General features: G+C 70.4%; 54 protein-coding genes, 1 tRNA gene, 1 other RNA gene and 4 pseudogenes. 46 read left to right on the forward strand and 14 right to left on the reverse strand.

The genetic code is table 11. The annotated features are described in order from the left end of the window. The 11 genes from ACIDOCELLA78_RS000000109240 to ACIDOCELLA78_RS000000109290 form a co-directional block, all read left to right on the forward strand. A partial coding sequence (locus tag ACIDOCELLA78_RS000000109240) for a B12-binding domain-containing protein (RefSeq protein ID WP_201729336.1) occupies positions 1 to 611 on the forward strand: 611 nt, incomplete at its 5' end. A gap of 163 nt (positions 612 to 774) precedes the next feature. Next, a complete protein-coding gene (gene ppsR, locus ACIDOCELLA78_RS000000109245) occupies positions 775 to 2,178 on the forward strand; it encodes a transcriptional regulator PpsR (RefSeq protein ID WP_249676357.1) in 1,404 nt (467 codons plus the stop codon). 15 nt (positions 2,179 to 2,193) lie between these two features. After that, positions 2,194 to 3,123, forward strand: coding sequence for a chlorophyll synthase ChlG (gene chlG, locus ACIDOCELLA78_RS000000109250; protein WP_201729338.1), 930 nt, complete (start codon positions 2,194 to 2,196; stop codon positions 3,121 to 3,123). A 1-nt stretch (position 3,124) separates the two neighbouring features. Continuing rightward, positions 3,125 to 4,321 carry a geranylgeranyl diphosphate reductase gene (locus tag ACIDOCELLA78_RS000000109255; protein ID WP_201729339.1) on the forward strand — a complete coding sequence of 399 codons (1,197 nt, stop codon included), beginning with the start codon at positions 3,125 to 3,127 and terminating at the stop codon, positions 4,319 to 4,321. Beyond that, a complete protein-coding gene (locus ACIDOCELLA78_RS000000109260) occupies positions 4,318 to 4,824 on the forward strand; it encodes a TspO/MBR family protein (protein WP_201729340.1) in 507 nt (168 codons plus the stop codon). The genes ACIDOCELLA78_RS000000109255 and ACIDOCELLA78_RS000000109260 overlap by 4 nt, the downstream gene beginning before the upstream one ends. A gap of 1 nt (position 4,825) precedes the next feature. After that, positions 4,826 to 5,848 (forward strand): magnesium chelatase ATPase subunit I, encoded by a 1,023-nt coding sequence (gene bchI, locus ACIDOCELLA78_RS000000109265; protein ID WP_201729341.1) that lies wholly within the window; start codon positions 4,826 to 4,828, stop codon positions 5,846 to 5,848. After that, positions 5,845 to 7,533, forward strand: a complete 1,689-nt coding sequence (locus ACIDOCELLA78_RS000000109270) for a magnesium chelatase subunit D (RefSeq protein ID WP_201729342.1) — start codon at positions 5,845 to 5,847, stop codon at positions 7,531 to 7,533. The genes bchI and ACIDOCELLA78_RS000000109270 overlap by 4 nt, the downstream gene beginning before the upstream one ends. Positions 7,534 to 7,630: 97 nt before the next feature. Beyond that, positions 7,631 to 8,452, forward strand: a complete 822-nt coding sequence (bchO, locus tag ACIDOCELLA78_RS000000109275; RefSeq protein ID WP_249676361.1) for an alpha/beta fold hydrolase BchO — start codon at positions 7,631 to 7,633, stop codon at positions 8,450 to 8,452. After that, on the forward strand, positions 8,449 to 9,978 hold the full coding sequence (crtI, locus tag ACIDOCELLA78_RS000000109280) for a phytoene desaturase family protein (RefSeq protein WP_201729343.1): 1,530 nt from the start codon (positions 8,449 to 8,451) through the stop codon (positions 9,976 to 9,978). The genes bchO and crtI overlap by 4 nt, the downstream gene beginning before the upstream one ends. Further along, positions 9,959 to 11,023 (forward strand): phytoene/squalene synthase family protein, encoded by a 1,065-nt coding sequence (locus ACIDOCELLA78_RS000000109285; protein ID WP_249676363.1) that lies wholly within the window; start codon positions 9,959 to 9,961, stop codon positions 11,021 to 11,023. The genes crtI and ACIDOCELLA78_RS000000109285 overlap by 20 nt, the downstream gene beginning before the upstream one ends. Further along, positions 11,020 to 11,160, forward strand: a complete 141-nt coding sequence (locus tag ACIDOCELLA78_RS000000109290; RefSeq protein WP_201729344.1) for a hypothetical protein — start codon at positions 11,020 to 11,022, stop codon at positions 11,158 to 11,160. The genes ACIDOCELLA78_RS000000109285 and ACIDOCELLA78_RS000000109290 overlap by 4 nt, the downstream gene beginning before the upstream one ends. A 37-nt stretch (positions 11,161 to 11,197) precedes the next feature. Here ACIDOCELLA78_RS000000109290 and ACIDOCELLA78_RS000000109295 read toward each other — a convergent pair whose 3' ends face one another. Both ACIDOCELLA78_RS000000109295 and crtD read right to left on the reverse strand, forming a co-directional pair. After that, entirely contained in the window at positions 11,198 to 12,127 is a 930-nt protein-coding gene (locus tag ACIDOCELLA78_RS000000109295) for a carotenoid 1,2-hydratase (RefSeq protein ID WP_201729345.1), read from the reverse strand. Beyond that, the gene (gene crtD / locus ACIDOCELLA78_RS000000109300) at positions 12,124 to 13,623 is read right to left on the reverse strand and encodes a 1-hydroxycarotenoid 3,4-desaturase CrtD (protein ID WP_201729376.1); all 1,500 of its coding nucleotides are present in this window, start codon (positions 13,621 to 13,623) and stop codon (positions 12,124 to 12,126) included. Before crtD ends, ACIDOCELLA78_RS000000109295 begins: the two co-directional genes overlap by 4 nt. Before the next feature lie 118 nt (positions 13,624 to 13,741). Here crtD and ACIDOCELLA78_RS000000109305 point away from each other — a divergent pair, with 118 nt between their 5' ends. From ACIDOCELLA78_RS000000109305 to pufC, 11 genes are all read left to right on the forward strand, one after another. Then, entirely contained in the window at positions 13,742 to 14,611 is an 870-nt protein-coding gene (locus tag ACIDOCELLA78_RS000000109305; protein WP_201729346.1) for a polyprenyl synthetase family protein, read from the forward strand. Between the two features lie 10 nt (positions 14,612 to 14,621). Further along, positions 14,622 to 15,761 carry an acetylserotonin O-methyltransferase gene (locus ACIDOCELLA78_RS000000109310; RefSeq protein ID WP_249676368.1) on the forward strand — a complete coding sequence of 380 codons (1,140 nt, stop codon included), beginning with the start codon at positions 14,622 to 14,624 and terminating at the stop codon, positions 15,759 to 15,761. A gap of 117 nt (positions 15,762 to 15,878) precedes the next feature. Then, complete coding sequence (bchC, locus tag ACIDOCELLA78_RS000000109315) at positions 15,879 to 16,817, forward strand: chlorophyll synthesis pathway protein BchC (RefSeq protein ID WP_201729347.1); 939 nt, start codon at positions 15,879 to 15,881, stop codon at positions 16,815 to 16,817. Next, positions 16,814 to 17,782, forward strand: a complete 969-nt coding sequence (locus ACIDOCELLA78_RS000000109320) for a chlorophyllide a reductase iron protein subunit X (RefSeq protein WP_201729348.1) — start codon at positions 16,814 to 16,816, stop codon at positions 17,780 to 17,782. Before bchC ends, ACIDOCELLA78_RS000000109320 begins: the two co-directional genes overlap by 4 nt. 2 nt (positions 17,783 to 17,784) lie before the next feature. Beyond that, a complete protein-coding gene (gene bchY, locus ACIDOCELLA78_RS000000109325) occupies positions 17,785 to 19,197 on the forward strand; it encodes a chlorophyllide a reductase subunit Y (protein WP_201729349.1) in 1,413 nt (470 codons plus the stop codon). Further along, positions 19,197 to 20,633 carry a chlorophyllide a reductase subunit Z gene (bchZ, locus tag ACIDOCELLA78_RS000000109330; RefSeq protein WP_201729350.1) on the forward strand — a complete coding sequence of 479 codons (1,437 nt, stop codon included), beginning with the start codon at positions 19,197 to 19,199 and terminating at the stop codon, positions 20,631 to 20,633. The genes bchY and bchZ overlap by 1 nt, the downstream gene beginning before the upstream one ends. A 181-nt stretch (positions 20,634 to 20,814) precedes the next feature. After that, positions 20,815 to 21,051, forward strand: coding sequence for a light-harvesting antenna LH1, beta subunit (gene pufB / locus ACIDOCELLA78_RS000000109335; RefSeq protein WP_007421832.1), 237 nt, complete (start codon positions 20,815 to 20,817; stop codon positions 21,049 to 21,051). 13 nt (positions 21,052 to 21,064) lie between these two features. After that, complete coding sequence (gene pufA, locus ACIDOCELLA78_RS000000109340) at positions 21,065 to 21,247, forward strand: light-harvesting antenna LH1, alpha subunit (protein ID WP_007421831.1); 183 nt, start codon at positions 21,065 to 21,067, stop codon at positions 21,245 to 21,247. A 97-nt stretch (positions 21,248 to 21,344) separates the two neighbouring features. Further along, positions 21,345 to 22,181 carry a photosynthetic reaction center subunit L gene (gene pufL / locus ACIDOCELLA78_RS000000109345; RefSeq protein ID WP_007421830.1) on the forward strand — a complete coding sequence of 279 codons (837 nt, stop codon included), beginning with the start codon at positions 21,345 to 21,347 and terminating at the stop codon, positions 22,179 to 22,181. Positions 22,182 to 22,236: 55 nt separating this feature from the next. Beyond that, on the forward strand, positions 22,237 to 23,226 hold the full coding sequence (pufM, locus tag ACIDOCELLA78_RS000000109350; RefSeq protein WP_201729351.1) for a photosynthetic reaction center subunit M: 990 nt from the start codon (positions 22,237 to 22,239) through the stop codon (positions 23,224 to 23,226). Beyond that, positions 23,223 to 24,377 (forward strand): photosynthetic reaction center cytochrome PufC, encoded by a 1,155-nt coding sequence (gene pufC / locus ACIDOCELLA78_RS000000109355; RefSeq protein ID WP_201729352.1) that lies wholly within the window; start codon positions 23,223 to 23,225, stop codon positions 24,375 to 24,377. The genes pufM and pufC overlap by 4 nt, the downstream gene beginning before the upstream one ends. Positions 24,378 to 24,490: 113 nt before the next feature. Here the strand turns inward: pufC and ACIDOCELLA78_RS000000109360 are convergent. Beyond that, positions 24,491 to 24,566, reverse strand: a tRNA-Ile gene (locus ACIDOCELLA78_RS000000109360). Between the two features lie 89 nt (positions 24,567 to 24,655). Here ACIDOCELLA78_RS000000109360 and ppa point away from each other — a divergent pair. Continuing rightward, positions 24,656 to 25,180, forward strand: coding sequence for an inorganic diphosphatase (ppa, locus tag ACIDOCELLA78_RS000000109365; protein WP_007422764.1), 525 nt, complete (start codon positions 24,656 to 24,658; stop codon positions 25,178 to 25,180). Here the strand turns inward: ppa and ACIDOCELLA78_RS000000109370 are convergent. Continuing rightward, the gene (locus ACIDOCELLA78_RS000000109370; protein WP_249676371.1) at positions 25,149 to 26,114 is read right to left on the reverse strand and encodes an SDR family NAD(P)-dependent oxidoreductase; all 966 of its coding nucleotides are present in this window, start codon (positions 26,112 to 26,114) and stop codon (positions 25,149 to 25,151) included. The two genes, ppa and ACIDOCELLA78_RS000000109370, sit on opposite strands and share 32 nt — an antisense overlap. Beyond that, the gene (locus ACIDOCELLA78_RS000000109375; protein ID WP_201729353.1) at positions 26,111 to 26,767 is read right to left on the reverse strand and encodes a DedA family protein; all 657 of its coding nucleotides are present in this window, start codon (positions 26,765 to 26,767) and stop codon (positions 26,111 to 26,113) included. Before ACIDOCELLA78_RS000000109375 ends, ACIDOCELLA78_RS000000109370 begins: the two co-directional genes overlap by 4 nt. A 179-nt stretch (positions 26,768 to 26,946) precedes the next feature. Between ACIDOCELLA78_RS000000109375 and ACIDOCELLA78_RS000000109380 the strand changes: the two genes are divergently transcribed. The 6 genes from ACIDOCELLA78_RS000000109380 (at position 26,947) to ACIDOCELLA78_RS000000109405 (ending at position 30,003) form a co-directional block, all read left to right on the forward strand. Then, on the forward strand, positions 26,947 to 27,132 hold the full coding sequence (locus ACIDOCELLA78_RS000000109380; RefSeq protein ID WP_201729354.1) for a hypothetical protein: 186 nt from the start codon (positions 26,947 to 26,949) through the stop codon (positions 27,130 to 27,132). Between the two features lies 1 nt (position 27,133). Further along, a complete protein-coding gene (gene zapA, locus ACIDOCELLA78_RS000000109385) occupies positions 27,134 to 27,454 on the forward strand; it encodes a cell division protein ZapA (protein ID WP_201729355.1) in 321 nt (106 codons plus the stop codon). A gap of 9 nt (positions 27,455 to 27,463) precedes the next feature. Beyond that, a non-coding RNA gene (gene ssrS, locus ACIDOCELLA78_RS000000109390) (6S RNA) lies at positions 27,464 to 27,623 on the forward strand. Positions 27,624 to 27,646: 23 nt separating this feature from the next. Next, positions 27,647 to 28,204 carry a 5-formyltetrahydrofolate cyclo-ligase gene (locus ACIDOCELLA78_RS000000109395; protein WP_201729356.1) on the forward strand — a complete coding sequence of 186 codons (558 nt, stop codon included), beginning with the start codon at positions 27,647 to 27,649 and terminating at the stop codon, positions 28,202 to 28,204. Positions 28,205 to 28,225: 21 nt separating this feature from the next. Continuing rightward, on the forward strand, positions 28,226 to 29,371 hold the full coding sequence (locus ACIDOCELLA78_RS000000109400; protein ID WP_201729357.1) for an aminotransferase class I/II-fold pyridoxal phosphate-dependent enzyme: 1,146 nt from the start codon (positions 28,226 to 28,228) through the stop codon (positions 29,369 to 29,371). A 41-nt stretch (positions 29,372 to 29,412) separates the two neighbouring features. Beyond that, positions 29,413 to 30,003 (forward strand): hypothetical protein, encoded by a 591-nt coding sequence (locus tag ACIDOCELLA78_RS000000109405; RefSeq protein ID WP_201729358.1) that lies wholly within the window; start codon positions 29,413 to 29,415, stop codon positions 30,001 to 30,003. 121 nt (positions 30,004 to 30,124) lie between these two features. On the opposite strand, the gene ftsY is transcribed toward ACIDOCELLA78_RS000000109405, so the two are convergent. Genes ftsY through nth form a run of 5 tightly spaced genes read right to left on the reverse strand, consistent with a single transcriptional unit; the run spans position 30,125 to position 35,350 of the window. Beyond that, positions 30,125 to 31,060, reverse strand: coding sequence for a signal recognition particle-docking protein FtsY (gene ftsY / locus ACIDOCELLA78_RS000000109410; protein ID WP_201729359.1), 936 nt, complete (start codon positions 31,058 to 31,060; stop codon positions 30,125 to 30,127). Beyond that, entirely contained in the window at positions 31,060 to 32,295 is a 1,236-nt protein-coding gene (gene mtaB / locus ACIDOCELLA78_RS000000109415; RefSeq protein ID WP_201729360.1) for a tRNA (N(6)-L-threonylcarbamoyladenosine(37)-C(2))-methylthiotransferase MtaB, read from the reverse strand. Before mtaB ends, ftsY begins: the two co-directional genes overlap by 1 nt. Next, complete coding sequence (gene dapF, locus ACIDOCELLA78_RS000000109420) at positions 32,292 to 33,125, reverse strand: diaminopimelate epimerase (RefSeq protein WP_201729361.1); 834 nt, start codon at positions 33,123 to 33,125, stop codon at positions 32,292 to 32,294. Before dapF ends, mtaB begins: the two co-directional genes overlap by 4 nt. Positions 33,126 to 33,167: 42 nt before the next feature. Continuing rightward, positions 33,168 to 34,637: an APC family permease gene (locus ACIDOCELLA78_RS000000109425; RefSeq protein ID WP_201729362.1), complete on the reverse strand. Its 1,470-nt coding sequence runs from the start codon at positions 34,635 to 34,637 to the stop codon at positions 33,168 to 33,170. After that, a complete protein-coding gene (gene nth / locus ACIDOCELLA78_RS000000109430; protein ID WP_374223262.1) occupies positions 34,634 to 35,350 on the reverse strand; it encodes an endonuclease III in 717 nt (238 codons plus the stop codon). The genes ACIDOCELLA78_RS000000109425 and nth overlap by 4 nt, the downstream gene beginning before the upstream one ends. A gap of 97 nt (positions 35,351 to 35,447) precedes the next feature. Between nth and ACIDOCELLA78_RS000000109435 the strand changes: the two genes are divergently transcribed. Beyond that, complete coding sequence (locus ACIDOCELLA78_RS000000109435) at positions 35,448 to 35,954, forward strand: DUF2244 domain-containing protein (RefSeq protein WP_249676374.1); 507 nt, start codon at positions 35,448 to 35,450, stop codon at positions 35,952 to 35,954. Further along, on the forward strand, positions 35,954 to 37,168 hold the full coding sequence (locus ACIDOCELLA78_RS000000109440; RefSeq protein ID WP_201729364.1) for a glycosyltransferase family 87 protein: 1,215 nt from the start codon (positions 35,954 to 35,956) through the stop codon (positions 37,166 to 37,168). The genes ACIDOCELLA78_RS000000109435 and ACIDOCELLA78_RS000000109440 overlap by 1 nt, the downstream gene beginning before the upstream one ends. A gap of 159 nt (positions 37,169 to 37,327) precedes the next feature. Here ACIDOCELLA78_RS000000109440 and groL read toward each other — a convergent pair. Both groL and groES read right to left on the reverse strand, forming a co-directional pair. Further along, a pseudogene (gene groL / locus ACIDOCELLA78_RS000000109445) lies at positions 37,328 to 38,976 on the reverse strand (chaperonin GroEL). Between the two features lie 44 nt (positions 38,977 to 39,020). After that, positions 39,021 to 39,335, reverse strand: coding sequence for a co-chaperone GroES (gene groES / locus ACIDOCELLA78_RS000000109450; RefSeq protein ID WP_201729366.1), 315 nt, complete (start codon positions 39,333 to 39,335; stop codon positions 39,021 to 39,023). Positions 39,336 to 39,550: 215 nt separating this feature from the next. On the opposite strand from groES, the gene ACIDOCELLA78_RS000000109455 reads away from it, so the two are divergent. From ACIDOCELLA78_RS000000109455 to ACIDOCELLA78_RS000000109480, 6 genes and pseudogenes are all read left to right on the forward strand, one after another. After that, positions 39,551 to 39,877 carry an usg protein gene (locus tag ACIDOCELLA78_RS000000109455; protein ID WP_374223263.1) on the forward strand — a complete coding sequence of 109 codons (327 nt, stop codon included), beginning with the start codon at positions 39,551 to 39,553 and terminating at the stop codon, positions 39,875 to 39,877. A 133-nt stretch (positions 39,878 to 40,010) separates the two neighbouring features. Then, positions 40,011 to 40,835, forward strand: a complete 825-nt coding sequence (locus tag ACIDOCELLA78_RS000000109460; RefSeq protein ID WP_201729379.1) for a hypothetical protein — start codon at positions 40,011 to 40,013, stop codon at positions 40,833 to 40,835. A 298-nt stretch (positions 40,836 to 41,133) separates the two neighbouring features. Next, positions 41,134 to 41,742 (forward strand): annotated as a pseudogene (locus ACIDOCELLA78_RS000000109465) (terminase large subunit domain-containing protein); the annotation flags it as partial. An 82-nt stretch (positions 41,743 to 41,824) separates the two neighbouring features. After that, positions 41,825 to 42,337 (forward strand): phage terminase large subunit, encoded by a 513-nt coding sequence (gene terL, locus ACIDOCELLA78_RS000000109470; protein ID WP_249676377.1) that lies wholly within the window; start codon positions 41,825 to 41,827, stop codon positions 42,335 to 42,337. Positions 42,338 to 42,341: 4 nt separating this feature from the next. Further along, positions 42,342 to 42,668, forward strand: a complete 327-nt coding sequence (locus ACIDOCELLA78_RS000000109475) for a hypothetical protein (RefSeq protein ID WP_249676379.1) — start codon at positions 42,342 to 42,344, stop codon at positions 42,666 to 42,668. Further along, positions 42,668 to 43,753 carry a phage portal protein gene (locus tag ACIDOCELLA78_RS000000109480; RefSeq protein ID WP_249676382.1) on the forward strand — a complete coding sequence of 362 codons (1,086 nt, stop codon included), beginning with the start codon at positions 42,668 to 42,670 and terminating at the stop codon, positions 43,751 to 43,753. Before ACIDOCELLA78_RS000000109475 ends, ACIDOCELLA78_RS000000109480 begins: the two co-directional genes overlap by 1 nt. An 80-nt stretch (positions 43,754 to 43,833) precedes the next feature. Here the strand turns inward: ACIDOCELLA78_RS000000109480 and ACIDOCELLA78_RS000000109485 are convergent, their stop codons facing one another. After that, the gene (locus ACIDOCELLA78_RS000000109485) at positions 43,834 to 44,661 is read right to left on the reverse strand and encodes an IS5 family transposase (RefSeq protein ID WP_201727504.1); all 828 of its coding nucleotides are present in this window, start codon (positions 44,659 to 44,661) and stop codon (positions 43,834 to 43,836) included. Between the two features lie 100 nt (positions 44,662 to 44,761). On the opposite strand from ACIDOCELLA78_RS000000109485, the gene ACIDOCELLA78_RS000000109490 reads away from it, so the two are divergent. The 8 genes and pseudogenes from ACIDOCELLA78_RS000000109490 (at position 44,762) to ACIDOCELLA78_RS000000109525 (ending at position 50,466) form a co-directional block, all read left to right on the forward strand. Beyond that, positions 44,762 to 45,109, forward strand: a complete 348-nt coding sequence (locus tag ACIDOCELLA78_RS000000109490) for a hypothetical protein (RefSeq protein WP_249676395.1) — start codon at positions 44,762 to 44,764, stop codon at positions 45,107 to 45,109. 99 nt (positions 45,110 to 45,208) lie between these two features. Continuing rightward, positions 45,209 to 46,530, forward strand: a pseudogene (locus tag ACIDOCELLA78_RS000000109495) (DUF4043 domain-containing protein). 13 nt (positions 46,531 to 46,543) lie between these two features. Continuing rightward, positions 46,544 to 46,852 carry a hypothetical protein gene (locus ACIDOCELLA78_RS000000109500; RefSeq protein ID WP_201729368.1) on the forward strand — a complete coding sequence of 103 codons (309 nt, stop codon included), beginning with the start codon at positions 46,544 to 46,546 and terminating at the stop codon, positions 46,850 to 46,852. Position 46,853: 1 nt separating this feature from the next. Beyond that, positions 46,854 to 47,261, forward strand: coding sequence for a hypothetical protein (locus ACIDOCELLA78_RS000000109505; RefSeq protein WP_201729369.1), 408 nt, complete (start codon positions 46,854 to 46,856; stop codon positions 47,259 to 47,261). Positions 47,262 to 47,268: 7 nt separating this feature from the next. After that, complete coding sequence (locus tag ACIDOCELLA78_RS000000109510) at positions 47,269 to 47,913, forward strand: hypothetical protein (protein WP_201729370.1); 645 nt, start codon at positions 47,269 to 47,271, stop codon at positions 47,911 to 47,913. Next, positions 47,913 to 48,758, forward strand: coding sequence for a hypothetical protein (locus tag ACIDOCELLA78_RS000000109515; protein WP_201729371.1), 846 nt, complete (start codon positions 47,913 to 47,915; stop codon positions 48,756 to 48,758). Before ACIDOCELLA78_RS000000109510 ends, ACIDOCELLA78_RS000000109515 begins: the two co-directional genes overlap by 1 nt. 10 nt (positions 48,759 to 48,768) lie before the next feature. Next, the gene (locus ACIDOCELLA78_RS000000109520) at positions 48,769 to 48,906 is read left to right on the forward strand and encodes a hypothetical protein (protein ID WP_201729372.1); all 138 of its coding nucleotides are present in this window, start codon (positions 48,769 to 48,771) and stop codon (positions 48,904 to 48,906) included. A 3-nt stretch (positions 48,907 to 48,909) separates the two neighbouring features. Then, complete coding sequence (locus tag ACIDOCELLA78_RS000000109525) at positions 48,910 to 50,466, forward strand: phage tail protein (RefSeq protein WP_201729373.1); 1,557 nt, start codon at positions 48,910 to 48,912, stop codon at positions 50,464 to 50,466. A 54-nt stretch (positions 50,467 to 50,520) separates the two neighbouring features. Here the strand turns inward: ACIDOCELLA78_RS000000109525 and ACIDOCELLA78_RS000000109530 are convergent, their stop codons facing one another. Further along, positions 50,521 to 50,700 (reverse strand): hypothetical protein, encoded by a 180-nt coding sequence (locus ACIDOCELLA78_RS000000109530; protein WP_249676397.1) that lies wholly within the window; start codon positions 50,698 to 50,700, stop codon positions 50,521 to 50,523. Between ACIDOCELLA78_RS000000109530 and ACIDOCELLA78_RS000000109535 the strand changes: the two are divergent. Then, positions 50,699 to 50,890 (forward strand): annotated as a pseudogene (locus tag ACIDOCELLA78_RS000000109535) (hypothetical protein); the annotation flags it as partial. The gene ACIDOCELLA78_RS000000109530 and the pseudogene ACIDOCELLA78_RS000000109535 sit on opposite strands and share 2 nt — an antisense overlap.

The raw sequence follows: 50,890 nt of genomic DNA on the forward strand, positions 1-50,890 counted from the left end.
GCGCGCATGTGCTGATCGACCAGTTCACCGCGCGCGGGGCGGATCATGACATGATCCTGCACGACCTGCTGACCCCTGCGGCGCGCCGGCTCGGCGTGTTGTGGGAGGAGGACCGCTGCGATTTCGCCGCCGTCACGCTCGGCATGGTGCGGCTCAACCAGATCCTGATCGAGAGCGGGCCGCCGGCGGACCTGCCGGGCGGAGGCGCGCGGGTGGCCGGGCATGCGCTGTTCGCGGCGGCGCCGGGCGAGCAGCACACATTCGGGATCGCGGTGCTGGCGGATGTGTTCAGCCATGCCGGCTGGCTGGTGAGTGCCGAGCCGCGCAGCACCCGCGCGGTGCTGCTCGGCATCGCGCGGCGCAACTGGTTCGACGTCATCGGCCTGTCGGTGACGACGGACCGCTGGCTGAAGGGCCTGCCCGCCATCATCCGCTCGCTGCGCGCCGTCGCGCCGAACCCCGACCTGCATGTGATGGTCGGCGGCAAGGCCTTTCTCGACTATCCGGAACGCTGCCAGTTCGTGGGCGCGGACTCGATGGCCGCCGACGCGCAGGACGCGCTGCGCCAGGCCGGAAGGCTGACGCTCAACCGCGAGGCGGCGCGGCGCTGAATTTTGCCCTGAACGAGACGCATGTCAGTGCGCATTGACGACCAGGGTAGTTGAAAGTTGACACCAGGGAGGATACTTCAGACGTCTCGAATATATATACAAACGGCTGAAAGAGTGGTCCGAGATGAAAGCCTTCAAATCGCCCGGCAAATGGCTCGTCGGCATGAGTCCGGACATTGTCGGCATGATGATTGCGACGATGGCGGATATTGCGCTGATCGTCGACCGGAAGGGCGTGATCCGTGACATCGCGGTGCAGAACGCCGGACTCGCGCGCGAGTTCGCCGAGATTTCCGACTGGGTCGGGCAGCGCTGGGCGGACACCGTGACGGTGGAAAGCCGTGACAAGGTGGCGGCGATGCTGCGGGCGGCGGGCGATGACCAGGCCGCGCAGCCGCTCGCCTCGGACCGGCACGTGAATTGCCCCGGCCGCGACGGCCGCGACGTTCCGGTGCTGTTTTCGGCGCTCGCTATCGGCGAGAAGGGCAGCGTCGTCGCGTTCGGGCGCGATCTCAGGACCATCGCCGTGTTGCAGCAGCGGCTGATCGACGTGCAGCAATCGCTGGAGCGGGATTATTCGCGGCTGCGCCATGTCGAGACGCGCTATCGCATCCTGTTCCAGAAATCCTCCGAGCCGATGCTGGTGGTCGATGGCGCGACGCAGCGCGTGGTCGAGGCCAATCCGGCGGCGCAGCGGATGTTTCACGGGCAGGGCAAGCTGGTGGGACGGCCCGTCGCCGACCTGGTGGAGCCGGGCAGCCGGGCGGCGCTCGACCAGATGCTGGGTGGGGTGAGCCGGGCCGGCCGCGCCGACGACACGCCGATCCGCCTGCTCGGGCAGGCGGAGCCGGCGCATCTCTCGGCCTTCGTGATCCGTCAGGGCGGCGGGCTGCACTTCCTCATCCGCCTGGCGCCGGCGCCGCGCGCCGTGCGGCAGGACGTGCTGGCGGACAGCCGGGCGGATCTGCTGAAACTGATCGACAACGCGCCGGATGGCTTCGTCGTCGCCGGTCATGACGGGCGGGTGATCGCGGCGAACGCGGCCTTCGCCGAGATGGTGCAGGCGGCGTCCGCCGAGCAGGTCGTCGGGCATTCGCTGGAGCAGTGGCTCGGCCGGCCGGGCGTGGACCTGCCGGTGGTGACCGCCAATCTGCGGCAGAACGGGTCCGTGCGGCTCTATCCCACCACCTTGCGCGACGAGTTCGGCACCGAGATCGAAGTCGAGATTTCGGCGGTGTCGGTCACCAGCGGCGGCAAGCCCTGCTATGGTTTCGCGATCCGCAACGTCGCCGGGCGGGGGACGCCGGAGCTGATGCGCCCGAGCGCGACGCGGGCCGTGCCGCGCTCGCTCGAACAGATCGGCGAGCTGATCGGCCGGGTGTCGCTCAAGGACATCGTCCGCGAGGCGACCGACGTGATCGAGCGGCTGTCGATCGAGGCGGCGCTCGACATCACCGGCGACAACCGGGCCTCGGCGGCCGAGATGCTCGGCCTGTCGCGACAGAGCCTTTACGTGAAGCTGCGGCGCTACGGCATGATGGATGCCGCGCCGGCCAGCCCCGGATAGGCCGAAGGGGGAGCGATGGCGTCAGCGAAAGAGCCGAACCTCACGCTTGCTCCCCTGCGCGTCGCCCCTTCATCCCTGCCCGCGCCGCGGGTCTGTCTCGAACTTCTCAAGCCGGTCACGTGGTTCGCCGCGATCTGGGCGTTCGTGTGCGGTGCGGTGTCCTCCGGCGCGCCGCTGGCCGGGCGCTGGCCGGAGCTTCTGCTCGGCATGGTGCTGGCCGGGCCGATGGTCTGCGGCACCTCGCAGGCGGTGAATGACTGGTTCGACCGCCATGTCGATGCGATCAACGAGCCGGACCGGCCGATCCCCTCGGGGCGGATGCCGGGGCGCTGGGGGCTTTATGTCGCGCTGATCTGGACGGCGCTGTCGCTCGCGGTGGCGGCCCCGCTCGGGCGCTGGGGCGTCGGCGCCGCGGTGTTCGCCCTGCTCGCGGCCTGGGCCTACAGCGCGCCGCCGCTGCGGCTGAAGCGCAATGGCTGGTGGGGCAATGCCGCCGTCGCCCTCTGCTACGAGGGGGTGCCGTGGTTCACCGGGGCGGCGGTGATGCGCGGCGCGCTGCCCTCCGCCCCGGTGCTGTGGCTGGCGCTGCTCTACAGTTTCGGCGCGCATGGCATCATGACGCTGAACGATTTCAAGTCGGTCGAGGGGGATCGGCGGAGCGGCATCAGGTCGCTGCCGGTGCAGCTCGGCGTCGGCCCGGCGGCGCGGCTCGCCTGCGTGGTGATGGCGCTGCCGCAGATCGTGGTGATCGGGCTGATGATCGCCTGGGATCACCCGCTCGCGGCGTTCGCGGTCGGGCTGTTGCTGGCGTGCCAGCTCGGGCTGATGGGAAGGCTGCTGCAGCGCCCGCGCGAGCGCGCCCCCTGGTACAACGCGACCGGGACGACGCTTTATGTGATTGGCATGCTGGTCTGCGCTTTCGCGCTCGCCGGCGGAGGAGCGTGAAATGGCCGCGATAGAGGAATACGACGTGGCGGTGATCGGCGGCGGACCGGCCGGGGCGACGGCCGCCGCCACGCTGGCGCGGGCCGGCCGCGCGGTGCTGCTGCTCGACCGCGCGGGGCGGATCAAGCCCTGCGGCGGCGCGGTGCCGCCGCGGCTCATCCATGAGTTCGACATCCCCGATCATCTGCTGGTGGCCCGCGCGCGGGGGGCGCGCATCGTTTCGCCGCGCGGGCGGCAGGTGTCGATGCCGATTGCCGGGGACGGGTTCGTCGGCATGGTGGACCGCGACGTGTTCGACGAGTTCCTGCGCGCGCGGGCGGCGCGGGCCGGCGCGGTGCGGCGGACCGGGCGGCACGAGCGCATCGAGCGCGCGGCGGACGGGCGGACGCTGGTGCATTACCGCGCCGGCGAAATGCGGCACACGGTGGCGGCGCGGGCGGTGATCGGCGCCGATGGCGCGGCCTCGGCGGTGGCGCGGCAGATGGTGCCGGCGGCGCGCGCGGCGCGGCGGGTGTTCGCCTATCACGAGGTGATCCGCGCGCCGGCGGCGGGTGAGGCGGCGGCCGCGGGCTGGGACGGCAAAAGGTGCGACATCTATTACGATGCGCGGGTTTCGCCCGATTTCTACGCCTGGATTTTCCCGCATGGCGAGACCGCGAGCATCGGCACCGGCAGCGCGGTGAAGGGGTTTTCGCTGCGCGGCGCGGTGGCGGCGCTGCGCGACGAGGCCGGGCTCGGGCAGGCGGAGACGATCCGCGCCGAGGGCGCGCCGCTGCCGCTGAAGCCGCTGGCGCGCTGGGATGACGGGGTGAACGTGCTGCTGGCGGGCGATGCCGCCGGGGTGGTGGCGCCGGCCTCGGGCGAGGGGATCTATTACGCGATGCTCGGCGGGCAGCTCGCCGGCGAGGCGTCCGACGCCTTTTGCGCCAGCGGCGATGCGCGGGCGCTGCGCGAGGCGCGGCGGCGGTTCATGGCGGCGCACGGCATGGTGTTCGCCGTGCTCGGGATGATGCAGGATTTCTGGTATGCCAGCGACCGGCGGCGGGAGCGGTTCGTCGCCATCTGCGGCGACGCCGACGTGCAGTCGATCACCTGGCAGGCCTATATGGAAAAGGCGCTGGTGCGGGCGAAGCCGGCGGCGCATCTGCGTATCTTCGCGAAGAACATCGCGCATCTGACCGGGCTGGCGCGGGCATGAGCGCGCTCGGGGGCGGCTGGGAGCCGGTGCTGGTCGCGGCGGGCGCGGCGGCGGCGACGGCGCTGGCCGGCGGGCTCGCGACGCGGCTGGGCGCGTGGTACCGCCAGCTCCGCAAGCCGTCCTGGCAGCCGCCGGAATGGCTGTTCGGCCCGGTCTGGACGCTGATTTTCGCGCTCGCCGCCGCCGCCGGCGTGATCGGCTGGGAAAGCGCGCCCGCACCCGGCGCGGCCGGGCGGCTCGTGGTGCTGTTCGGGCTCAACGCGGTGCTGAACATCCTGTGGAGCGTGCTGTTCTTCACGCTGAAGCGGCCGGACTGGGCGCTGGCCGAGCTGGTGGCGCTGTTCGCCTCGATCGCGGCGATCATGCTGGCGATGCAGCCTTATGCCGCGGGGGCGAGCCTGTTGCTGCTGCCCTATCTGTTGTGGGTGGGTTTCGCCGGCGTGCTGAACCTGACGATCGTGCGGCTGAACCGCCCGTTCGGCGCCGCTCTGGGGGCGCGCTGACATGGGGCCGTATCCGTTCAGCGCGATCGTCGGCCAGGACGAGATGAAGGAGGCGCTGCTGATCGCGGCGATCGAGCCGGCGCTGGGCGGGGTGCTGGCGCTGGGCGATCGGGGCACCGGCAAGTCGACCGCGGTGCGGGCGCTGGCGGCGTTGCTGCCGGCGGTGAGTGCGGTGGCGGGCTGCCGCTATCGCTGCGATCCGGCGGATCGGCGGCGGCTCTGCCCGGAGTGCCGGGTGCTGCGCGTCGGCGGGCGGTTGCCGCGCGAGCGGGTGCGGGTGCCGGTGGTGGATCTGCCGCTCGGCGCCACCGAGGACAGGGTGGTCGGTGCGCTGGACATCGAGCGGGCGCTGGCCGATGGCGTGAAGGCGTTCGAGCCGGGGCTGCTGGCCCGCGCCAACCGGGGGTTTCTCTATATCGACGAGATCAATCTGCTGGAGGATCATCTGGTGGATCTGCTGCTCGATGTCGCGGCCTCGGGCGAGAACGTGGTGGAGCGCGAGGGGCTGAGCCTGCGCCATCCGGCGCGCTTTGTGCTGATCGGCAGCGGCAACCCCGAGGAGGGCGAGCTGCGGCCGCAGCTGCTCGACCGGTTCGGCCTGTGCGTCGAGGTCCGGACGCCGACGGATATCGACGAGCGGATCGAGGTGGTGCGGCGGCGGGACGCGTTCGAGCAGGACCCGGCCGGCTTCGCGCGGCGCTTCGCGGCGGCGGAGGCCGGGCTGCGCGAGGCGATCGTCGCGGCGCGGCGGCTGCTGCCAATGGTCGCGGTCGCCGACGAGGTGCTGGCGCTCGCCGCCCGGCTGTGCGTGGCGCTCGGCACCGACGGGCTGCGCGGCGAGCTGACGCTGCTGCGCGCGGCACGGGCGAAGGCGGCGCTGAAGGGCGCGGTCGCGGTGACGCCGGCGCATCTGCGGGCGGTGGCCCCCGCGGCGCTGCGCCACCGGCTGCGGCGCGATCCGCTCGATGAATCGATGGCCGGCGCGCGGGTGGATCGCGCGCTGGACGAGGTGTTCGCCGCATGAGCCCGATGCCGCCGCCGCGCCCGGCGCGCAGCGCGGCGGTGGTCGCGGCCCTGTTCAGTCTTGATCCGGCGGGGCTGGGGGGCATCTGGGTCCGCGCGCCGTTCGGCCCGGCGCGGGACGGGTTTGTCGAGCATGTCCGCGCTTTGCTGCCGGCGGGGGCGGCGATGCGGCGGGTTCCCGCCGGGATCGACGACGGACGCTTGCTGGGCGGGATCGACCTCGCGGCGAGCCTCGCCGCCGGGCGCAGGGTGATGGCGGCCGGGCTGCTGGCGGAGGCGGCGGGCGGCGTGCTGGTGCTGCCGATGGCCGAGCGGCTCGACCGCGCCCTGTGCGCGCGGCTGGCGCTGGCGCAGGAGGGGCGGTTCGGCGCCATCGCCCTCGATGAGGGGATCGGGCCGGAGGAACGGCTGGCCCCCGCGCTGGCCGACCGGATGGCCTTCGCGCTCGATGCCGCCGACCTCGCGGCGCCGCGGGCGCGATCGCGCGGGCTTGGCGCGGCGCGGCGGCGGCTGGCGCGGATGCGGATGGGCGATGGCGTGGCCGAGGCGCTCTGCCATGTGGCGGCGCAACTCGGCATCTTTTCGCTGCGGCCGGTGATCCTCGCCATGCGGGCGGCGCGGGCCGCCGCGGCGCTGGCCGGCCGCCGCAGCGCCGGCGAGGAGGATGCGATGCTGGCGGCGCAGCTCGTGCTCGCCCATCGGGCCACCCGCCTGCCGGCGGCGGCCGAAGAGGACGCGCCGCCCGAGCCGCCGCCGCCGGAAGGCCGCGACGAGGAGATGGATTCGGCGGCGCCGGAGACGCCGGGCGAGCAGGCGGCGGACCGGGTTCTCGACGCCGCCCGCAGCGCCCTGCCGCCCGAACTCCTGGCCGCGCTGCTGCTCGGCCAGGGCCGCCGCGGTCAAGCGGGCGGGCGCGCCGCCGCCCCTGCCGCCGCGACGGCGGCGCATGGAAGGCCGCTCGGCGCGCGGCCCGGCCGGCCGGGGCGGGAGCATGGCCTCGCCCTCGTCGAGACGCTGCGGGCCGCCGCCCCGATGCAGGCGCTGCGCCGGCGCGAGCGGCCGGATCATCCGGGGCGGGTGATCGTGCTGGGGGGGGATTTCCGGGTTCGCCGGCATCAGGCGCCGGTCCGCTCGGTGGCGATTTTCGCGGTCGACGCCTCCGGCTCGTCGGCGCTGAACCGGCTGGCGGAAGCGAAGGGCGCGGTGCAACTGCTGCTGGCCGATTGCTATGTGCGGCGCGACCAGGTGGCGCTGCTGGCATTCCGCAACCGTGGCGCGGAGCTGCTGCTGCCGCCCACCGCGGCGCTGGCGCGCGCGCGGCGGAGCCTTGCCGCGCTGCCGGGCGGCGGGGCGACGCCGCTGGCCAGCGGGATCGACGCCGCGCGCGACATCGCTCTCGGCGCGCGGCGGCGGGGCAACCGGCCGCTGCTGGTGCTGCTGACCGATGGCGGGGCGAATATCGGCCGCGACCGCCAGCCGGGCCGCGCGGCGGCGGCGGCGGATGCGCGGGCGGCGGCGTCCGCCTGCGCCGCGGATGGAATTCCCGCCCTGCTGATCGACACCGCGCCGCGGCCGAACGCGTTCGCCGCCGAACTCGCCGGCGCGATGCGGGCGCGCTACCTGCCGCTGCCCTTTGCCGATGCGCGCGCGCTGAGCCGGGCGATCCGCGCGGAGCAGGCCGCATGAGCGCCGCGCTCGCGCTGTGGGACCGGGTGTTCGAGGCCGAGGCGCCCGACTGGGAGACCGATGGCGGGACTGGCCGAACCGCGCGGCGAGCCGCTTCGTGACCGCCGGCGGGTTGCGTTTCCATGTTCAGGTGATGGGGGCGGGGCCGGTTCTGCTGCTGCTGCACGGCACCGGGGCGGCGACCCATTCCTGGCGCGGGCTGGCGCCGCTGCTGGCGCGGGATTTCACGATCGTCGCGCCGGATCTGCCGGGCCACGGTTTCACCGCGGCGCCGTTCTGGCCGCGCATGTCGCTGCCCGGCATGGCCGGCGCGATCGCGGGCCTGCTCGATGCGCTCGGGGCGCGGCCGGCGCTGGTGGCCGGGCATTCGGCGGGGGCGGCGATTCTGGCCGAGATGTGCCTGCAGGGGCGGATCGCGCCGGCGGGCCTGGTCAGCCTCAACGGCGCGCTGCTGCCGCTGAAGGGCGTTGCCGGGCAGGTATTCTCGCCGCTGGCGCGGCTGTTCGCGCTCAACCCGCTGGTGCCGCGCGTGTTCGCCTGGCACGCGGCGGACAAGGCGGTGGTGGCGCGGCTGCTGCGCGGCACCGGATCGCGCATCGATGCGGCGGGGGCGGAATTCTATGCACGGCTGGCGCGGCGCAGCGGCCATGCGGGGGCGGCATTGATGATGATGGCGAACTGGGACCTCGCACCGCTGGCCGCGGCGCTGCCGCGTCTCGCACCCAGCTTGCTGCTGATCGTGGGGACGGCGGACCGCTCGATCCCGCCGGCCGACGCGCGCGAGATCGCGCGGCGTGTGGCCGGGGCGAGGGTGATCGAGCTGCCGCGTCTCGGCCATCTCGCGCATGAGGAGGCGCCCGAGCGCGTGGCCGGCGAGATCGCCGGTTTCGCGCGCGAGATCGGGGTGCTGGCGGCATGAACGTGATCGCCCGTCAGGACGTGGGAGCGGAGGCGATGTCGAGGCGGCCGCATGCGGTGGTGATCGGGGCGGGGTTCGGCGGGCTGGCCGCCGCGATCCGGCTCGGCGCGCGGGGCTGGCGCGTCACCGTGCTGGAACGCTGCGAGCAGCCCGGCGGCCGGGCCTCGGTGTTCCGGCAGGACGGGTTCGTGTTCGATGCCGGCCCGACCATCATCACCGCGCCTTTCCTGCTGGAGGAACTCTGGGCGCTGGCCGGCGGGCGGATGGCCGACGATGTCGATCTGCGGCCGATCGACCCGTTCTATCGCATCCGCTTCGATGACGGCTCGCATGTCGATTGCTCCGGCCATCATGATGCGATGTGCGCCGAGATCGGCCGGCTCGCCCCGGGGGATGTGGCCGGCTACGAGCGCTTCATCGCGATGACCGAGGAGATCTACCGGATCGGGTTCGAGCGGCTCGGCCACGTCCCGTTCGGCCACTGGACCGACATGGCGCGCATCCTGCCCGACCTCGTGCGGCTGTCCGGCCATCGCAGCGTTCATGGGCTGGTGGCGCGGCATGTGCGCGACCCGCGGGTGCGCGCGGCGCTGAGCTTCCATCCGCTGCTGGTCGGCGGCAATCCGTTCCGGGTCAGCGCCATCTACGCGCTGATCCTGCATCTGGAGCGCCGGCACGGCGTGCATTTCGCGATGGGCGGGACCGGGGCGATCGTCGCCGGGCTGGCGCGGCTGATCGGGCGGCAAGGCAATCACATCCGCTGCAACACGCCTGTGGACCGCATTCTCGTGCGCGAGGGGGCGGCGTGCGGCGTCGAACTCGCGGATGGCAGCCGGATCGCGGCGGATATCGTGGTCTCCGACGCCTGCACCGGGTTTACCTATGGCCATCTGCTGCGCGGGGTGGCGCGGCGGCGCTGGACCGACCGCAAGCTCGCCGCGGCGCGCTACTCGATGGGGTTGTTCGTCTGGTATTTCGGCACCGACCGGCAGTTCGGCGAGGTGCCGCACCATACGATCGTGATGGGGCCGCGCTATCGCGGGCTGCTCGACGACATTTTCGAGAAGAAGCGCCTGGCGCCGGACATGAGCCTCTATCTGCATCGCCCGACGGCGACCGATCCGGCGCTGGCGCCCGAAGGATGCGACGCCTTCTACGCGCTCGCGCCGGTGCCGCATCTGGGCGGCGGCCAGGACTGGGAGCGCGAGGCCGAGGCGTTCCGCCAGCGTGTCGAGCGGCGGCTGGCGGAGACGGTGATGCCGGGGCTTGGCGGGCACATCGTCACCTCGCGGGTGATGACGCCGCGGGATTTCGCGACCCGCTACGATTCGACCTGGGGCGCCGGCTTCGGGATGGAGCCGGTGCTGACCCAGAGCGCCTGGTTCCGCCCGCACAATGCGAGCGAGGATGTGCGCAACCTGTTCCTGGTGGGCGCGGGCACCCATCCCGGCGCCGGGGTGCCGGGCGTGCTCTCGACCGCGCGGGTTCTCGATACGGTGGTTCCCGATGCCGATACGTTCGTCTGATCCCGACATCGCCGCCTGCGCCGCGCAATTGCGGCGCGGCTCGGTCAGCTTTCATGCCGCCTCGCTGCTGCTGCCGGCGGCGGCGCGCGCCGCGGCGACCGCGCTCTACGCCTTCTGCCGCGAGGCCGACGACGCGGTGGACCTTGCCGCCGACAAGGCGGCGGGGGTTGCGGCGATATCGGCGCGGCTGGAGGCGATCTGCCGCGGCGCGCGGCTCGATGATCCGGTCGATCGTGCCTTTGCCGCGACCATGGCGGCGCACGGGATTCCGCGGGCGCTGCCGGAGGCGCTGATCGAGGCTCTGGCCTGGGACGCGGCGGGGCGGCGTTATGCGACGCTCGCGGAGTTGCGCGCCTATGCGGCGCGGGTGGCGGGGTCGGTCGGGGTGATGATGGCGATGCTGATGGGCGTGCGGGACGAGGCGAGCCTCGCTGCTGCCTGCGATCTCGGCCTTGGGATGCAGCTGACCAACATCGCCCGCGACGTGGGCGAGGATGCGGCGGAGCGCCGGCTCTATCTGCCGCTGGACTGGCTGGACGAGGCCGGGCTGGAGCCCGAGCGGTTCCTCGCCCGCCCGGAATTCAGCCCGGCGCTGGCGCGGGTGATCGGCCGCCTGCTCGACGAGGCCGAGCGGCGCTATGCGGCCGCGGGAAGCGGCATCGCCGCGCTGCCGCTGGCCTGCCGGCCCGGCATTGCGGCGGCGCGGCGGATCTATCGCGAGATCGGCCGGCGCCTGGCGGCGAACGGGCTCGACTCGGTCACCACGCGCACCCGCGTTTCCGGCCGGCGGAAGCTCGGGCTGGCCGCGCTCTCGCTGGCCGATGCCGCGACCGCGGGGCTGTGGGCGCCGCTTGCCGGGCCATCTTCCCCTTGTCCGGAAGTGCGCTTCCTGATCGATGCGGCGGCGTCGGGCGGCGAGGCGGTGGGGGCGGCGGCGCGGGTGATCCTGCTCATCGACCGGCTGGAACGCGAGGAACGCACGGCGCGGATGAGGGCGGCCGGGGCGCGCCTCCCGCTCGTCTGCGGTGCGGCGGAGCCGGCGTGATGGCGGCCTGGGCCGGGCATTACGCGACCTTTCTGGAGTTTTCGGGCATCGACGCGCTGGTGCTGGCGGCGGCCATCTGGTCGCTCGTGTCGGTGCGGCGGAGCCTGCGGCGGGACCGCGAGCGCGACGGGTCCTAGAGCATCATCTGATCCTTTCGGATCGGCTGCCTCAATCTCAGATGAACCGGCGCGGCATGCGGAAGGGCAGCATGAACTGCACGGCGGGGTGGACCAGACGGTCGCAATCCAGCGTCTCGTGCACGGCCTCGACTTGTTCGCCGCCGAGCGAGGCGGCGATGCGGGCGCGGGCGTAGAAGGGCGTGTCTTCGAGGTTGCCGATCAGGGTGGCGGCGCCATCGCTGCGGGTTTCGCGCGCGAGGCGCCAGCGCGTCGCCGGCAGGGCGGCGATGGGCGGGGGCGTGAAGGCGGTGGCACCGCCGGCGGCGGCGAAGGCGAGGGCGAGCGAGGTCTGCCCGCCGTCGCGCCGCTCCGCGTGGTAGAGGATGGCCGCGCCCTGCCGGGTTGCCGCGCGCGACCAGTGCCAGCGCCGGAAGGCGCGGGCGATCGGCTCGTCGCCCTCGTTGCGGTCGAGATAGGCGTTGCCTTCCCAGGCGAGGTCGGGCTCGGTGAAGGCGACACGGATGCGCGCGCAGGGCGCGAGCGGCTGCCAACGGTGCCGTCCCGCCGCATCGAGCGTGTAGAGGGCGCTCTCCAGCGCGTGGGGGGTGAGGCGGAGCGTGCCGCGCACCCGGCGCGGCAGGGGGTTCGACCATTCCGCGATCTCGGCCGCAAGCCCGCCGGCATCGAAGGTGAGCCGGCTCGGGCCGATGACGAGGCTGGCGGCCTCGGCCCGCAGGCTGTGGCGGCGGCGCTCGGTCATGGTCCAGCGGTTGGCCCGCGGGCCGTAGAGGGCGAGGTTGATGGCAACGAAATCCTCCGGTGCCGCGCCGTCGGGGGCGAGGCGGCGGGCGGCGGCGTAATAGGGTGAGAACACCGAGCCGATGAAGGCGATCAGGGTGAGGGCGTGGCGCCCGTCGTCGCTCAGCGCGTCGACATACCACCAGGCATAGCCGCCGCGCGGGACCGGGCGGTCGAAGCGGATCATTCCGCGTCCGCCAGGATGGCGGCGGCGGCGAAACTGCCGGAGAGGGCGGCCATCGGCAGGCCCGGGCCGGGATGCGCCGAGCCGCCGGCGAGGTAGAGCCCCGGCAGCGCGGTGCGCGCCCGCGGGCGGGCGAAGGGATCGCGCCAGCTGGCGAGATCGCGGCCATAGAGCGCGCCGCCGGCGCCGGGGAACAGCCGTTCGAAGCCGGGCGGGCCGGTGACGGCACTGCCCACGATGTCGAGCGTGAGGCCGGCGGCGGCGAGGCGGGCGCGCACACGGGCCCAGCAGGCGGCGGTCGCGGCATCGTCCGGCATGGCATTGTCGCCGAGCGGCGGGGCGTTGACCAGCACCAGCAGCCGTTCCGCGCCGGCGCCGCGGGGCCGCTCGCCGGGCGCCTGCCCGCCACGGTCCTGGGCGCAGACATAGATGGTCGGGTCCGGCGGCAGGGCGCCGGCGGCGAGGGCGGCGAACTCGGCGGGGTAGTCGCGGCTGAAGAACACGTTGTGGTGGCTGAGCGGGAAGCCGCGCGCATGGGCGACGACCTGCCAGGTCACCGCCGAGAGCGAGCGCGGGGCGGCGGCGGCGCGGCCGAGGGCGGCGCGGGCGGCGGCGCCGAGGCCGCCGGCGCCGATCGCGCCGATCTCGCCGGCGGCGATGACCGTGCGGCCGGCGACCTCCGAGCCATCCGCGAGGCGGACGCCGCTGACGCGGCCGCCATCGGTCAGCACCTCGGCCACAGGCGCGCCGAGGCGGAAGCGCGCGCCGTGGCGGCTGGCGGCGCGCATCAGCGCGGCGGCCAGCATCGTCATGCCGCCCTCGATCGTCCACACGCCGCGCTGTTCCGCGTGGGCGATGAGCATCAGCGTCGCCGGCGCGGCGAAGGGCGAGGCGCCGGAATAGGTCGCGTAGCGGGCGAAGAGCTGGCGCAGCCTGGGATCGGTGAAGCGGCTGCCGAGGACCGACCACAGGCTGGCGAAGGGCGAGGCGCGGCCGAGGGCCAGCAGGCCGGCGAGGCCGGTGCGCCGGCCGAGGGCGAGGAGACCGGGAGACGGGTTGCGCATGAAGGCGGCGTCGAGCGCATCGTAGAGCGCGCCGCTGCGGCGGCAGAAGGCGGCGAATTCGCGGGCGGCGCGCGGGCCGAAGGCGGCGAGGATGGCGGCCTCGCTCGCGGCCGGGGTTTGCCGCAGGTCGAGCCGGGTGCCGTCCTGCCAGTGATGCCGGGCGATGACATCGAGCGGGGCGAGGCGAAGCTCGGCCGCGAGGCTGGTGCCGGCGGCGCGCAGCAGGTCGTCGAACACGTGGCGCATCGTGACCACGGTTGGCCCCGCATCGATCGCGCGGCCGGCGACGGTGACGGCGCGCAGCTTGCCGCCGGGTGCTGCCGCGCGGTCGAACACGGTGACGCGCCGGCCGGCGGCGGCGAGGCGGATGGAAGCGGCGAGGCCGCCCATGCCGGCGCCGATGATCAGGACGGTCGATGGGTCTCGTGCGGGTATCGCGGGGTCCTCCGATAGCGGCCGAGTATCCGAAAATACTTGACGGAGTGTCAACCAGATCGCACAGTTAAAAGCGACAATAAAAAGTGACACACGGCTTAACCATCGGAGGTCCGTCATGGATGCCATGTCGCTCATCGAATCCACCCTCACCACGGCCATGCTGCGGGCCGAAACCGGCGGCGGACCGCCGAAGCTGGCGGCGGCGATGCGGCACGCGGTGTTTCCGCGCGGCGCGCGGGTGCGGCCGCGGCTGTGCCTCGCGGTGGCCTCCGCCTGCGGGGCCGACCGGTTCGACGCGGCGGTGGCGGCGGGGGCGGCGCTGGAATTCCTGCATTGCGCCTCGCTCGTGCATGACGACCTGCCCTGTTTCGACGATGCGGCGACGCGGCGCGGCCGCCCCTCGGTGCATGCCGCGTTCGGCGCGCCGATCGCGGTGCTCGCGGGCGATGCGCTGATCGTGCTGGCGTTCCAGACCCTCGCCCTCGGCTGCGCGGTGCAGCCGGGCCCGGTTGTCGCGCTCAGCGGGATCGTCGCCGAGGCGGTGGGCATGCCGGGCGGCATCGTCGCCGGTCAGGCCTGGGAGAGCGAGGACGAGGTGGATCTCGCGCGCTATCAGCGGGCCAAGACCTCGGCGCTGTTCGCGGCGGCGGCGATGGCCGGGGCGGCGAGCGCGGGCGAGGACCCGCTGCCGTGGCGGGCGCTGGGCGACAATCTGGGCGATGCCTATCAGATCGCCGACGATCTCTGCGATGCTGCCGGGGATGCGGCTTCGTGCGGCAAGCCGGTCGGGCGGGACGACGCGCTGCACCGGCCGAGTGCCGTGCGGCGCTTCGGCATCGAGGGCGCGCTCGATCTGCTGGACGAGGTGGCGGAGCGCGCCGCGGCGTCCATCCCCGATTGTCCGGGGGTGGCGGCGCTGCGTGCGCTGATCGTGCAGGAGGCGAAGCGGCTGGTGCCCAAGGGGCTGGCGCGCGCGGCGGCCTGAGGCGCGCGCGGTGACGGCGAGCGCCGTGCGCGCCGGTGTTCCGCCGGTGTCGGGCTGGCGGCGGCGCTGGCGGGATCTGCGCAACCGGCTGCTTGCGAACGGCACCTTCCAGGATGTTGCGGCGCGTTTTCCGCCGACCCGGTTCGTGGCGCGGCGGGAGGCGCGGGCGCTGTTCGATCTGTGCGCCGGCTTCGTCTATTCGCAGACGCTGGCGGCGTGTGTCGAGCTTGACCTGTTCGCGCTGCTGGCGGCGGGGGCGGAGCCGCTCGACCGGCTGGCCGCGCGCTGCCGCCTCGCGCCCGCGGCGATGCTGCGGCTCGCGCGGGCGGGGGCGGCGCTGCGGCTGCTGGAGACCGATGGCGCGAGCGTGGCGCTCGGGCCGCTGGGTGCCGCGCTGCTGGCCAATCCGGGCATCGCGGCGATGGTCCGGCATCATGCGCTGCTCTATCGCGACCTCGCCGATCCGGTCGGGCTGCTGCGCGGCGAGACGGATGCGACCCTTGCCGGGTTCTGGCCGTATGAGGGCGGCGACGCGCCGCGGGCGGCGGCCTATTCGCAGCTGATGGCGGCCTCGCAGCCGATGGTCGCCGCGGGGATTCTCGCCGCCTGGAATTTCCGCCGGCACCGGCGGATTCTCGATGTCGGCGGCGGCGATGGAAGGTTTCTCGAGGCGGTCGCCGCGCGGGCGCCGGACCTGGAGCTGATGCTGTTCGACCTGCCGGATGTGGCGGCGCTGGCGCGGGCCCGCTTCGCCCGCGCGGGGCTGGCCGGGCGGGCCGGCGCCCCGGCCCGCGCCTATGGCGGCGACATGCGCGCCGACCGGCTGCCGGAGGGGGCGGACATCGCCACCCTCGTCAGGGTGCTGCACGATCATGACGACGCGGATGCGACGGCGATCCTGCGCAATGTCCGCGCCTGCCTGCAACCGGGCGCGACCCTGCTGATCGCCGAGCCGCTGGCCGCCGCGGCGGGGGCGGCGCCGGTGGGCGATGCGTATTTCGGGTTCTATCTGCTGGCGATGGGGCGCGGCCGGGCGCGGCGGGCGGCGGAGCTTGCCGCGATGGCGGAACGCGCCGGCTTTACCGGGGCGCGGCAGATCGCCACGCCGCAGCCGCTGCTGACCGGGCTGATCGCGGCGCGGGCCGGGTGAGCGCGCGCGACAAAAGACGCGTTGACTGTAAGTTTAGATTGACATTTTATTTTGTACTTGTAAGCTGACATTTACAATACGACCGCACGGCTCGCGGCACTCCAGAGGGGACGTGCCTTGCTCGACAGTCTCGCCATCATCATCGAAAGGCCGTTCGACCTGTCGCTCCGGCGGGTGAGGCTCGATCCGCAAGCGGCCACGGATGTGGTGGTCGAGGTGGCGTGGTCGGGGGTGAGCACCGGCACGGAGAAGCTGATTTTCACCGGCGAGATGCCGCCCTTTCCGGGCATGGGCTATCCGCTGGTGCCGGGCTACGAGGCGACGGGCACGATTGTCGCGGCGGGGCGCGAGGCGCGCGGGCGGCTGGGCGAGACGGTGTTCGTGCCGGGGGCGCGCTGCTTTGGCGAACTGCGCGCGCTGTTCGGCGCGGATTCACGACATTTGGTGGTGCCGGCCGAGCGGGCGGTCCGGGTTCCCGCCGCGCTCGGCGAGGACGCGACCCTGCTGGCGCTGGCGGCGACCGCTCGCCATGCGATCAGGGTTGCCGGCGGAGCGCCGGAGCTGATCGTCGGGCATGGCGTTCTCGGCCGGCTGATCGCCCGCCTCGCGACGCTCGATGGCGGCGCGCCGGTGGTCTGGGAAACCAGGGCAGCGCGGTTCGCCGGGGCGCGAGGCTACGAGGTGCGGGCCGCGGCGGACGATCCGCGACGGGATTATCGCACGATCATCGACGCCTCGGGCGATTCCGCAATTCTCGATCTGCTGATCGGCCATCTCGCGCCGGGGGGGATGATCACCCTCGCCGGGTTCTACGCCGCGCCGCTCGGCTTCGCCTTTCCCCCGGCCTTCCTGCGCGAGGCGCGGATTTCGGTTGCCGCGCAGTGGCGGCCGGAGGACCTCGCCGATGTCGCAGCGCTGGTCGCGGCGGGGCGGCTCGACCTGTCCGGTCTGGTGACGCACCGGGTGCCGGCGGGGGACGCGGCGGAGGGATATGCCGCCGCCTTCGACGACGATTCCTGCCTCAAACTGCTCATCGACTGGAGAGACATGACATGAACGCAAGCGCCGGCCGCACGGCTCCCGATACCGAGATTGGCGCGAGCGCGAATCCGGCGAAGAAGACGCAGATCATCGCGATCTACGGCAAGGGGGGGATCGGCAAGAGTTTCACCCTCGCCAACCTGTCGTATTCGATGGCGCAGCTCGGCAAGCGGGTTCTGCTGATCGGGTGCGACCCGAAAAGCGACACGACCTCGCTGCTGTTCGGCGGCAAGTCGTGCCCGACGATCATCGAGACCTCGGCGCGCCGCAAGGCCGCCGGCGAGGCGGTGGAGATCGGCGATGTCTGCTTCAAGCGCGACGGCGTGTTCGCCATGGAGCTGGGCGGCCCGGAAGTGGGGCGCGGCTGCGGCGGGCGCGGGATCATCCACGGGTTCGAGCTGCTCGACAAGCTGGGCTTTCACCAGTGGGATTTCGATTACGTGCTGCTCGACTTCCTGGGCGATGTGGTCTGCGGCGGGTTCGGCCTGCCGATCGCCCGCGATCTGTGCCAGAAGGTGATCGTGGTCGGCTCGAACGACCTGCAATCGCTCTATGTCGCCAACAATGTCTGCTCGGCGGTGGATTATTTCCGCAGGCTCGGCGGCAATGTCGGCGTCGCCGGGCTGGTGATCAACAAGGATGACGGCACCGGCGAGGCGCAGGCCTTCGCCGAGGCGGCGGGGATTCCGGTGCTGGCCGCGATTCCGGCGGATGAGGATATCCGCCGCAAATCGGCGAATTACGAGATCGTCGGGCGGCCCGGCGGGCGCTGGTCGCCGCTGTTCGAGGCGCTCGGCGTGCAGGTGGCCGAGGCGCCGCCGATCCGCCCGACGCCGCTGAGCCAGGACGCGCTGCTCGGCCTGTTCAAGGGCGACGCGGTGGGCCGCGGGGTGGTACTGGACCCCGCCAGCCTCGCGGACATGTGCGGCTCTGACGTGCTGAACCGGCCGTCGCTCGAAGTCGTCTACGAGGGGGCCTGATCATGTCGCCGCCGGAGGGGACGATCGCGCGGCCGCAGGAAACCGGCTGCCATGGCGGGCGGGAGACGATGCGCGAGGCCGCCCGCGCCGCCGGCAAGTCCGCCGTGCTGGAGCGGCTCGCCGCCGATTACCCGCAGGGGCCGCACGACCAGCCGCAATCGATGTGCCCGGCCTTCGGGGCGCTGCGCGTGGGCCTGCGGATGCGGCGGGTGGCGACCATCCTGTCCGGCTCGGCCTGCTGCGTCTATGGGCTGACCTTCACCTCGCATTTCTATGGCGCGCGCCGCAGCGTCGGCTACGTGCCGTTCGACTCCGAGACGCTGGTGACCGGCCAGCTCTTCGAGGATATCCGCGACGCGGTGCGGCGGACGGCGCAGCCCGAGGGGTATGACGCCGTCGTCGTCATCAATCTGTGCGTGCCGACCGCTTCGGGCGTGCCGCTCGACCTGCTGCCGCGGGAGATCGACGGCGTGCGTATCATCGGCATCGACGTGCCGGGCTTCGGCGTGCCGACCCATGCCGAGGCGAAGGACGTGCTGGCCGGGGCGATGCTGCGCTATGCGCGGCGGGAGGCCGAGGCCGGCGCGGTGGCGCGGCCGCGCGCGGGCCTTGCCGAGGAGCGGCGGATCACCCTGCTGGGCGAGCTGTTTCCCGCCGATCCGCCAGGGGTCGCGGCGATGCTGGCGCCGATGGGGCTCGGCGTCGGGCCGGCGGTGCCGGCGCGGGAGTGGCGGGATCTGTATGGCGCGCTCGATTGCGTGGCGGCGGCCGCGGTGCATCCGTTCTACACCGCCAGCGCGCGGGAATTCGAGGCCGCGGGCCGCTCGCTGATCGGCTCGGCGCCGGTGGGTGAGGAGGCGACGGCCGACTGGCTCGACGCCGTCGGCCGCTGCGCCGGGATCGAGGCGGCGCGGATCGACCGGGCGAAGGCCGCGGCGATCGCGCCGGTGCGCGCCGCCCTCGCCGCCAATCCGGTTTCGGCGCGGATGCTGGTTTCCGGCTATGAGGGATCGGAGCTGCTGGTCGCGCGGCTGCTGATCGAGGCGGGGGCGGAGATCCCCTATGTCGGCACCGCGCTGCCGGCGACGCCGTGGAGCGAGGCGGACCGCGCCTGGCTCGCCCAGCAGGGCACGCATGTGCAGTTCCGCGCCTCGCTCGAACAGGATTGCGCGGCGCTGCGCGACATCCGCCCCGATCTCGCCTTCGGCACCACGCCGCTGGTGCAGGCGGCGAAGGAGGCGGGTGTGCCGGCGGTCTATTTCACCAACATCGTGTCATCGCGGCCGATCTTCGGCGCATCGGGCGCCGCGGCGCTCGCCGCCATCGTCGCGGCGCAGACGCGCGGGCGCGAGCGGTTCGGCCGGATGATCGGGTTCTTCGCCGGCGATGCGGCGCAGGCGGAGGAGGTTTCCTGATGCTGGTGCAGGATCATGACCGGGCGGGCGGGTATTGGGGCGCGGTGTATGCCTTCGCCGCGATCAAGGGGTTGCGCGTCGTCATCGACGGGCCGGTGGGCTGCGAGAACCTGCCGGTGACGGCGGTGCTGCACTATACCGACGCGCTGCCGCCGCACGAGCTGCCCATCGTGGTGACGGGGCTCGACGAGGAGTCGCTCTCGATGAGCGGCACCGAGGGGCCGATGAAGCGCGCCGCCGGGATCGGCGACCAGAAGGTTCCCGCGGTCGTCGTCACCGGGTCGATCGCCGAGATGATCGGCGGCGGGGTGACGCCAGAGGGCTCGAACCTGCGGCGCTTCCTGCCGCGCACGATCGACGAGGACCAGTGGCAGTCCGCCGACCGGGCGATGGTGTGGCTGTGGAACGAGTTCGGCCACGCGAAGGCGAAGCGCGCCGAGCGGAAGGAGGGCAAGCCGCGCGTCAACATTATCGGGCCGATCTATGGCACGTTCAACATGCCCTCCGATCTCGCCGAGATCCGCCGCCTCGTCGAGGGGATCGGCTGCGAGGTCAACCTGACCTTCCCGCTCGGCGCCGATCTGAAGGACACGCCGAGACTCGCCGATGCGGACGTGAATGTCTGCCTCTATCGCGAATTCGGCCGCAAGCTCTGCGAGGCGCTGGGCAAGCCCTATCTGATGGCGCCGATGGGGATTTTCGCGACGACGAATTTCCTGCGCACGCTCGGCGAGCTGACGGGCGTGGACCCCGAACCCTTCATCGCCCGCGAGAAGGAGACCACGATCAAGCCGATCTGGGATCTGTGGCGGAGCGTGACTCAGGATTTCTTCGCGACATCGTCGTTCGCCGTGGTCGCGACCGAGACCTATGCCCGCGGCCTGCGCCGCCTGCTTGAGGAGGATCTCGGTGTGGCGTGCAGCTTCGCGATCGCCCGCCGCCCCGGGGTGAAGCCGGACAATGACGCGGTGCGCGCGGCGATGGCGGCGAACCCGCCGCTGGTGCTGTTCGGCTCGTATAACGAGCGGATGTATGCGGCCGAGCGCGGCGGCCGCTCGGTCTATATTCCGGCGTCGTTTCCGGGCGCGATCATCCGCCGCGCGACCGGCACGCCGTTCATGGGGTATGCGGGTGCGACCTACGTCGTTCAGGAATATTGCAACGCGCTGTTTGACGCGCTGTTCAACATTCTGCCGCTCGGCGCCGATCTCGACCGGATCGAGCCGACGCCGGTGCGCGCCGATGCGGGCGAGGCCTGGGCGCCGGATGCGGCCGCGGCGCTGGACCGGCATCTTGCCCATGAGCCGTTCCTGATCAGGATTTCCGCGGCCAAGCGGCTGCGCGACCGCGCCGAGCGGTGCGCGCGCGAGGCGGGTGCCGCGCGCGTCGAGGCGGCGCATGTCGCCGTGGCGCTGCGCGAGACGGTGCCGGCGTGATCGCTTCAGCCGACAGAGCCGCATCTGGGCCGAGCCCGGTGCTGCCCCTCCTGCTTGCCCCAGCGGCGAGGCTCCCCCATCGGCCGCCCGCCGCACGGCGCCGGCCGTCCCCCCGCGCGGGGTTCGCGCGGAACTGGCAGGCTCGGGCAACCGCGCCGGCCACAACGAGGATAACAGTCTGATGTCCATGACAACGCATGATCGGGAAGGGTCGTTATCCGGCCTGACCGAACGGGAGGCGAAGGAGTTCCACTCGATCTTCATCGCCAGTTTCATCGGCTTCACCGTCATCGCGATCATTGCCCACTTCCTGGTGTGGCAGTGGCGCCCGTGGATCCCGGGTCCGCACGGCTATGTCACCGGGTTCCTGGATAACGCGCATATCGGGGTGAAGATGCTCACCTCGCATATCGGATAAGGGAGGACAGACCATGTGGCGCATGTGGCTTCTTTTCGATCCGCGCAGGGTGCTGACGGCGCTTGGCGTGTTCCTGTTCGCGCTGGCGATCCTGATTCACTTCATCCTGCTGAGCACCCCGCGTTTCGACTGGCTCGGCGGCGCGCCGGCGATGACGACGATGCAGCAGCAGTCGGCCATGCCGGCAAACAAGTAACGGGGGCGGCAAAACCCTTCAGATGATCCCGGCGCCGGTCGGCTCGTGCCGACCGCGCCGGGGGAGGGGCCCCAACCGAATGGTGAGGAACTGCCCGATGGCACTGCTCAGTTTTGAAAGAAAATACCGCGTCCGCGGCGGTACCCTGATCGGCGGGGACCTGTTCGATTTCTGGGTCGGGCCGTTCTATGTCGGCTTCTTCGGTGTGACCGCCGCCTTCTTCATCATGCTCGGCACGGCGCTGATCATCTGGGGTGCTGCGCTCGGGCCGACCTGGAACATCTGGCAGATCAGCATCGCGCCGCCCGACCTTTCCTATGGGCTCGGCCTGGCGCCGCTGGCCAAGGGCGGGCTCTGGCAGATCATTACCGTCTGCGCGATTGGCGCCTTCGGCTCATGGGCGCTGCGCGAGGTGGAGATCAGCCGCAAGCTCGGGATCGGGCTGCATGTGCCGGCGGCGTTCAGCGTCGCGATTTTCGCGTATGTCACGCTCGAGGTCATCCGCCCGCTGCTGATGGGCGCCTGGGGCAATGGCTTTCCCTACGGCATCATGAGCCATCTCGACTGGGTGTCGAACACCGGATACGCCTATCTCAATTTCGAATACAACCCGATGCACATGGTCGCCGTGACGCTGTTCTTCACGACGACGCTCGCCCTCGCGCTGCATGGATCGCTGGTTCTGGCCGCGATCAACCCGCCGGCGGGCGAGACGGTGAAGTTCGCCGAGCACGAGGACACGTTCTTCCGCGATTTCATCGGCTACTCGATCGGCACGCTGGGCATTCACCGGCTCGGCCTGTTCCTTGCCCTCGGGGCGGGGTTCGCCAGCGCCACCTGCATCCTGCTCTCCGGCCCGTTCTGGACCCAGGGCTGGCCCTCGTGGTGGGGGTGGTGGCTGCATCTGCCGATCTGGCAGTTCGGCGGTCATTGAGGTGCGCCATGCAAGTTCGCACCGTTCATAACCTTCAAGCAGTCCGGGGGCTCGGATGATCGAATATCAGAACATCTTCACGCGGGTGCAGATCCGTGGGCCGCTGCATGACGGCGTTCCGGCGCCGGCGGGTGTGTGGGGCCGGCAGGGCAAGCCTTTCTTCAGCTACCTGCTCGGCCAGATCGGCAACGCCCAGGTCGGCCCGATCTATCTCGGCTCGCTCGGCGTCGCCTCCATCGCCTGCGGCCTGATCGCCTTCGAGATCATCGGGCTGAACATGATGGCCTCGGTGAACTGGAACCCGATCCGCTTCGTGCGCGACCTGCCGTGGCTCGCGCTCGAACCGCCGCCGCCGGCCTACGGGCTGCGGCTGCCGCCGATGGACCAGGGCGGGTGGTGGCTGCTGGCCGGATTCTTCCTCACCACCTCGCTGCTGCTCTGGTGGCTGCGGGTCTACCGGCGCTCGAAGCAGCTCGGCCTCGGCACCCATACCGCCTGGGCCTTCGCCTCGGCCATCTGGCTGTTCCTCGTGCTCGGCTTCATCCGCCCGCTGCTGATGGGCAGCTGGGGCGAGGCGCCGCCCTTCGGCATCTTTCCGCATCTCGACTGGACCGTCGCGTTCTCGTTGCGGTATGGCAACCTGTATTACGATCCGTTCCATATGCTCTCGATCGTGTTTCTCTATGGTTCGGTGCTGCTGTTCGCGATGCATGGCGCGACCATTCTCGCCGTCAGCCGGTTCGGCGGCGAGCGCGAGGTGGAGCAGACGGTCGATCGCGGCACCGCATCGGAGCGCGCCGCGCTGTTCTGGCGCTGGACCATGGGGTTCAATGCGACGATGGAGAGCATCCATCGCTGGGCCTGGTGGTTCGCGGTGCTGACCACGCTGACCGGCGGGATCGGGATTCTGCTGACCGGCACCGTCGTCGACAACTGGTTCCTGTGGGCGGTGAAGCACCATGTCGCGCCGGCCTATCCGCACATCTACGGCCACATCGCCGATCCGGCGCAGGGTGCGGCAGCGGGCAAGGGGACACTGCCATGAAAGTCACGATCACCCTGCTCGCCCTGATCGGCGGCATGACGGCGATGGTCCTCGGCGTGCTGACCTTGCAGCCGCCCACGGTGCGCTCGGTACAGCGCGGCTATCGCGGCACCGGCCAGCAGCTCGAATACAGCCCCGCGGTGATCGCCGCCGCCTTTGCCGCCAACCAGGCGCCCTCGGCCCTGCCGCAGAACAATGCCGGGCCGCCGGCCGGCACGATCTACAAGAACGTCCAGGTGCTCAAGAACGTTCCGGCCGGCGCCTTCGCGCGGATCATGGTCTCGATGGTGCAGTGGGTCGCGCCGAAACAGGGCTGCGGCTACTGCCACGTCGCCGGCAATTTCGCGTCCGACGCCAAGTATCAGAAGCGGGTCGCGCGGCGGATGCTGGAGATGACGATCTTCGTCAATGCCGACTGGCAGACGCATGTGAAGAAGGTCGGCGTCACCTGCTATACCTGCCATCGGGGCAACAACGTGCCGAGCCGGGTCTGGTTCGAGGGCGTCGCCCCGCCGCACGCCGGCGGGCTGATGGCGACGCATAGCGGCGAGGCGCGGCCCTCGGCGGTGGCGGATGGCTCGGCGCTGCCGGCCGACCCGCTCACGCCCTTCCTGCTCGGGCATGAGCCGATCCGCGTGACCGGGACGACCGCGCTGCCCGCCGGCAACCGCCACTCGATCCAGCAGACCCAGTGGACCTATGCGCTGATGATGCACTACGCGACGGCGTTGGGGGTGAATTGCGATTTCTGCCACCAGACCCGCGCCTTCGCCGACTGGTCGGAAAGCACACCGCAGCGGGTGACCGCCTATTACGGCCTGCACATGGTCCGCGCGCTGAACAACGACTACCTGCTGCCGCTGACCGGCACCTTCCCAAGGGCCATGCTCGGCCCGGCCGGCGATGTGGCGAAGGTGGACTGCGCGACCTGCCACCAGGGTGTGTTCAAGCCGCTCTATGGCGCGCCGATGGCGGGCCAGTTTCCTTATCTGCGCGGCCCCGCCGCGCTCGCCCAGCCCGATCCGAAGGCAGCGGCGGCGCATGGCGAGGACAACCCCGCGATGATCACCATGGCGTCCGCCCCGGCTGCGGGCGGCGCCAAACCCACAGCGTCCCCCGCCCCGACCGGGGCGGGTGCACCGGGCCAATAACGCCGCGGCTCCCCGGCGTTCGCCCGACACTCGGCGTGGGTCGAAAGGCCCACGCCTTTTTCTTTGGCCCGGGTTTCGATTGCGCGGGGGGCCAGCGCGGCGGATGGGCAGCATGGTGCGCCGGGCAGGACTTGAACCCGCAACCAAACCGTTATGAGCGGTCCGCTCTAACCATTGAGCTACCGGCGCCCAGCGCCTGTATGGCGTCGGGGCGGGGCAATTGGCAATATCCCTCCGGACGGCTAGAACGCGCGCGACATTATTCAGGAGGTTCCGCCATGGACGTTTCCAAGATCCCGGCCGGCAAGGCGCCGCCGTCCGACATTCATGTGGTGATCGAGATTCCGCAGGGCTCGGCGGTGAAATACGAGGTCGACAAGGAGAGCGGGGCGGTGATGGTGGACCGTTTCCTGTTCACCCCGATGGCCTACCCGGCGGCCTATGGGTTCATTCCGAACACGCTCGCCGACGACGGCGACCCGGCGGACGCGCTGGTGCTGGTGCCGGCGGCGGTGGTGCCGGGTGCGGTGATCCGGGCGCGGCCGATCGGGGTGCTGCGGATGGAGGACGAGGCGGGGCAGGACGAGAAGATCGTCTGCGTGCCGCATGACAAGATCCACCCGCAATTCTCGGGCGTGACCGAGGTGGACCAGCTGCCGGCGATCACGCGCGACGCGATCGAGCATTTCTTCACCCATTACAAGGACCTGGAGAAGGGCAAGTGGGTGAAGGTGACCGGCTGGGAAGGCCGCGAATCCGCCGAGGCGGCGATCAGCCAGAGCCTCGCCCGCGCCGCGAAGTGATTCTGCTCCTCCCGTCCTGGTGAGGGACGGGAGGCTTTCCTGCCCAGGTGAGGGCGGAGCGGCCTTTGAGGCCGTCAGGCCCCGGTTTCCGCCGCGAGGATGGCTTCGAGGCCCTCGCGGTAGGAGGGAAAACGCCAGGGGCGGCGCAGCGCCGCCCTGGTGCCCTCGCTCCGCACGATGCGGTTTTCCGACCAGAAGGACAGCGCCATCGGCGACATCTCCCGCCGCGCCTCGTCGAAGGGGATCGGCGGCGGCGGGGCGATGCCGAGCAGGGACGCGGCATGGGCGATGACATCGGCGCTCGGGGCCGGTTCGTGATCGGCGAAGTGAGGATGCGGACGCCGCCGGTGGCGGTGGCGATGGCGGCAAGGGTGCCGCCGGCGATGTCGTCCACATGGATGCGGCTGAATTTCTGCGCCGGCCGGTCGATCCGGCGGGCGGTGCCGGCGCGCAGGTCGTCGAAGGCGGAGCGGCCGGGGCCGTAGATGCCGGCGAGGCGGATGATGTCGACGGCGCGGTGGTCGTTCGCCAATGCCGCCCAGCTCTGCTCCGCCTCGATGCGGCGGCGCGTGCGCGGCGAGCCGGGGGCGGGCGGCGTGGCTTCGTCGACGGTGCCGCCCTGGCGGTCGCCATAGACGCCGGTGGTGGAGAAATAGCCGATCCAGCGCAGCGCCGGGGCGGCGGCGATGGCCTCGGCGCAGAGGGCGAGGAGCGGGTCGCCGGCCTCGCCGGGGGCGGCGGTGAGCAGGAGGTGGGTCGCTTCCGGCAGGGCGGCGGCGGCGGCGGCGAAGGGGATGAGGGCGACGCCCTCGGGCGCGGATCTACCCGCCGGGTCGCGGGCGGTGGCGATGACGGCGAAGCCCGCCTCGCGGGCGGCGATGGCGACGGCGCGGCCGGTATAGCCGAGTCCGGCGATGAGCAATGTGGCGGTCATCTCTTGTGCGGAAGGTGCTCGGGGAGGGAGGCGCGGTCGGCGGCGGCGCGTTCGAGGCGGTCGCCGTGGCGGCGGGCGAGGACGACCATCGCAAAGCCGATGGCGACGATGACGACCGCCGCGGCGGCGCCGAGCGGGCCGGCGAAGCGGTTGATCTGCTTGCCGAAAATATAGGCCACGCCGCCATAGACGCTGGCCCAGACGAGGCAGGCGAGGATCTGGAAGGCGATGAAGCGGCGCCATTCCATGACCGTGACGCCGGCGAGCAGGGCGGCGAGGGCGCGCATCACCGCGAAGAAGCGGCCGAAGACGACGATCTTGCCGCCGTGGTTCTCGAACAGCCAGTGGCCGGCGCGCAGGCGGCGCTCGGTCAGGCCGATATGGCGGCCATGGCGGAGCAGCATCGGGTAGCCGGCGTTGCGGCCGATCCAGTAGCCGGCGGCGCCACCGGCGATCGCGCCCGCGGCGGCGGCGAGGATGAGGACCGAAATGTCGATCCGGTGGGTGGTGCCGGCATAGATCGCGGCGGAGACCAGCGCGGTTTCGCCGGGCAGCGGCAGGCCGAGGCTTTCCAGCATGATCAGCGCGGCGACGGCGACGCTGCCATAGGCGGCGATCCAGGGGGCCAGTGCGTGGTTGAGGGCGGCGATCATCGGGTGCTGCGGGCCTGTGTGGCGGTTCGGGTTAGAGCGCTGTCCGATCCATCCGGATCGGATGTGGCGCTCCATGATATTGATAATTAGAGCATCTTTGTCCGATCAGACGACTCCATCTGATCGGATGATGCTCTAATCGGCTTTCATTGTAACGCAAAATCCGCGATAAGCATCGCATGGTGGAGCAGGAAACCGAAATTCAGGCGATCGAGAGGCTCGAAGTGGCGCTGGCGCGCATTGCCGCCCATGTGGCGAGGCCCGCCGAGGCGGATCGGCGCGGCGACATCAAGGATGCGCTCGACCGCATGATCGCGCAGCTGCGCGCGGCGCTCGACGAGGCCGAACGGGTGGAACAGGGTTGATATGGCGAACGTGAACATCCGGATCAACGGATTTTCCTATTCGGTGAGCTGCGAGGACGGGCAGGAACGGCATCTGCAGGCGATGGCCGCCGAGATCGACCGCCGGGTGAGCAGCATCAAGGCGATCGGCGAGCAGACCGGCGAGGCGCGGCTGCTGGTGCTGGCCGCACTGCTGCTGGCCGACGAGTTGCACGACCTGCGGGCGACGCATGAGGCCATGCAGGCGGCGAAGCCCACGGGCGTGTCCCCCGAGCATGTCGCAAGGCTGCGGCGCGTCGCCGCGCGCGCCGAGGAGATTGCGGCGGACCTCGCGGAGTCCTAAGTTGAGGGGGCGAGGCTGCCCGGTGCGTCAGGCAAGCACATCCCCGGGGCCAGTAAGTATCTCCCAGGGAGCTGGCTCTGTCGGAACCGTGGTTCCGGTATTTCCGGCGCCCACCTGCTCACGCAGGCTCTGGGAGGATGTCAACGCCAACGGCCAGGGCGGCTTCGCACTTTTGCTCCTCTCCCCGACAGCATGACGGATAGCGACCTTATCGCGCGCAAGGCTGCGGCGCGGCAGGCGGCACTCGACCGGCGCGACGGGCTCGACCCCGCGCTTGGCGCGCGTCTCGCTTCCGTGGTGCTGGAGCAATGCCCGCCGCCTGCCGGCGCGGTGGTTTCGGGGTTCTGGCCGATCGGTGCGGAAATCGATATCAGGCCGCTGCTGGCGGCGTTGGAGGCGCGGGGGCACGCGATCGGCCTGCCGGTGACGCCGAAGCGCGGCCTGCCGCTTATGTTCCGGCGCTGGCGGCGCGGTGCGGCACTGGTGCCGGGGCGGTTCGGCACCTCGCACCCCGACGGCGAGGAGATCGTGCCCGATTTCGTGCTGGTGCCGCTGCTGGCCTTCGACCGGCGGGGCAACCGGCTCGGCTATGGCGCGGGGTATTACGACCGGACCCTGGCCGGCCTGCCCGATGCGTTCCGGCTGGGGTGCGCCTATGCATCGCAGGAGGTGGACGAGGTGCCGGTGGGGCCGCAGGATGCGCGCCTTCATGCGGTGGCGACCGAACGCGGCGTGGTGCGCGCGGGCTGACGCCTCCTTTCAGGGTGCTCAATGGATATCATTCGGATTCCGCGATCGAAGATCGGCGATATCGGGCGGCTGGCCTTTGCCGACCCGGATGTGGACAATCTCGCCTTCGGCGAGTCTGATCGGACGCCGCCGGAGGCTGCGCGGGCGGCGCTGATCCGCGCCGTCGAGGCCGGGGACACGCATTACGTGGACAGCCGGGGGCGGCTGTCGCTCCGCCTCGCGCTGGCGGATTATCTGAGCCGGGTGCACGCGCAGCCGGTGGCGGAGACGCGGATCGCGGTGACGGCCTCGGGCATGGCGGCGATCGGCGTCGCGTTCACCGCGATCTTGCGGCAGGGCGACAAGGTGGTGATTCACGAGCCGGAATGGCCGAACCTCGCTGGCGCGGCGCTGGCGCGGCGGGCCGAGGTGGTGCGGCTGAAGCTGGACGAGGACGGGGCGGGCGGATTCCGCCTCGATCTCGACCGGCTGGACGCGGCCCTCGACGGTGCGCGGGTGTTCTGCCTCAACTCGCCGAACAACCCGACCGGGTGGATGGCGAGCGATGCGGAAATCGTTGCGATCCTGGAGATCTGCCGGCGGCGGGGCGTGTGGCTGCTGTCGGACGAGGTGTATTCGCGGCTGAGTTTCGACGGCCGGCCGGCGGCGCCCTCGGCGCTGGACCATGCGGGGCCGCAGGATCGGGTGATCGTCGTCAATTCGGTGTCGAAGACCTGGGCGATGACGGGATTCCGCGTCGGCTGGCTGGTGCTGCCGGAGGGCGAGCGGGACGCGGTGGGCGAGTTGATCGAGGCGACGCATTCCGGCGTGGCGCCCTTCGCGCAGGAGGCGGCGCGCGCGGCGCTGGAGTGCGAGGACTATGTCGCCGGGTTCCGGGCGTTCTGCGCCGAGGGGCGGGCGATCGTCGGCGCCGGGCTCGCCGGGCTCAACCGCGTGCGCTACAGCGCGCCGCCGGCCGGGCTCTACGCCTTCGCGCGGATCGAGGGGGTGGCGGACAGCCTGGAGCTGGCACGGCATCTCGCGATCGCGCACAAGGTGGCGGTGGCGCCGGGGATCGCGTTCGGCGCGGCGGGCGAGGGGCATTTGCGGATCTGCTTTGCGCAGAGCCCGGAAAAGCTGGAGCGGGCGATGGCCAAATTGCGCGCGGGGCTCGTTTCTTTGATCTGATATTAACCAGTTCACGTTATGTTCGAGTTATGGTTCTGGACATGAGATGGATCGGCCTGGTCGCGGCAGCCTGGGTACTGGCCGGCGGGATGGCGGCAGCGCGGGCGGCTTCGCCACTGCCCGATCCGGCGCTGACGCCGGGGGCGATCAACCCCGCGGTGAGCGGGGCGACGATCGGTGCGACGATCTGCCGGCGCGGCTGGACGCGGACGGTGCGGCCGCCGGTGTCCTATACCGAGCCGCTGAAGGCGGCGCAGATCCGGCGCTATGGCTATGAGGATTCGCGGCCCTGGAAATACGAGGAGGATCACCTGATCCCGCTCGCGCTCGGCGGCTCGCCGACCAGCCCGGCGAATCTCTGGCCGGAGCCGCATCTCGGGCCGGGGCAGTGGGGCTCCTATGCGAAGGACCGGCTGGAGGCGCGGCTGGCGCGGCTGGTCTGCGCGCACCGGCTGGGGCTGGACGAGGCGCGGCGGATGATCGCGCGGGACTGGATTTCCGCCTATCGGCGCTTCATCGGCGCGCGGCCGGACAATGCGCCGTTGCATGGGCGCGGCGCGGGATATGATGGCGGATATCGGCCGTATGACCACTGGCATCGCTGGCACCACTGGCATCGCCGCGACTGGTGAGGCGGAGCGGCGCGAGCCGTCACGTTACGGCAGTTCGCCATTTGGTGTCAGCAAATCGCCGCTGAAATTCAGCAATGCGCGGGTCGTCGGGTTTCGGGATGATCCCTGACGGCGCAAGGCTTCAGGCGGGGCGGTCGGCGTCGGCGCCGGTGAGGGCGCGGGCGAAGTCGGTCGCGTCGAAGGGGCGGAGATCGGCCGCCTGTTCGCCGACGCCGACGGCATGGATCGGCAGGGCGGCGGTTTCGGCCAGGGCGACGACGACGCCGGCGCGGGCCGAGCCGTCGAGCTTGGTGACGATCAGGCCGGTGAGATCGACCATCTGCTTGAAGGTGGCGACCTGGGCGATGGCGTTCTGGCCGGTGGTGGCGTCGAGCGTCAGCAGCACGGCGTGGGGGGCGGTTTCGTCCTGCTTGCGGATGACGCGGATGATCTTGCGCAACTCCTCCATCAGCGCCGCCTTGTTGTGCAGGCGGCCGGCGGTGTCGATCAGCACGATGTCGTGCCCGTCGTGCCGGGCGCGGGCGATCGCGTCGAAGGCGAGGCCGGCGGGGTCGGCGTTGGCGGGGCCGGTCATCACCGGCGCGCCGGTGCGCTCGCCCCAGACCTGGAGCTGTTCGACCGCGGCGGCGCGGAACGTGTCGCCGGCGACGAGCAGGGGTTTGGCGCCGGCCTCGGCATAGGACTGGGCGAGCTTGCCGATCGTGGTGGTCTTGCCGGTGCCGTTGACGCCGACCATCAGGATGACGAACGGGTTTTTGCGCCGGTCGATATCGAGCGGCTGCGCGACGGGGGCGAGGATTTTCGCAACCTCCTCGGCCAGCGACGCGCGGATTTCCGGCGGCGAAACGTCCTGGCCGAAGCGGGTGCGGCGGAAGGCGCGGATGACGCGGGCGGCGACGGCGGGGCCGAGATCGGCGGTGATCAGGAGGTCTTCGAGTTCTTCGAGCGCCGCGTCGTCGAGCTTGCGCTTGGTGAAGGTGTCGGTGATGCCGGCGGCGAGCTTCTGGGTGCTGCGGGTCAGGCCGGATTTGAGCCGCGAGAGAAAGCCGAGCGCCATTATTCCGCTCCTGCGGTCACGCCGGTGGCATCCGCGCCGGTGATCCTTGTGGTGACGAGCGCGCCCGGGGTGACGGGGAGCGAAAAGCGGATCGGCGCGAAGGTTTCGGTGTGGCCGGTGGTTTCGGTTTCGGCCAGCGCGGTGACGGTGGTGCCGGTCATGGCGCGGAAGCGGGCCTCGGCGCGCCGGGCGCCGGCCTCGCGCAGACGGGCGGCGCGGGCGCGGCGCTCGGCCATCGGCAAAGCGGGGATGCGGGCGGCGGGCGTGCCCTTGCGGGCGGAGAAGGGGAAGACGTGGAGATAGTCGAGCCCGGCATCGTCGACCAGCGCGAGGGTTTCGGCGAAATGCGCCTCGGTTTCAGTGGGGAAACCGGCGATGAGGTCGGCGCCGAGGGCGATGCCGGGGCGGAGCGCGCGGGCGCGGGCGGCGGATTCGATGACGTGGTGGCGGAGATGGCGGCGCTTCATGCGCTTGAGGATGAGGTCCGATCCGGCCTGCACCGAGAGGTGCAGATGCGGCATCAGCCGGGGTTCGGTTTCGATCAGGCGCCAGAGATCGTCGTCGATCTCGGCGGGGTCGATCGAGGAGAGGCGCAGGCGCGGCAGGTCCGGCACGGCGGCGAGCAGGCGGCGGCAGAGCTGGCCGAGTTTCGGCGCGCCCGGCAGGTCGGCGCCGTAGGAGGTGAGGTCGACGCCGGTGAGCACGACCTCGTTGTAGCCGTTGGCGACGAGGGTGCGGACCTGTTCGACCACGGCGCCGAGCGGGATCGAGCGCGAGGGGCCGCGGCCATAGGGGATGATACAGAAGGTGCAGCGGTGATCGCAGCCCTGCTGCACCTCGATGAAGGCGCGCGCGCGGGTGCCGAAGCCCTCGATCAGGTGGGCGGCGGTCTGGCGGAGCTGCATGATGTCTGCGACGAGGACCGGCGCTTCGGACCGCCAGGCCTCGGGCGTGAGCTTCTCGGCGTTGCCGAGGACGCGGGCGACACCCTCGATGCTCGACCACGAGGCGGGGTCGATCTGCGCGGCGCAGCCGGTGACGATGATTTTCGCGCTGGGCGCGGCGCGGTGGGCGCGGCGGATGGCCTGGCGGGCCTGGCGCTCGGCCTCGGCGGTGACGGCGCAGGTGTTGACGATGACGGCGTCGCCGAGCCCGGCGGCCTCGGCATGGCTGCGCATCACCTCGCTCTCGAAGGCGTTGAGGCGGCAGCCGAAGGTGAGGATGTCGAGGCTCATGGCGCGAGCATCCCGGCGTCCAGCTCGCCCTCGAAGACCAGGGCGACGGGGCCTTCCATCAGGACGTGGCCGTCCTCGCGCCAGGTGAGGGTGAGGGTTCCGCCGTCCATCTCGATCTCGGCGCGGCGGGCGGCGAGGCCGCGGCGATGGGCGTTGACCAGGGCGGCGCAGGCGCCGGAGCCGCAGGCCAGGGTGAGGCCGGCGCCGCGTTCCCAGACGCGCAGGCGGATGCGGTCCGGCGCGTCGATCCGGGCGAAGCCGATATTGGCGCGCGCGGGGAAGAGGCGGGCGCGTTCGAGCTTCGGGCCGATCGTCTCGATCGGCAGGTGGGTCAGGTCGTCGACGAAGAAGGTGGCGTGGGGGTTGCCCATCGAGCAGGCGGCGGGGTTCTGCACCGGGCCGAGGGCGAGGCGGAGCGAGAGCGTGTCCGCCGGCTCTGCCAGGGGGATGTCTTCCCAGCCGAGTTTCGGCGCGCCCATGTCGACCTCGACCAGGGTGGGGCCCTTGATGTCGGCGGGCAGCAGGCCGGCATTGGTGCGGATGACGAGGCGGCGGGCGCCGGTTTCGGCGGCGAGCAGGGCGGCGACGCAGCGTGTGGCGTTGCCGCAGGCGCCGGATTCCGAGCCATCGGCGTTGAGGATGCGCATGAAGGCGGCGGCGTCGTCGTCAGGCTCGATCAGGATGATCTGGTCGCAGCCGACGCCGCGGTGACGGTCGGCGATGCGGGCGGCGGCGGCGGGAGCGAGGTCGAGCGGGTGCGCGCGGGCATCGAGAACGACGAAATCGTTCCCGGCGCCGTGCATTTTCAGAAATTGTCGGACCGCTGCCATGCGGTTCGTATATGGCGTTGCGGCGCGGCGCGGAAGGGGGCGCTATTCGAGGGGGAGCGTTGCGGTGATGGCGGCGAGGCCGGGGGCGACGCTGCGGGCGCGGAGATAGAGCGCCGTGCCGATCAGCGCCATCACCCCGCCCTGGAACAGCGGCTGGACGTAGAAGGGCGCGTGGGGCAGCACCAGCACCGAGCGGATCAGCGCGATGGTGACGACGATCGAGAGCAGGGCGACCGGCACGACCATGACGCCGCGGCGGAAGGGTTCCGACCAGCCATGGCTGGCATGGCGGGGGTTGTAGCGCAGGTTGAGCGCGGCGCAGGCGACGGCGAGCCAGACCAGCAGGATGGTGACCGAGCGGGCGACGATGCCGAAGGCCCAGCCGATATAGGTCGCTTGCACGAGGAAGAGCGATGCGAGCACGACGGTGAGGGTGAGGGCGGCGACCGGCGCGCGGCGGCGCGAGGTTTCGGCGAAACGGGCGGGGATCAGCCCGTCCTCGGCCCAGGCGAAGAGCATGCGCGAGGTGACGACCATCTGCGGCGCCAGCGTCTTGCCGACGATGAGCGCGATCACGAGGTCGAGTGCTGCGGCGAGGGGGCGCGGGGCGGCGAGGCCGATGATGCCGGGGGCGGTGACGAGGGAGGCGTGCTTGTGGCGGATGAGGTCCAGCGCCGCCCACCAGGGCACGGCGTGCAGCAGTGCCGCGGCGACCAGCGAGAACAGCACGACCGAGGTGAGCCAGGCGATGACGATGCCGCGCGGCATCACGGTTTCGGCGTGCTCGGTCTCGCCCGACAGGGCGGGCGCGCCGGACAGCCCGCCATAGGCGAAGATGAACAGGGTGCAGACGGCGAGGAAGGCGTGCGGGTCGAAGGGTGGGGTGGCGGCCGGGCGGGTGAAGGCGATGCCGGTGCGCGCCGCGGCGGTGTGCAGCAGGGCGGCGGGGTCGGCGGCGAAGCCGATGATGCCGACGGTCAGGGCGGTGACCACGACGAGGGCGAGCAGGATGATGACGAGGCGGCCGTAATCGCGGATGCCGGCGACATGGATGCCGTAGATGATCCAGAGCGCGGCAAGGCCGAGGGCGAGATGGCCGGGTTTCGAGAGCAGCATGTGGCCGGCGGCGAAGCCGGCATTGACCATCGCGTTGCCGAGGAAATTGCCGAAGGCAAAGGCGATGAAGCCCATCGCCGCGGTGATGCTGGCCCACCAGACGAAATGCAGGATGAAGCCGAGCGGCAGGTTGAGGGCGCGCACCGTCCAGACATAGGAGGAGCCCGCGCGCGGCATGGCGCGGGAGAACCGGGCGTAGAGAAAGACCTTCAGGAAGATCACCAGGCCGGTCGCGAACATCGCCAGCGGCACCAGCGCGCCGATGCCGGGATAGACGCCGAGGCTCTGGGGGACCACGAAGTTGATTCCGGCGCCGTATTCCTGGGTGACGGCGGAGGCGACGACGGCGGCGAGGCCGAGGGTTTTGGCGAGGCGGAAGCCGGTCGACGCGCTCATGTCCGGCGGCTCCTGGCGGGTGTTGCTGGTTTGGGGGTGAAGACGCACCATTGCGCGCCGGGGCAGCGCCAGCATTCGGGCTGGCGGGCCTTGCAGACATAGCGCCCGTGCAGGATCAGCCAGTGATGGGCGCGGCGCAGCAGGTCGGGCGGGATGCGCTTGACCAGGCCATCCTCGACTTCGCGCACGGTCTTGCCGGGGGCGAGGCCGGTGCGGTTGCCGAGGCGGAAGATATGGGTGTCCACCGCCATGGTGGGCTGGCCGAAGATTTCGTTGAGCACGACATTCGCGGTCTTGCGGCCGACGCCGGGCAGGGCTTCGAGCGCCTCGCGCTCGGCCGGGACCGCGCCGCCATGCCGCTCGACGAGGAGCTGGGCGAGGGCGGCGACGTTCTTCGCCTTGGACTGCCAGAGGCCGATCGAGCGGATATGCGGGCCGATGCCCTCGGCGCCGAGGGCCGCCATCGCCGCCGGGGTGGGGGCGGCGGCGAACAGGAAGGGGGTCGCCTTGTTCACCGCTGCGTCGGTCGTCTGCGCGGAGAGGACGACGGCGACGAGGAGGGTGAAGGGGTCGGAATACTGCAGTTCGGTGCGGGGATCGGGGTTGCCGGCGGCGATGGCGTTGAGGAAGGGGCGGATATCCGCCGTCTTCATTTTGCGCGCGGTGCTGCGGGTGGTGCGGCGCTGCGGCGGCTGTGCGGCTTCGGACGGCATTGGCGATTAGTGCGGTTCGGGCGGGATTTTGGCAAGCGCCGGCGCTTGCGGAACCGTGATTCGATGCGAAGATAGGGTGATGTCGGAAATTGCGAGCATGGCCGTGGCGACGCCAGGGCGGCCGATCTTTCAGGCGATGCTGACGCCGCACCGGAGCATGAGCCGGCGGGGCATGTTCATCGTGTTCGCGTTGATGGCGGCCGGATCGTTGCTGGTGACCAGCCTGATGTGGCGGCTGGGGGCGGTCATGGTGATCGGGTTCAACGGCGCGGATCTGCTGCTGGCGGTCACGCTCTATGCGATGAACATGCGTGCGGCGAAGGCATCGGAGGCGATCGTGCTGACCGACGAGGCGCTGACCATCACCAGAACCACGCCGGGCGGCCGGCGGAGCGAGGTGCGGCTGGCGCCGGGATGGCTGCGCGTCGAGATCGAGGAGCAGCCGGGGAGCAATCCGCTCGTCTGGGTCGCGAATCGGGAAGCGCGGCACATCGTCGGGCTTGCGCTCGGGGATGCGGCGCGGCGGGATCTGGCGGGCGCGCTGCGCGAGGCGATCCAGCGGATGCGCTCGCCACGGTTCGACAACCCGCAGACACGCGACTGATGCCCGCGGGCCGGGCCGGGCGGTGGCTGCTCGTGCTCGGCTTCATGGCGGTTTGCCTGTATCCGGCGGCACGCTACGGGGCGATGACCTGGCGGAATTTCCCGGCCAGCCTGACCGCGCCGAACGGCGCCGTGGTGGTGCGCGATTTCGTCGATTTCTGGGGCGCGGCGCGGGCGGTTCGGGAGGGGCACGCGGCGCTGCCCTTCGACCCGGCGGCGTTCCACCGCTGGCTTCAGGCGCGGTTCGCGCCAGCGCAGGACGTGAACACCTGGAGCTATCCGCCATCCTTCCTGCTCCTGCTGCTGCCGCTCGGTTTTCTGGGGCTGTTGCCGGCTTTCGGACTGTGGCTTGGCGGAACGCTGGCGCTGTTGTTCGGCGTGTTGCGGCGGCTCGGGATCGGCGCGGTGCCGGCGCTGGCCGTGCTGGTGAGCCCGGCGGCGGCGGAGACGCTGCTCGATGGGCAGAACGGCGCGTTGACCGCCAGCCTGCTGGCGGGCGGGTTCGGGCTGCTGGACCGCGCGCCGGTGGCGGCGGGGGTGATGTTCGGCGTGCTGACGATCAAGCCGCAGCTCGGGCTGCTGGTGCCGGTGGCGCTGCTCGCGGCGCGGCAGTATCGGGCGGTTGTCGCGGCGGTGGTGACGGCGGCGGCGCTGGCGGGGCTGAGCGCGCTTGTGCTGGGCGCGGGAAGCTGGAGCGGATTTTTCGCCGCGACCCGGCCTTACATGACGCATCTGCTGCTGCTGTCCGGCCATCGTCAGCTCTATCAGTTGATGATGCCAACGATGTTCATGGCGGCGCGGGTGAGTGGGGCGGGTGTTGCGCTCGCGACCGGGCTGCAAGGGGTGGCAACGGCGCTGGCCGCCGGGGCGATGTGGTGGCTGTGGTCGCGGCCGGCGCCGCCGGCGCTGCGCCTCGCGCTCAGCCTGACGCTGGTGCTGCTCGCGACGCCGTTTGCCTATGATTATGACATGGTTCCAGTCGCGATCGCGGCCATGCTGCTGGCGCGCGAGGGATCAGGGACGGGTTTCTGCCGGGCGAGGGCGCGGTGCTGGCGGCGTGGCTGCTGCCGGGGATCGTGGTTTCGCTCGGATTTCTGGGGGTATCGATGGCCGGGCCGGCGATCGTCGCGTGGCTGGCGATCGTGCTGGTGCGGCGGATTCGCCGCAGCGTTAGAGCATCTTTATCCGATCGGATGGGATCATCTGATCGGATAAAGATGCTTTAATTATCAACAAGATAGAGCACGACATCCGATCCTGATGGAGCGGAACGTGCTCTAAAAGCGCGCCGGAAGACTGGCCGCGCGCAAGAGAAAAGCCGTGAGGTTGCCCCCACGGCTTTCCTTGTTCCGGGCCGGAGCCTGGAGCGGTGGATCAGAAATCCATGCCGCCCATGCCGCCCATGCCGCCCATTCCGGCGTCGCCACCGGCGGGGCCTTCTTTTCCGGACGCTCGGCGACCATCGCTTCGGTCGTGATGAGCAGGCCGGCGACCGAGGCGGCGTCCTGCAGCGCGGTGCGGACGACCTTGGTCGGGTCGATGATGCCGGCCTTCACCATGTCCTTGAACTCGCCGGACTGGGCATCGAAGCCGAAGCTGTAGTCGTCGTTGTCGAGCACCTTGCCGGAGATCACGGCGCCGTCTTCACCGGCGTTCTCGGCGATCTGGCGCATCGGCGCGAGCACCGCCTTGCGGATGATGTCGATGCCGAAGCGCTGGTCGTCGTTATCGGCCTTGAGCTTGTTGATCGCGAGCGAGGCGCGGGCGAGGGCCACACCGCCACCCGGGACGATGCCTTCCTCGACGGCGGCGCGGGTCGCGTGCAGCGCGTCGTCCACACGGTCCTTGCGCTCCTTCACCTCGGTCTCCGAGGCGCCGCCGACGCGGATGACGGCAACGCCGCCGGCCAGCTTCGCCAGACGCTCCTGCAGCTTCTCACGGTCGTAGTCCGAGGTGGTCTCCTCGATCTGCGCGCGGATCTGGTTGCAGCGGCCGGTGATGTCGGACTTCTTGCCGGCACCTTCGACGATCGTGGTATTTTCCTTCTCGATCAGCACCTTCTTCGCGCGGCCGAGCATGTTCAGCGTGACGGTCTCGAGCTTGATGCCGAGATCTTCGCTGATGACCTGGCCGCCGGTGAGGATCGCGATGTCTTCCAGCATGGCCTTGCGGCGGTCACCGAAGCCGGGCGCCTTGACGGCGGCGATCTTGAGGCCGCCACGCAGCTTGTTGACGACCAGGGTGGCGAGCGCCTCGCCCTCGACGTCTTCGGCGATGATCAGCAGCGGCTTGCCGGACTGGACGATGCTTTCGAGCAGCGGCAGCATCGGCTGCAGGCCGGAGAGCTTCTTCTCGTGGATCAGGATGTACGGGCTGTCGAGATCCGCGACCATCTTTTCCGGGTTGGTGATGAAGTAGGGCGAGACGTAGCCGCGGTCGAACTGCATGCCCTCGACGACGTCGAGCTCGGTCTGGATGCCCTTGGCTTCCTCGACCGTGATGACGCCCTCGTTGCCGACCTTCTGCATCGCCTCGGAGATCATCTTGCCGATCTCGGCTTCGCCGTTGGCGGAGATGGTGCCGACCTGGGCGGTTTCGCTCGGGGTCGTGATCTTCTTGGTGCGCTTCTTGAGCTCCTCGACGATGGCGTTGACCGCCTTGTCGATGCCGCGCTTCAGATCCATCGGGTTCATGCCGGCGGCAACCGCCTTCGCACCCTCGCGGACGATCGCCTGGGCGAGGACGGTCGCGGTGGTGGTGCCGTCACCGGCGAGGTCGTTGGTCTTCGAGGCCACTTCGCGCACCATCTGCGCGCCCATGTTCTCGAACTTGTCAGCGAGCTCGATTTCCTTCGCGACCGTCACACCGTCCTTGGTGATGCGGGGCGAACCGAAGCTCTTCTCGATGACGACGTTGCGGCCCTTCGGGCCGAGGGTGACCTTCACCGCGTTGGCGAGCAGGTCGACACCGCGGATGAGGCGTTCGCGGGCGTCGGCCGAGAAGCGGACGTCTTTAGCAGCCATGTGTAACTTCCTTTATACGATATCGGAGGGGAAACCGGGGGTGATCAGGCGGCCTTCTTCTTCGAAGCCGTACCCTCGATGATGCCCATGATGTCGGATTCCTTCATGATCAGCAGCTCTTCGCCGTCGATCTTGACCTCGGTGCCCGACCACTTGCCGAACAGGATACGGTCGCCGGCCTTGACGTCGAGCGCGACGACGGCGCCGGTTTCGTTGCGGGCACCCGGGCCGACGGCGATGACTTCGCCTTCCATCGGCTTTTCCTTGGCGGTGTCGGGGATGATGATGCCGCCGGCGGTCTTTTCCTCGGCGTTCAGCCGGCGAACGACCACGCGGTCGTGCAGGGGACGGAATTTCATGTGGCTCGCTCCTGACTTCAGAAGTCTGTTGCAACAGTTTCGGGCTCAGCAGCGCCGGCCCTCTCGATAGGCACCGGATGCTTGCTAGCACTCTCTCCGGGAGAGTGCCAAAGGATAAGGTTGCGGGCCATGGATGTCAAGCCCGGCAGCACTTGCGGGTGACGAGTGCTAAAGTATTGATAAAAAAGATTTTTCTTGCCAAACACCGGGGTGTCATGGCATCGTCATGGTCAGGAGGAGCGGACTGGCACGGCCCGCCGATGACAGCGCGACGGAGACAGACCATGATGATGAGCCGACAGCTCGAAGGATACCGGCTGACGACAGCCGAAATTCTCTACCACCTGCCCGACCATCCGGGCGTGTTGCAGAGTTACGTGTGGCAGGATCTCGACATCGCGCCGCGCTATCCGGTGCTGCACCGGTTTCTCGATTTCTGGAGCAGGCAGATCGAGGGCAGGCTGCATTCGGTGCGGGTGGGCACGGCCGCGCTGATCACGCCAGGGGAGATGCGCAGCCCGCATATGTTCCAGCTTCACTGAGCGATGCGCGGGAGCGGCTGGCGGCGAGCGTGGCGCCGAGGTGACACACTTACCCGAATTGCAGCCCTGCGGCGCGGTTAAGGATACGTTCAGTCATCCATGCGATAAGATGTATTGCGCAGGGGTGACTGAAATGGCGGGCGTGACGCGACAATTCCTTCTCGTGCTGGGTGTGGCGCTTGGTGTTGCGCCGCCATTCGCCGTCGCCCGCGCCCAGGGCGTGAACCCCGCGATCGCGGCGAGCGAGACAAGAGTGTCGCTCGGGGTGACGGCGAGCGGATATACGTATCGCGAGAGCGGCGGAGTTGACCGGGAAAGCGGCGTGCTGCCCGGCTTCAGCGCCGGTGTCTCGCGGCTGGGGCCGGCGCTCGGGATGCGCGACATCTATACCGGCGTCGTCTACGATTTCGCGGGCGGGGCGCTCGGCTATCAGGGATATCTGCAGGGTGGCGCCGGTGCGCCGCGACCCTATGACCAGTCGGACAGCGCGCGGTTCAATCATGTCGAGGTGCAGCTCGGCGCGGCGGTGCCGCTCGGTCGGGCGATCAGTGTGCTGCCCTTCGTCGCGATCGGGTATCAGAGCTGGTCGCGCAATGTCGGCGGCGGCAGCGGGTATGGCAGTTTTTATCACGCGGTGCTGGCCGGGGTTGGAGCAAAGCTCGACTATGCGGCGTCGGGGCGGCTGGTGCTTTCGGCGGCGGCAGAGGGGCTGGCGGTGCTGGGCGGCGGGGTATCCGCGCCGGCGCTTGGCCTTTCGGGCGGGTTCGGCACCAGCGGCGAGGAAGAGGTGCGGCTGGGCGCGGACTGGCGGCTCGACAATGTCTGGCACGTTTTCGCCGGGCTGGAGATGCGGCATTTCAACTATGCCGGGTCGAAACCGTCCAACGGGGTGTACGAGCCGACGAGCGGAACCTTCGCCGCGCGCGGCGAAATGGGCGTGACGTTCGGCTTCCGATAAGCCGGCGGCGCGGCTGGCAATGCCGTTGGGAATAAAAAATCTAACATAACGTTTTTATCTCTTTCCCACCCGCCCCGCTTTGGGCTATCCCTGCGGTCATGATGCGGTTCTGTGCGCGGCGCGGCGAATGAGGCGCGGCGGCGGGACGGATGCGGAAGCGGAACCGGCTTCGGATTTCTGGCGGTTCTGCATGACCATGCTGGCGCCGCGAGGGCAGCGGCCGGAACGGCATCACCTCGCGCTGATCGACGCGCTGGAGCGCGTCACGAGCGGCGAGGTGGACCGGCTGATGGTGCAGATGCCGCCGGGGGCGGCGAAATCGACCTATGCCTCGGTGCTGTTTCCGGCATTCTGGTTCACCCGCCATCCGGCGAGCGAGGTGATCGCGGCGTGTCACACGGCGTCGCTCGCCGGGCATTTCGGCCGCCGCCTGCGCATGCTGATCGCCGAGCAGGGCGATGAGTTCGGCCTGTGTCTCGACCCGACCAACCGGGCGGCGGGGCGGTTTTCGTTGCAGGGTGGCGCGCAGTATTTCGCCGCCGGCGTGCGCGGGCCGATCACCGGGCGGCGGGCGGATCTGATCCTGATCGACGACCCTGTGAAATCCTGGGCCGAGGCGGACAGCCGGGCGGCGCGGGATGCGCTGTATGACTGGTACCGCGCCGAACTGCTCTCGCGGCTGAAGCCGGGCGGGCGGGTCGTGCTGGTGATGACGCGCTGGCATGAGGACGATCTTGCCGGGCGGCTGATGGCCAGGGATGGCGGCTGGACGGTGCTGCGGCTGCCGGCACTGGCGGAGGCCGACGATCCGCTCGGGCGGGCGCCGGGCGAGGCGCTCTGGCCCGACTGGGAGGATGAGCGGGAGATCGCGCGGCGGCGGGCGACGGTGGGCGAGCGCGTGTTCGCCGCCCTGTATCAGCAGCGGCCGATGCGCGATGGCGGGTCGTTGTTCGAGCTTGACCGGATCGGCTTCGTCGATGCGGCGGGCCGTGCGCGCCTGGGACCTGGCGGCGACGGCGGCATCCGCCGGCGGCAATCCGGACTGGACCGTGGGGCTGAAGCTCGGGCTGGCCGCCGATGGCACGCATGTCGTGCTGGATGTGGTGCGGGTACGGGCGGGGCCGGCGGCGGTCGAGGCCTTGTTGCGGGCGACCGCCGAGGCGGACGGGCCGGGGACGGCGATCGCGCTGCCGCAGGACCCGGGGCAGGCCGGTGTGGCGCAGGTGGCGCATCTGCGCCGGGTTCTGGAAGGGTTCACGGTGATTGCGAGCCCGGAATCCGGATCGAAACAGACGCGGGCCTTGCCGGCGGCGGCGCGGATCGGCGCCGGCAGGACGCGGGTGCTGCGCGCCGCCTGGACCGACGCCTTCGTGGCCGAGCTGCGGACCTTTCCGAACGGCGAGAAGGACGACCAGGTGGATGCGCTGGCACGCGCCGAGGCGATGCTCGGGCAGGCGCCAGCGGCGGCGCGGATGACGAAGATTTCCATGATGGGACGCTGAATTCATGTTCGAGACGATCTGCCAGACGATTCCGGCCGATCCGCACCTCGCGCCGCGGGCGCGGCGGCTGGAGATCTATCGCCGGGTGCTGGAGGGGACGATCTATGACGCGCTGCCCTACGCGTTCCAGGAGGAGCGCAACGGGGCGGGCGAGTATGTTCCGCTGCGGGCGCGGCGGCCTTCGGTGCGCTACGGCCTGTGCCGGATCGTGGTGGAGGATTCGGTTTCGCTGCTGTTCAGCGCGGGCATTTCCCTGCGGTCGAGTGCGCGGACCCGGCGACCGAGACGCTGCTGGCCGACATTCTGGGTGAATGCCGGCTCAATGAGGTGATGATCGACGCGGCGTTGCGCGGCTCGGTCGGCTCGGTGGCGATTTTGCTGCGGGTGCTGAAGGGGCGGTTCTTCTGCTCGGTGATGGAGACGCAATACCTGACGCCGCGCTGGCGGGAGGATGCGCCAGACACGCTCGAACAGGTGACCGAACTCTACAAGGTGCGCGGCGCCGAGCTGATTGGCCAGGGCTATGAGGGGGTCGATCCCGCTCAGACCTACTGGTTCCAGCGGCGCTGGGACGCGCAAGCCGAGATCTGGTTCGAGCCGGTGCCGGTGGGCGCCGGCCTGCCCGCCGAGCCGGACCGGGCACGGAGCGTGCGGCATGGCCTCGGATTCGTGCCGATCGTGTGGATCCGCAACCTGCCGGGTGGCGAGGGGGTCGACGGCGCCTGCACGTTCCGCGCCGCGATCGAGACGTCCATCGAGATCGACTATCAGCTGTCGCAGGCCGGGCGCGGGCTGAAATATGCCTCCGATCCGACGCTGCTGATCAAGGAGCCGGCGACGACCGACCGCGAGATGGTCAAGGGTGCGGGGAATGCGCTGATCGTTTCGGAAAAGGGCGATGCGAAGCTGCTGGAGATCGGCGGCACCGCCTCGGCCGCAGTGATCGATTATGTCCGCACGCTGCGCGAGTTCGCGCTGGAGAGCGTGCATGGCAATCGCGCCAGCGCCGATCGGCTGACAGCGCCGCAATCGGGTCGGGCGCTGGAGCTGATGAACCAGGGACTGATCTGGCTCGCCGACAATCTGCGGATTGCCTATGGCGAGGGTGGGTTGCTGCCGCTGCTGCGGATGGCGTTGCGGGCGGCGGCGCGGTTCGATGTGAGGGTGATGGGCCGGACGGTGCCGCGGGTCGATCCCGACCTGCGGCTGAGTCTGCGCTGGCCGCGCTGGTATGCCGCCTCGGCCGATGACCGGCTGAAGGAGGCGCAGGCGATCGCGACGCTGGTCAATGCGGGTCAGATGTCGCGCGAGACGGCGGTGAAGAGTCTCGCCGCCAGTCATGTGATCGGGGATGCGGCGGCGGAACTCGCGCGCATCGCCGATGAGGGGGACCAACTGGAACGGAACGAGGCATGAGCGACGAATTCGCGGAGCACGAGGGCCGCCTGACGAGCCGCAGGCGGAGCCTGAGAGCCCGAATCTGAATGGTAGTGCGACTATCGGTGACGGGCGATTTTTCGTGTGAGCAGGCGGATATGGGCGAGGAAGAGCCATGCGGTGGCGCTGGTAACGGTGGCCTCGAAATCCCTTGCGAGACGTCGGCATCTGCCGAGCCAGGCGAAGGTTCTTTCTACCACCCAGCGCCGCGGCAGGAGTTCAAACCCGCTCGCGGCGTCGGAGCGCTTTACGATCTGTATGGTCCATTTGCCGATTTTGGCGAGGCGTCCATTGAGTTTAGGACCGGCATAACCGCCGTCAGCGAATATGTGCCGCAACCAGGGATACAGGGATTTGACGGATTTGAGCACGTCGGGCGCCCCGTCGCGGTCCTGAATACCGGCATGATGAACGACGGCACCGACGAGGTGGCCGATTGTATCTGTGATGATGTGGCGCTTGCGGCCCTTGATCTTCTTTCCGGCATCGAACCCGCGCGGCCCGCCGGCTTCGGTGGTCTTGACCGACTGACTGTCGATCACACCGGCTGTGGGCGAAGCCTCGCGTCCGGCCATTTCCCGCGCCTGCATGACTAGGACGTGATTGATGCGATCGAACGTGCCGTCACGACAGAAGCGGTAGAAATACCCCTGCACGGTGGTGAACGGAGCGAATTCCTTCGGGATCTGGCGCCACTGACAGCCGGTTGCCAGCATGTAGAAGATGGCCTCCACAATCCTTCGAAGCGCCACCCTTCGGGGTCGGCCTCGATGCTGCGGAGCGGGCATGAACGGCTCGATCATGGCCCATTCAGCGTCGGTGAGGTCGCTTGCGTAGCGCAATCCGGCCCGGCAATATCGTCGCCGAGCGATTTCAGTCCAGGTCATCGTGTCTCCGTCCGTCTTCGCAAACGAACTGAATCACAACTTACTGAAATCGCTCAACTATCTTTTTCGGTCCGGCTCTGAGGACTGGCAGGCCAGGGCGATGGCGGCCGAGCAGGCGATGGAGGCGCTGCGGCGCGAACACGCCGAGCGGCTGAGGCGGGCGGAACTCAGGATCGAGGCGGTGAGGGCCGGCATGATCGATCTTGACGGGCTGAGACTGATCGATCCGGCTGTTGTAACGCCAGCCGAGGGCGGCGTGGCGCCGGATGCGGCGGCGCTGATGGCACAGCTGAAGCGGGACAAGCCCTGGCTGTTCGCCGCGCCGTCGTCATCCTCGACGGCGTCGGTGCCGCGGGCGGAGCCGCCGCGGGCGCGTCATGCGACCGAGCTGAGCGAGGCCGAGTGGCGCACGGCGCGCGCCGAACTGCTGCGCCGGGCCGGGGCCTGAGCCGGCCGCGAGCCGCTTTCAAAATATTAACGCGTTGTCAGACAACCGTGCTCCGCGCGTCGGAGTGCGGCGAATTGCGTTATCCAGAAGGAACACGACATGGGTATTTCCAATTTTCCCGCCGCGCTGCAGCCGATCATCCAGCAGGGCTTCCTCGAGCGCGAATTCGAGCAGGCGCTGCGCTCGCGGCTCGGCTACCGGATGGTGGCTGATCGCGAGAACTTCGCGGTCGGCATCGGCGAGACGCTGACCAAGACCCGCGCCGGGCTGAAGCCTTCGGTCACCACGCCGCTGGCCGCCGCGACAAACACCAATCTCGACAACGGGCTGACGCCGCAGGGCTGGGGTGTCGAGCAGTATACCGTGACGCTGAATTTCTATGCCGCGACGCAGGACCTGAACATGGTCACCAGCCGGGTCGGCATCGCCTCGCAGTTTCTGCAGAATGCCGCGACCAATGGCGAGCAGGCGGCGCGCAGCCTTGACGAGCTGGCGCGCAACGCGCTGTTCGCCCCGTATTTCGGTGGCAACACGCGGGTGAGCGCCACGCTGGCGAGTGCGGCGCCGACCATCGATGTCGATGATATTCGCGGCTTCACCACCGTGTTCGTCAACGGCGCACAGACGGCGGTTTCGGCGAGCTATCCGCTGACCGTGTCGGTCGGGGCGAATACGTATTCACTGATCGGCGTGACGCCGGATGTGAATAACGCGTCGTCAGCGCCGGGGGTATTTCGGGAACCCTGACGTTTTCGGCCGATGTCAGCGTGAGTGACGGTGCTGCCGGCAATGCGGTGCGCGCCGCGACGGCGAGCGCGATCGTCCGGCCGCAGGGGGCGGCGACGACCAGCGCGCTGCAGGCGACCGACACGCTGACGATGTCCGCCCTGCTCGATGCGGTGGCGACGCTGCGGCAGAACGCGGTGCCGGAAATCGATGGCGTCTACAACTGTTATCTCGATCCGGTCTCGGCCCGGCAGCTGTTCGCCGATCCTGACTTCCGGCAGTTGTTCCAGGGGGCGACGTCGAGCAACGCGGTGTTCCGCCAGGGCATGATCAACGATTTTCTCGGGTTGCGGTTCATCACCACCACCGAGGCCTATGTGCAGTCGCATCCCACGCTGGCGGGGCTGTATGTCCGCCGGCCGATCGTCTGCGGCAAGGGTGCGCTGATCGAGGCGGATTTTGCCGGCATCGGCGCGGAAGACGTCGCGCCGAAGGATGCGCTGGTGAACATCATCGACGGTGTCGCCATGGTCACGCGCGAGCCGATCGACCGGTTGCAGCAGATCATCGCCCAGTCCTGGTACTGGATCGGCGGGTTCTGCGCGCCGTCCGACACCACGACGACGCCGAACACCGTGCCCACCGCGACCAATTCCAACTTCAAGCGCGCGGTGATGATCGAGCATATCGGCTGAGGAGGGTGCGCACATGTCAATCGGGTCCTCGCTTCCCTTCAGGCCATCGGGCACCGCGGCCGTCGCCGCCTCGACCAGCGCGGCCTCGACCCCGCTTGCCGGCGGCGGGTCGAGCCTGCTCGTCTACAACGCCGCGGGCGCGGTCGCGTTCGTGCGGCTCGGCACCGGGGGAATGAGCCCGGCAAGCACGGCCGATACGCCGCTGCCGCCGGGCGGGCGGATGCTGATCGACGCCGGGCGGCTGGTGAGCGAGGCGAGCGCCGTGCTCGCCTCGGGCACCGGCACGGTCTATTTCACCCGCGGCGACGGATCGGTCTACTGACATGTCGGGCAGTGTTTCGAGCGCGCCCGGCACGCTGAGCGAGGCGCAGAAGGTCGATGTGCGGCGGTTCTGCGGCTATCCGGCCTATGGCGCCGGGGCGGAGGGATTCCAGTCCTGGCGGTTCTTCCAGGCTTACGGCACGCTCGAATACCGGATGAACAACCTGGCGCCGGCAGAGGTGGCGGTGGTGGCGAACTACCTCGCCACGCTCGCCGCGCTGGAGGTCGCGATTCCGGAGGCGAGCGGCAATCTCGACACCGAGGCGGCCGCGGGCTGGCAGCACAACGCCAACGAGGTCCGCGACCGCGCCGCGCTGTTCGACCAGTGGCGGCGGCGGCTGTGCGGGTTTCTCGGCCTGCCGCCGGGGCCGGCGCTTGGCCCCTCGGATGGCATCACCCTGATCGTTTGAGGTCTTCATGGATGGAACGCGGCTGGCGGACCGGATCGCCTTCGGCGGCGGCATGGCCGCGCGCAAGGCGGGTCTGATCTGCGACGCCTATCGGCCGCGCGACGGGGCGTGCCCGATCGTCGCGGCGAACCGGTTGATACGGCTTGGCGTGATGGTGCTGCCGGTATCGGGCTCGGCGCGTGGGCCGGCGCCGCTCGGCCTGCCCTACCGGCAGCTGGTGCTGGACCAGGCCTATGTGCGCGCCGGGGATTATGTCGTCGGGCCCGCCGGGACGTTCCTGGTGGTGAGCAACGAGCCGCCGGCGCCAGTGCTGGGGGCGCGCTGCAACGAGACGCTGTCGGTCTGGCGGCCGGCGGCGCCGGCGGCGCCGGGGATCAACCCCTATGGGGCGGTTCTCGGCGCCGGGGCGCGCGGCGTGCTGGCCGGATTTCCGGCGGCGCTGCTGCCGGCGCGGGGCGGCAGGCATGGCGAGGCCGGGTTGCCGGACGATACGCGCGCGCCGGGCTACATCGCCGCCGTTGCGGCGGTCGGCGGGCTGGCGCCGGCGGTGGCGGATATCGTGCGCGATGCGCGCGGGCGGCAGTTCGTGATCGAGCAGGCGGAGCTGTTCGGCGGGGTCTGGCGGCTCGCGCTTTCGGCGAGCATCGTCTGATGGCGGGGCAGCAGGATGTCGAGACCGCGATCGTCGCGCTGATCGCGACGGCTGCCTATCCGGCGGGGACGGCGGCGGCGTCTTCCATTGCGGGGCCGGACGGGATGGTGACGTGCCGGGTCTATCGCGGCATGCCGAACGCGCCGGCGCTGGAGGCGGATCTGGCGCGCGGTGTGATGCACGCCACCGTGTTCGCCGAGCCGGGGGGTGTGCGCAACGTGACGCGCTACCCGCGCGAATGGATCGAGGTGGCGCCGGTGCCGGCGACGCTGTCGGTCAGTGTCGCGGGGATGACGGCGACGTTCGCGGGGCAGTGCGTGGCGGGGCAGCTCGCCGGCATCGCTGTCGATGGCGCGATCTTTCCCTATGCGGTCCAGGCGCGCGACACGCCGGCGAGTGTGGCGAGCAACCTCGCCGCCCTGTTGCGCGCGGCGGGGTGGCTGGTGAATTACGCGGGGACGACGCTGAGCGTGCCGGCGGCGCGCGGGTTGATCGGCCGCGTCGTGGCCGGGGGCGTCGCGCTGCGGGAGATCAAGCGCCAGGTGCAGCCGTTCCGGATTTCGTTGTGGTGCCCGGACCCGCTGACGCGGGATGCGGCGGCGGCGGTGATCGACCCCGCGCTGGCGGCGCCGCAGTTCATCGGCCTCGCCGATGGCGCGACGGCGCGGCTGCGCTTCGTGGGCGCCGATACCACGGACAAGTCGATCGATGCCGGGCTGTACCGGCGGGACCTCATTTACGACGCGGAATATCCGACGACCGAGGCGATGACGACGCCGGCCATGCTGTTCGGGGTCGGCGGGATCGCGGCGGATGGCGCGTTCATCGCCGGCATGACCGGCTGAAGGAGAGACGATGAAGATCAAACTGGTGGTGCTGAAGCCGTTCGAGGGCTTCAGGCGGGGCGACACGATTGTCGACGAGGCGAAGATCGCCGCCGTGCTGGCGTCCGCCCGGGCGGGGTCGGTCGTGCGGGTTGCGGCGGAGGGCTGAGGCATGCCGATATCGCAGGCGGGCGCGCTGAACACGACGGCGCTGATCGTCCCCGACCTTTATGTGCAGATCGTGCCGCCGCAGACGCTGCTGCTCAATGGCGTGCCGACCGATGTGCTTGGCGTGGTCGGTTCGGCATCCTGGGGGCCGGTGGGCGAGCCGATGATTGTCGGTTCGATGGGGGAGTATGCCGCGTCCTTCGGGCCGGTGATGGCGCGGCAATACGACATGGGCACGGCGGTGGCCGTGGCGGTGCAGCAGGGGGCGTCGAATTTCCGCTGCGTGCGGGTGAGCGACGGCACCGACACCGCGGCCGCGGTTTCCATTCTGGGCGCGCTGACGCTGACGGCGCTGTATACCGGATCGCTCGGCAACGCGATCACGGTGACGGTTTCGGCCGGGGCGGCGGCCAATAGCTGGCGGCTGACCGTGGCGCTGCCGGGGCGCACGCCGGAAGTGTTCGACAACATCACCGGCACCGGGGCGGCGTTCTGGCAGGCGGCGGCGAATGCGGTGAACGCGGGGACGGGGCCGCTGCGCGGCGCCTCGGAGCTGGTGGTGGCGAGCGCGGGCACGTCGTCGTTCCCGCCGGCGCCCGGTGTCTATCCGTTCTCGGCGGGCACGCCGGGCAGCGATGGCGCGGGAGGGCTCACCGCGGCGTCGCTGGTAGGCCAGGACACGCTGCCGCGGAGCGGGATGTATGCGCTGCGCGGGCAGGGTTGCGGACTCGCGGTGCTCGCCGATCTCGACGATCCGACGCAGTGGAGCCCGACGATCGCCTTCGGCCTTGAGGAAGGCTGTTACATGATCCTCGCCGGTCCGCCGGGCGACACGATCGCCAATGCCGTCGCGGCGAAACAGGCGGCGGGGATCGATTCCTATGCCGCCAAGGTGATGTTCGGCGACTGGATCTGGTGGTACGATCAGGCGAACGGACTGACCCGCCTGGTCTCGCCGCAGGGTTTTGCGGCCGGGCGGCTCGCCAATCTCTCGCCCGAGCAGAGTTCGCTGAACAAGCCGCTCTATGGCGTCGTCGGCAGCCAGAAATCGGGGCGCGCCGTATCGGGGACCACAAGCACCTATTCCTCGGCCGATCTTTCGGCACTGATGTCGGCCGGGATCGACGTGATCGCCAATCCGCAGCCGGGCGGGGCGTTCTGGGGCGTGCGCGGCGGGTTCAACGCCTCGTCCGACAGCGCCACCAACGGCGACAACTACACCCGCATGACCAATTACATCGCGGCCACCCTGTCGGCGGGGATGGGTCAGTATGTCGGCCAACTGGTCAACGAGACGCTGTTCCGCCGGATTCGCGGCACGCTGCTGGCCTTCCTGAACACGATGCTCGGCCAGGGCATGCTGGGAACCACCAACGGGTCGCTGCCTTTCGCGGTGGTGTGCGATGCCTCGAACAACCCGCCATCGCGCACCGGGCTGGGGTATGTGCAGGCGGATGTGCAGGTGCAGTACCAGGCGATCAACGAGCGGTTCATCGTCAATGTCGAGGGCGGGCAGACCGTGCAGGTCAGCCAGCAGACCCTGCCCCAGGGCACGGTGTGAGGTAGCAGATGCCATATAACACGTTTACCGTTGGCAATGATTGCCAGCTCGTCGTCATGGGGCCCGTTCGGCCGGGTCGACCTTGCGCATGTGACCGGATTCGAGGTGAGCCAGGTGACGCAGAGCGTGCGCGTCGACCGGCTCGACGGGGTGCAGCTCGGCGCCGAACTGCCGCGGGGCTGGCAGGGAAGTTTCCTGCTCGACCGCGGCACCCTCGGCGGCCGACGATTTCATGGCGCAGATCGAGCAGGCCTATCTGTCGGGGCAGGCGATTCCGCCGGGAACGCTCTATCAATATGTGAATGAAACTGACGGATCGACCTCGACCTACCAGTTCGAGGGCGTCGTGTTCAAGCTCAGCTCGGCGGGCGTGTATCGCGGTGACATGCCGGTGGCGCAGAAGCTCGACTTCTTCGCCTCGACC

This window comes from Acidocella sp. C78, from assembly GCF_907164655.1.

Bases quoted from the DNA above. Each gene is read 5' to 3' on its own strand.
- ppsR (WP_249676357.1), top strand. From the start codon at position 775: ATGAGTCCGGACATTGTCGGCATGATGATTGCGACGATGGCGGATATT.
- chlG (WP_201729338.1), top strand. From the start codon at position 2,194: ATGGCGTCAGCGAAAGAGCCGAACCTCACGCTTGCTCCCCTGCGCGTC.
- ACIDOCELLA78_RS000000109255 (WP_201729339.1), top strand. From the start codon at position 3,125: ATGGCCGCGATAGAGGAATACGACGTGGCGGTGATCGGCGGCGGACCG.
- ACIDOCELLA78_RS000000109260 (WP_201729340.1), top strand. From the start codon at position 4,318: ATGAGCGCGCTCGGGGGCGGCTGGGAGCCGGTGCTGGTCGCGGCGGGC.
- bchI (WP_201729341.1), top strand. From the start codon at position 4,826: ATGGGGCCGTATCCGTTCAGCGCGATCGTCGGCCAGGACGAGATGAAG.
- ACIDOCELLA78_RS000000109270 (WP_201729342.1), top strand. From the start codon at position 5,845: ATGAGCCCGATGCCGCCGCCGCGCCCGGCGCGCAGCGCGGCGGTGGTC.
- crtI (WP_201729343.1), top strand. From the start codon at position 8,449: ATGAACGTGATCGCCCGTCAGGACGTGGGAGCGGAGGCGATGTCGAGG.
- ACIDOCELLA78_RS000000109285 (WP_249676363.1), top strand. From the start codon at position 9,959: ATGCCGATACGTTCGTCTGATCCCGACATCGCCGCCTGCGCCGCGCAA.
- ACIDOCELLA78_RS000000109295 (WP_201729345.1), bottom strand. From the start codon at position 12,127: ATGATCCGCTTCGACCGCCCGGTCCCGCGCGGCGGCTATGCCTGGTGG.
- ACIDOCELLA78_RS000000109305 (WP_201729346.1), top strand. From the start codon at position 13,742: ATGGATGCCATGTCGCTCATCGAATCCACCCTCACCACGGCCATGCTG.
- ACIDOCELLA78_RS000000109320 (WP_201729348.1), top strand. From the start codon at position 16,814: ATGAACGCAAGCGCCGGCCGCACGGCTCCCGATACCGAGATTGGCGCG.
- bchY (WP_201729349.1), top strand. From the start codon at position 17,785: ATGTCGCCGCCGGAGGGGACGATCGCGCGGCCGCAGGAAACCGGCTGC.
- bchZ (WP_201729350.1), top strand. From the start codon at position 19,197: ATGCTGGTGCAGGATCATGACCGGGCGGGCGGGTATTGGGGCGCGGTG.
- pufB (WP_007421832.1), top strand. From the start codon at position 20,815: ATGTCCATGACAACGCATGATCGGGAAGGGTCGTTATCCGGCCTGACC.
- pufA (WP_007421831.1), top strand. From the start codon at position 21,065: ATGTGGCGCATGTGGCTTCTTTTCGATCCGCGCAGGGTGCTGACGGCG.
- pufL (WP_007421830.1), top strand. From the start codon at position 21,345: ATGGCACTGCTCAGTTTTGAAAGAAAATACCGCGTCCGCGGCGGTACC.
- pufM (WP_201729351.1), top strand. From the start codon at position 22,237: ATGATCGAATATCAGAACATCTTCACGCGGGTGCAGATCCGTGGGCCG.
- pufC (WP_201729352.1), top strand. From the start codon at position 23,223: ATGAAAGTCACGATCACCCTGCTCGCCCTGATCGGCGGCATGACGGCG.
- ppa (WP_007422764.1), top strand. From the start codon at position 24,656: ATGGACGTTTCCAAGATCCCGGCCGGCAAGGCGCCGCCGTCCGACATT.
- ACIDOCELLA78_RS000000109370 (WP_249676371.1), bottom strand. From the start codon at position 26,114: ATGACCGCCACATTGCTCATCGCCGGACTCGGCTATACCGGCCGCGCC.
- ACIDOCELLA78_RS000000109375 (WP_201729353.1), bottom strand. From the start codon at position 26,767: ATGATCGCCGCCCTCAACCACGCACTGGCCCCCTGGATCGCCGCCTAT.
- ACIDOCELLA78_RS000000109380 (WP_201729354.1), top strand. From the start codon at position 26,947: ATGGTGGAGCAGGAAACCGAAATTCAGGCGATCGAGAGGCTCGAAGTG.
- zapA (WP_201729355.1), top strand. From the start codon at position 27,134: ATGGCGAACGTGAACATCCGGATCAACGGATTTTCCTATTCGGTGAGC.
- ACIDOCELLA78_RS000000109395 (WP_201729356.1), top strand. From the start codon at position 27,647: ATGACGGATAGCGACCTTATCGCGCGCAAGGCTGCGGCGCGGCAGGCG.
- ACIDOCELLA78_RS000000109400 (WP_201729357.1), top strand. From the start codon at position 28,226: ATGGATATCATTCGGATTCCGCGATCGAAGATCGGCGATATCGGGCGG.
- ACIDOCELLA78_RS000000109405 (WP_201729358.1), top strand. From the start codon at position 29,413: ATGAGATGGATCGGCCTGGTCGCGGCAGCCTGGGTACTGGCCGGCGGG.
- ftsY (WP_201729359.1), bottom strand. From the start codon at position 31,060: ATGGCGCTCGGCTTTCTCTCGCGGCTCAAATCCGGCCTGACCCGCAGC.
- mtaB (WP_201729360.1), bottom strand. From the start codon at position 32,295: ATGAGCCTCGACATCCTCACCTTCGGCTGCCGCCTCAACGCCTTCGAG.
- dapF (WP_201729361.1), bottom strand. From the start codon at position 33,125: ATGGCAGCGGTCCGACAATTTCTGAAAATGCACGGCGCCGGGAACGAT.
- ACIDOCELLA78_RS000000109425 (WP_201729362.1), bottom strand. From the start codon at position 34,637: ATGAGCGCGTCGACCGGCTTCCGCCTCGCCAAAACCCTCGGCCTCGCC.
- nth (WP_374223262.1), bottom strand. From the start codon at position 35,350: ATGCCGTCCGAAGCCGCACAGCCGCCGCAGCGCCGCACCACCCGCAGC.
- ACIDOCELLA78_RS000000109435 (WP_249676374.1), top strand. From the start codon at position 35,448: ATGGCCGTGGCGACGCCAGGGCGGCCGATCTTTCAGGCGATGCTGACG.
- ACIDOCELLA78_RS000000109440 (WP_201729364.1), top strand. From the start codon at position 35,954: ATGCCCGCGGGCCGGGCCGGGCGGTGGCTGCTCGTGCTCGGCTTCATG.
- groES (WP_201729366.1), bottom strand. From the start codon at position 39,335: ATGAAATTCCGTCCCCTGCACGACCGCGTGGTCGTTCGCCGGCTGAAC.
- ACIDOCELLA78_RS000000109455 (WP_374223263.1), top strand. From the start codon at position 39,551: ATGGCATCGTCATGGTCAGGAGGAGCGGACTGGCACGGCCCGCCGATG.
- ACIDOCELLA78_RS000000109460 (WP_201729379.1), top strand. From the start codon at position 40,011: ATGGCGGGCGTGACGCGACAATTCCTTCTCGTGCTGGGTGTGGCGCTT.
- ACIDOCELLA78_RS000000109475 (WP_249676379.1), top strand. From the start codon at position 42,342: ATGTTCGAGACGATCTGCCAGACGATTCCGGCCGATCCGCACCTCGCG.
- ACIDOCELLA78_RS000000109480 (WP_249676382.1), top strand. From the start codon at position 42,668: ATGATCGACGCGGCGTTGCGCGGCTCGGTCGGCTCGGTGGCGATTTTG.
- ACIDOCELLA78_RS000000109485 (WP_201727504.1), bottom strand. From the start codon at position 44,661: ATGACCTGGACTGAAATCGCTCGGCGACGATATTGCCGGGCCGGATTG.
- ACIDOCELLA78_RS000000109490 (WP_249676395.1), top strand. From the start codon at position 44,762: ATGGCGGCCGAGCAGGCGATGGAGGCGCTGCGGCGCGAACACGCCGAG.
- ACIDOCELLA78_RS000000109500 (WP_201729368.1), top strand. From the start codon at position 46,544: ATGTCAATCGGGTCCTCGCTTCCCTTCAGGCCATCGGGCACCGCGGCC.
- ACIDOCELLA78_RS000000109505 (WP_201729369.1), top strand. From the start codon at position 46,854: ATGTCGGGCAGTGTTTCGAGCGCGCCCGGCACGCTGAGCGAGGCGCAG.
- ACIDOCELLA78_RS000000109510 (WP_201729370.1), top strand. From the start codon at position 47,269: ATGGATGGAACGCGGCTGGCGGACCGGATCGCCTTCGGCGGCGGCATG.
- ACIDOCELLA78_RS000000109515 (WP_201729371.1), top strand. From the start codon at position 47,913: ATGGCGGGGCAGCAGGATGTCGAGACCGCGATCGTCGCGCTGATCGCG.
- ACIDOCELLA78_RS000000109520 (WP_201729372.1), top strand. From the start codon at position 48,769: ATGAAGATCAAACTGGTGGTGCTGAAGCCGTTCGAGGGCTTCAGGCGG.
- ACIDOCELLA78_RS000000109525 (WP_201729373.1), top strand. From the start codon at position 48,910: ATGCCGATATCGCAGGCGGGCGCGCTGAACACGACGGCGCTGATCGTC.
- ACIDOCELLA78_RS000000109530 (WP_249676397.1), bottom strand. From the start codon at position 50,700: ATGAAATCGTCGGCCGCCGAGGGTGCCGCGGTCGAGCAGGAAACTTCC.